Source organism: Variovorax pasteuri (genome assembly GCF_051216435.1).
Lineage (GTDB): Bacteria > Pseudomonadota > Gammaproteobacteria > Burkholderiales > Burkholderiaceae_C > Variovorax.
This window is the reverse complement of sequence record NZ_JBPJZS010000009.1, coordinates 222810-275704: the sequence shown is the minus strand read 5'-3', so window position 1 is coordinate 275704 and position 52895 is coordinate 222810. Positions and strand designations below refer to the sequence as shown.

Here is a 52895-nt window from a genome sequence, read left to right as displayed (position 1 = left end):
CTTGCTCGCGCGACTCGCCTTGGATGAATCGCTTCATGGGGCACCTCGCTCAGAACGGGTGCACCAATTTTAATTTTGGAAGAGCGGAACTGGCAGTCTTTTCACACAGCCTCGGCCAATACCGGCCATCCAAGCGGACGCCTCGCCGCGCCGCTCAGTTTCAACGTCAGGACTTACAAATGCCGCGCCTTCACAGATTCGTCGCGCTCCTGACCCTAGTCGCCGTTAGCCCGTTCTCTCCGCAGAGTACCGCAAGTTCGGTAGCGGAGAAGTTCCGGATACATAACGTGGCTGCGCTAATTCCGCCGGCAAGAATGCCGACAGAGGTGCAGTTGGAAATGCTCAAACAATGCAGGTCGACGAGTGTCGATCCCGCAAATTTACTTCAAATTTCTAGCAGCGATAAAAAGCTTTTGCAAGGGCGTGACTCGCTAAGGTTCTTCGCGAACGGTGCTCCGCAGGTCGCACTGGCTTGGTATCCAGCAGCCCTGTTGGATCCCACTGGAAGACACGCCGAACCAGGAGTGACAGCATCCGTAGCCGACACATTTGCCATCTGTTTTCTAAAAAAAGGCTACAGGTATGGAACATATCAGCAAAAAATAGTTTTTCCATGAGGCTTGCTCGGCCAGAAGTAAACGTTCGAAACTACGCAGAATCTCTTCTTGTTTCCTTTTGCTGAGCTTTTCATCATGAAACATGACTGGTCAACGGCCGTCGACACAGGATCTTTCATGGTGTGTGAACCCAAGTATCTCTTCGCACCCGTAAGTGATGGAGCGGCGCAAGGCTCTCGAAAGGCTATTGAACGAAAACGGCACCTGGGACGACGTAGAACTCAGCACCTGGTTCGGGTGACGGCCACAGCCAGTCAGTCGCACCGTAACGCAAAATTCGGCCACCAGCAGCCCTTGGCGTTGCACTGGACCGGCTTGGCCGGCCAATGAAATTTTTTGTTTAGCGTGCGATGTTGTCAATAACCTATGAAGCAGTCTCAGAAAACACTTCAGGCGCTTCTGTCTTTTCTCCTGATAGCCGGGTGCACCGACAACATTGAGAAATTGAAGCTAAGTAAAGAAGATAGGGAGCGAATTCTCCTCTTGCAAAATCCCTTTGGAGGCAATCTCGTCCGACTAAATACGGCCGGGAAAGGCGAGTCTATTTTGATAGGTCTGAAAGATTGCAAGGTCTACCGCGCCGAACCTGAGCAAGGGGTAGTTACCGAGTGGGTTCATGTACCGGAAGTCGCTGAGTTCTACCCTCTCCCGTCGGCGTGCAGCCGCGAGAATGTGGAATATGATGGCGAATACGTAAAAATAGAGTTCTGCAAAACGCCAATTGCTGCAGGTGGAGGGTGCGCGGGTGGAATTAGTCCTCACCGAAGTAGGAACGGCAAAGATTGGGAGGTCCGCACCGAAAAAGGCAAATGGAAACCGTTAGACAAGCTGCCTTAGATAAGGTCTCATATGCGCGCCTCCAGGATCGCATGAACTCGCGTGAGCGAAGATTCAGGAGACAGGACTGCAGTCGCCCGAGCGTGATAGCAAGTGGTTCGATGAACGTCCGTTTTCGTCGGGCAGCAATTTCCGCCTAGGGCCCTTAGCAGCGAGCCGAATGTTTTCCCCGCCACCGGAAATAATCTTCTTGAATCCGCTTCCACCAGACAAAAAATCCTTGTCGACTGAAATCGGCATTTGTTCTGTGAGCATCCTCGGGTTTTCGAAAAGACTTTCCGTCAGTAACAAGTTAAGATTAGAACACTATCAATATTGGATTCAAGCATGGCAAATGAGATGGACATTACCAAACTAAGTTACGCCGAGCTGCAAAAACTGATTCAAGAAGCTGAAGCGGCACGCGACGCCAAGCGCGGTGAAGAACTAAAGGTGATTGTTGATGCGTGTGCGAAGAAGCTTCAGGCCGCGGGCTTCAGTATCAAGGAAGGTTTAGCTGAGCTAGCGAACTACGACACGTCCACGCGAAAGCGCGCCTTGCGCGGCAGCGTTGTAAAGGTTGAGAAGGCTTATCAGGACGGCGTTGTATACCGCGGGCCTAGCGGCGAAGAATGGACCGGTGGAACCAAGGGCCGTCAGCCAGCGTGGCTGCGCGAACTGACGGCAGGCTTTGAGGGAGATGCGCTGGCCAACAAGTTTGCCGGACTGGCGGTCAGGTAGCTTATAAGAAAAGGCATCGGTCGAAATCGTGGGTTATGGCGAGCGCTGACCACTAACCTGCGAGCAACGAGCTCACTAAGCGCTCAACTCGCCGACCTCTCGAGCTCCTTGCTGGCGTTCGGCCGTACTCGGCCAAGAGCGGTCGGTCGCGGCGCCGACATAATTTGGCCAAGAACTGGTGTTGGAGGCAGAAACCCATGCATGAAGGAAGTGATGTGTCGGACTCGGCGATTCCTGATGTGTTGAAGCACGCGCTTGCTCGAAGCGTTTCAAAGAATGGTGACTTCTTCTTGGCTCAGTCGGAGCTGGCTTCACTTGCCGGCCGACTTGGTGACGCGGAGGTCGTTTCCCTATATGAATTCATCCGCGACACGAGCATGCGCTTGGAACTGGAATGGCGCCCGGAGTTTGTGGCGGCATTCCCGCTCCAACGGGGCATCCTTCCCACCCCTCTCATATGACCGCCTTGCTGAGCCACTTCACCAGCAGTCGGCCACAACCAGCCCATCGTGAAATCCCATGAAACGTAACGCTGCGCCCCCGCCGTTCTTCGGAAGTTGCCTATGTGGCGCGGTGAAGTACGAAGTTCGCTCCGAAATCAAGGCGGTCTCGCACTGCCACTGCAGCATGTGTCGGAAGGCCCATGGCGCAGCCTTTGGCACGTACGGCAGCGTGCCGGTGAGCGACTTCGCCATCGCTCACGGCGCTGACGTTCTACGCGGCCGAAGTTCGTCGCCCGGGGTATCCCGGACGTTTTGCTCTATGTGCGGCTCCCCTTTGACGTGGCACAGTATTCACGGCGACACAGCTTCCTGGATTTCTTTTTCCCTGGGAACGCTTGACACGCCGTTTACCCCACTGAAGCAGCGACACGTTCACCTGGCGTCGAAGGCTCCTTGGCACGCGGCCGATGATGAGCTGTCGCAGCTGCCGTGACCGAAATCGGCCGAGGCTGTGTGAAAACGCTGGTGTTGCGTCCTTCGCGTGAATGTCGACCTCTCAGATCGCGCCAGGATCGACGATCAAGGCTTCGGGAATGGTTTGGGTACCCTCGAAAACACGCCCTTCGAGCGTTTTCACATAGCCTCGGCCGACTTCAGTCCGTCTTGGCGTGCATCCGCAGCACTGCAAGCTTCAGTCGTTCGATTAGCCTCGCCCAAGTCAATTCATTCTTTGCAATGCGCATCGTGTGTCCAGCAGGATTGAAACTAAAGGATTGAGAGTCGCCACCGAGAGACCGCTCCTGGCCGACAGCCGAAGTCTAGCCCGCCGGCCGGGGTGCTATCGCTTCGTCAAGATGGGATGGCTGTTTGCTTACTGGCAACGGAAGCCCACCCACGTCAAAGTAGCAGGTCGCGTCGGGCTAAGCTGCCGCGGGCATTTAGGCGCAGGATCGGACGTTCGAATCTGCACTGAGCTCACCGCACTTGAGAGGCCCTGACCATGAAGCTGATGACAGTCGAGATGACTCACGAGAGCGGCATTGACATCGTGAGTTGGTCTACCAGCGGAGAGATCCCACCGGCCGAAACCTTCGACCGACTCATCCGCGTCCTGGCAGAAACCAGGAAGACGATGGAGCCGGCTTTTCCTGAGACGCTGCCCGTGCTCATCAAGGCCCCGCCACAGGTCGATGGGGCCGCTTGGCAGTGGTCGATTCAGCCCGATGGCAGCTTGGTTCTGAACCTCCGTCACCCCGGGCTTGGCTGGCTCGGCTTCCGAATGCCGGACGTGGATCTCTTTCACGAGAACCTGACGAACGTGATTGACCAACGAAACGCGCTACGCGACGAACTTGCACCTCCGTCCGGCTGAGTCGACCATCATGACTTGGCCGCTGCTACGCGAGCGATGCAGTCCATCTGCTCGCATTGTTTGCGCGCTATTTCAACCGCAGCCAACAGCTGGGCAGTTCTTACTGGGTCCAACCGCCCGCCCCTTGTGACTCGGCTGACGTCTTGCAGGGCAGACTTCACAGCAACCACCCAAGCCGCTAACCTCGGTTGCATCGATGGGCTAGATGGAATACTCGAGATCGATGATCAAGCTTGGATCGAACTCTTTGTTCTCGATCCTGCCGCTCCAGTTCACGTAGCCGCGCGGGTTGGAAACGACTCGACAAGAACGGACTCGATAGTCGAACTGTTGATGCGTGTGACCATGCACCCAGAGCACTGGTGCGTCGAAGAACGTATCCGGAAGCTCGTTCACGAACGCACCCGAAGCCCAGTCATCGGCGTAGCGCTCTGCAAGCGATCCGCGATGAGGTGCATGGTGCGTCGCGACCACCGTCGGTCCGATGAACGGTTCCGAAAGCTTGTCGCGCAACCAGGCGCGCTGCGCCTGATGAATCCGAAGCGTGTCCGCCGCCTGGAGCTTTCTTCCCTGTTTGTAGCGCCAAGTATCGGGCTCCGCCGACTCGTCGACCGTGCGGATCAGTGCGTAGTCGTTCAGCAGGTTGGTCGCCATCTTCATGGCACGCCGGACATCACTGACCAGCCCTTCGGGCGTCTCGATGGCGAGCGCGAAGTCGGTCCACAACGTTGCACCGAGGAAGCGTACGCCATCGATCGCCAACTCGTCACCGTCGAGTAGATGGACATTGGTTCCTTCGGCTTCGCGGCGCGCTTCGGCCAGTGTCTTGTCCAAGCGGCCATCGTAGTACTCGTGATTCCCCAACAGGTACACCACAGGCTTGCCGCGAAAGCGATCCGCCGCCCACTGGACGGCGCGTTTGGCCGGCGAATGGATGTCTCCGGCGAGGATGACGACATCGAATTCGAGATCAGGCACTGGCTCGAAGGGCGCGAACTCTAGGTGGAGATCGGAGAGGATCAGCACTTTCATCGGAGCTCTCCTTCAAAGCGAGTGCGAAGCTCGGTGCTGGCCTTGTCGTCGAAGCCGGTGAACGAGCCGCACACCACCAGATGGTCCTTGCAATGATTGAACTGCCAATAGGCGTCGTCGAGTGCGACCCACGGCTCGTCAACCCCATCATGGATCTGGAGCCAGGCGAGGATCTCTCCTTCACGTTTACTGTACGGCGGCGGAAGGCCAAAGCCCGAATGTGGCGTGGCTCCGAGGATGCGGGCTCTGATGTCGCTGGAGAACGGCTTCAGCAAGGTCTTGTAGAGAAGCTGCTCGCGCCAGGATGAACTGATCACGATCTTCACGAACGGGAACTCGCGCAACAACGCCTCCAAGCGTGGCAGGAAGCAGAAGTCGACGCCACCGTTGAGGATGTGATCCTCCCCCTCCGGATGCAGCACGCCGTCGAAGTCGAGGAACAGGATCACTCCACACCTCTCGATCCATGCCCATCCAGCGGCCGTGCCAGGTGCGAGTCCACGCCGATGCCGGAGGCCCAGGACGACGCTGCGATCCTCATACGACACCGCCGTGTTGAATCGCGTTGAGCATCGAGCGCACTCTTTCCGAGCCGCCGGCAGCGGCGAACGCTGTTGGCGTTTGGCCATCGAGCCATTCGTGTGGCTTGTTCAGCCAGGCTTGGGCCGCTGCGCCGAACACCTGAGTCGCGAGGTCGGGCACGTCTTGCAGAGGCCCTCCCGGCCCAGGCTCATCGCGCGGCCACGCCAGGTGCGAGCCCATGTCGACCCCGAAGGCGCGAAACGGCGCCGCGTTGGCCATTAAGCCCTCGTCGACATAGTCGATGCACCGGTGGTGGTGGCCGTGAACCACCAGCTGGACACCGAGCTTCTCGGCGAGCTCGTCGATCACCTGCCAGCCGTGCGGGTGCGCTGCCGGCGCTTCGTGCGCCACCAGGATGCCTACTTCGACCATTCGAATGGTGAGTGGGATGCGGCAGACGTGGTGAGATCTGTGCGAACCGAGTTGCGGATCGGTTGGACAGCGGACAAGTTGGCCGAGAGGGACGGTTCCATGTTGGCTGTGGACATGGTTGAGATGATGCTCGATGCCTTCAGTCGCGCGTCGACGAGCCGGCGGCCATAGTTCAGAGCCGACTGCGATTCTTCGCTCTACCGTCTGGCGAAGATTTTTCCGATATCTCAGCGTGTGAGTATCAGATTCAAAAGGGAAGATGGAATGCTGCAACAGGCAGATCTAGAAGACGCGATCGACACGTACGAGGAAACCACCAAGCTGGCGATAGAGGCAGCCAAGTCAATCACTCTTGCGCTACCCGTGGTCATCTGATTTCGCACTTCGAAACTCGATGAGGTAGCCGTATCGGAATTGCTGAAGAAAGTGCCTGTCCCCCTCGAGGGGGAAAGACAAAAAAGAAGCGAGGCTTCGTCTATGTTTTTCGGGCGGCTGAGCAATACGCCATTGCCTGCACGGACAGGGGCTTACGCTCAAGTCGCTGTTGCGCACGCTCCATCTACACGACGGCGACCTGGTGGCTGACAAGGTCCGAAAGCACGCGAGCTCGTTGCAACCGATGCGCTCGCCGTCGCTGCGGCCATCGCGCCTGAAGGCGACTCACGCGCGCGCCTGCGCTTCGAGCGGTTCGCGTAGGGCGAGAGCTGCAACGATTCGCATGTGCGCGACGAATCCGATTTCACGCCCAGCTTGCAGCCGGCGCGACGCAGGCGGCTGCACCTACGCGAATCGGGCGACGTCGGCGACGACGCCTTCCATTAACTGGAGAAAGCTCTCGACCGGATGGAAGAGTCGGACCCGCTGCAGGCGGCGAACGCGGACAAGACTTGAGCACCAGCGGCTTGCCCGAACCGATTCAAGTCAGTCGAACTTCAATTCCACATTGAGCACCAGCCTCGAACCAAGATCAATCGCAGCAGTTGCGTCCACACGGTTGACGAATGCATCGAGCGGCCGATCATCGATCACGGTACCACTCGCGTCCTGGACGCGCAACGTGATCCGGCCCGCCTGGGTTTCATCGAACACCCACTCGAGACTCGCCTTGCCACCGCTCACGGTCTCGGTGCGGGGAGCTAGGATGGCGTTGTCCGCGACGTCGCCGTCATAGAAAGACCATGTGAGGCCGAGCATTGCCCGGGCGGCAAGGGTGTCGTCGGGGAAGCGGAGTGTCGTCCCGGCCCGAATCGCGCCTTTGGGGTTGGTCGTTGCCATGGAATCCTCATTCGATGATCTTGAATGCATCGCCGTCGTTGTTGGGCGTTCCCGCCCCATTCTTGTAGCGGATCAGCCTTTGGCTCACGGGGTGCCCTGTCCACTGGTCGTAGACGTTAAGTCCTGCCGCCTGCTTGTCCTTCAGGATTGCGGCGTGCGAGCGTCCGTCGGTGTGATTGCCATAGGTGCCATCGTCATCGAACGTCGCGATGGCCGTCCCGGTGGCCGGGCTCGCGGTCTTCACGACGTCGCCCGCAGACCAGGCACTTGTCGCCGGAGCACCCGAGGCCTCCTTCACATAGGCCACGCACTGACCGTTGCCTACGACCTTTCCGACGTACGACGCTGGGTTTGCCGCAATGTATGCCATATCGGAAATCCCCTTTCAGTTAAGAGATACCAGGCGATGATGCGCTCACCGCGCAACGCCACCCTCCCAGAACCTTATTCACTTTGACAGCGGGATTACCCGACGTTCGATGTCTGCCGCTTGCACGCGCAATTCACCGCCGGTAAGCTGACCCTGCGAGTTGAAGAGGGAACTGGGCGCGCGGCATGCTTCCTTCGGCGCCCCAACAAAACAGGGGTTCCGGATTCGGCTGGAACTCTGCCGGCAGATTAGCCGGCATGCCAGGAGGGATCCAATGAGTAACAAGGGTGCAACCCCGGTCGGGTCTCGTGCGCGTCTTGACATTGCGGCGCTGATGCGCGAACACCGGCGAGTTGACGTCGCCAACCCCGTTACAACTGCTTCGGGGCCAGCGATGACCCGGCGCCAATGGGTGCAGTTCGGCGCCGCGGCAACCGCTCTGCCCTTTGCACCGATGGCTGCCGGTGAAAGTCACGGCGGCTTGAACGTGACGCTCGACATGGGCACGCTCACCGTTGCACGGGGTGCCGCAATTCTCTGGTCACTTGATGCCTCCTGGCTTGTCGGCCCCGGCCGGCTTGAGGCGCGGCGCGATGGCAACGACTGGATCGTCTCTCTCCAATCTGCGTTTCTTCCCGCAACGAGGGTTCCCGCGGATTTCACTCTGCGACTGGCTGATTCGCCGCGAGGCGCCGTGGGCGTGTTGCGCCACGCGCTGGCCGCGTCCCCGGTGACGTTCAACTTTGAGAAGTGGGCTGCGGGCCGCACCGGGTTGGAATTCGCGCCACGTCGTACTGTTGCCAACTTTGGGCCGCTCTCGCTCTCGGGGATCGGGCGCGTCGCACTGATGCCGGACTTGACGCTGGCCTTGCATCCCAAAGCGGGCGCACTGACCGCCCGTTCCCGGGCGTTGTCGGGCGCGGTCGACTCATGCTCCATTTCAGGACGCCTCGGCGCAGCGTGGATGGCCGGCGATTCGACTCGCTCAAGCCGGATCGACCTCTGCGCCGAGGCGGACAGCATCGCGATGCGGCCCCCCCGCTTGTCGAATGCGCCGCAGTTTGGAGCGCAGCCCGTGCAGATCCAGCAGGCATGGCTGGAACTCGCGGAAGACGGCGCGGGCACGTCGCAGGCCGTCACCGGTGCGACGCACGTGCCGCAACTCACACTCGTGCAGCACCTCGGGCAAGACGCCGGCAGGGTCACCATGCGCGTGCGCGATGCCACGCTGGCTTTCAATACCGCCAGACAGCAAATCATCACCGGACGGGTCGCACAGACCGCCACCGTGGACCGTCAGGCGGTTCTGGAGGGCGTGCTGAACGAGGAGTTCGTCCTCGACTCAGACGGCCGGCGCTGCAGGGTGAATTGCGAATTCGAGTGGCTCCATGCAGCTTTCGCGCACGAGCACGGGGTGCATGCGGTGCTGCGACCGAGCGTGGGGCATGAGGCGCCGGGCCCCCGCCCGGCCTTCGAGGGCGTGCTGGACAATGCGCCCTGGCGCATCGACCGCATTCCGCTCGACGACATGGAACTCGAGTTCATGCGGCCTGAGGACCATTTGTGGCTGCGTTATCGCTTCAGAGGCTTCGAGCTGCGCCGCGGGTTCACTGAACTGAAAGTCATGCGCACGGGCGCGGACGCGCGCATCTGGCTTGTGCTGCCGCCGCAGTCGATTTCGGAAGAGGCGTTCTTTCGTGCCCCGGCGCAGACGGAGCTTCCCGTCGATCTGACGGCCGATGTTAGGACCGAGAATAGTCGCGGCATTCCGTTCGCTTCCCAGGAAGACCAGAAGCGCAAGCATGGACAGCGCGACGATCGGGCCCTTGCGGCGAGCCGATTCCGCGACGCGAGGGACAACGGCAATGAGGACATCCCGCAGGACCGGCCGGTCCGCGCGCGCGTCGCGGGCGAGTCGCGGTTCTGCTTCGAGCCGGCCGCGGGCGCGGTACGCGAATTTCCCGTGCGCATCGATGCGCTACTCGACACGAAACGCTGGCGCATCGTTGTAGCGCAGTCGGCCGCGAGTTCGCTCGAAGCCTGGCGTTACGCGACGAGGAGCAGGAACTTCCCGGCACCGCCATCGGCCGGGGAGTTGGCCGAGGCCACGCTGCTTGAGATCCCCTGGCGCCTGCACATTTCGCCATCGGAGCGCACATTCGTCGACCATGGACCGGTCGCCCTGCATGCAGGCGAGTTTCACCCGGTGTTCCAGCTCAAGCCGCGCGACCCCGACGCGACTGCACTTCAATTGCGCGCGATTCACTCGCCCGACCACTCGGAGTCGGATTCGCCGCCACTGCACTACGGCTCAACAGCCTCTGGGCCCGAAGTGGAAGACCGCCGGCAAAGCCTGGACGAGAACGACCGCTTCCAGCTGGTGGACCTCACAGGCCGGTGGGGCCGGCAGGCTTTGCTCGGCTCGGATCAGGTGCGGCTCACCCCGGGCCTCGATTGCGATCCGCCTCGCTTCGGGATCTTCGAGCCGCGGCCTTTCCACGCCAGCCTCTTCCGGCTGTCCGCGCTCGGCGCGAGCATGCGATCGAAGGGGCTATGGGACCCGCCGTACTTTCGCGGACGGCGGCAACGCTGCGACGAGACCGACGGCGGCTATGCACTGAGCATCCAAGCGTGGGACCACTCCTCCACGTTCTCGCGCAGCCACTTCGACAGGGTTGTCTACAAAGGCTACCTCATGCCCTACGGGCACCAAGCGGTGCTGATCAAGATCACCGCCCGGGGCGCCGAGTTGGTGGGGGGGCGCGGCAGCGTGGCCGCGAACCTGCAGCGTTACTTCATCCGCGTGGTCAAGCCACGACTGGATTTCCCGCTGCCCGGTCAGCCGCCCGAAAGCGCCAACGCATTTCCCCAGCCAGCGTCGGTGGAGATCCTGCTCGACGGCGAACTGCAGATCCAGGACCCGAAGGGACTGCAACTCGGCGGGTTTGGCCCGTCCGCCTTCGTGATCCGCACCGCGCCGGGCACCGCGCCACACGGATTCACGGTTCGGCTCCACCGCAAGACGCTTGCAACAACGGCGCTTGCCTTCGTCGACAACACCGTCGTGCACGCCAGCGCGATGCTCAGGAAGGTAGTGGACGACTTTCATCTGCTGCCACCGGACGTGTTCCGTCAGGCCGATGTGGACGGCGGCGATGTGCAGTACGCCCCAAGCCTCAAGCGCGGCGACACGAGTTGGCCGACCCAGGTGATGCAGCACGAAGTCACCGTCAACTGGCCGCTGGTGAACTCAGTGCTGCTGGAGACCGCCTCTCAGCCGCCCTTCTACCCGGTCGTTGCAAAGGCACGCGTGGTTGTGCGCTCGATTGGTGTGCAGACCGGCGCTGGCGCGAAGGGTGTCGATCCCGTCTGGGTGACTTACGACAACCTCTACAAGCGGGCTGCCTTCGAGGCCGCGGCGAACGGCCCGGAAATCTACCTGAAGTTGCTTGAGGGCCGGCCGTTGAACTTCAAGGGCAAATCCGATCGTGCGGGCGGCGTGGCCAACCCGGACATGACGGCCCGGGGCCTCACGCGAAAGACCGGCGTTGTCGCCTACACCGGTGACAACGTCTCCCCGCCGTCGCAACGCCGCCGACAACTTGCATTGCGCCAGCCCACCGATGTGGGGACGTTCAGGGGGGCAAGTCGTCTGGCCACACTCGAAAGCAATCTCGCGTTCGACGGTTCCGCGAAGATCATGGGCGCCATTCCGCTGTCCGCGTTGCTCGAGCCGCTCGGGCTCGAAGAAGTGCCCAAGCTGCTCGAGGAACTTGAATACCGGGTCGACGCCGCTGGCGACGAACTTGTCCAGAAGTCCGCGAAGGTCCTGGCTGCGGCTGAGGCGGGGCTGGATGAAGTCATCAGCGCGTGGAACGAGCCTTGCGCGCCGTCGGCCTCCGGTGGCTGGTGCGCCTCGCAGGCGTACAAGGATCTGTCGACCGCACTCACCGGCCTGCGCGCAAGCGTCGTCAGTGCAAGGGCTGCCGCGGACGCGGGGAATGCGGCGGGCCTGCTCGCGTTGTTGCCTGGCATCGGTAAGAGCGTGAACGGGCTTGTGGACAAGTTGAAGGACATCGCTGCCCGGCCTGAAGTGCTGATGCAGGACCTGCTGCTGTCGCCGGAGTTCCAGGGCTTTGCCAGTTGGGTCGCGCAGACATACGCCGCGAGCAACCTCCAGGGCGTGCACCGTGTGATCAACCAGGCACTCGCCGCGCACGCCGAAGTCCAGCGTCTGGTCAAAAAGGCGAACGACTACCAAGTCGCCGCGAAGGAACTTGTCGCCGACCTGCGCACCCGCGCATACCAGACGGTCGCCGAAGTCCGAAGCACGGCCGTTACGCTCGCCGCCGATCTCGAGAAGCTCGCGAAGCAGTCCGCGCAAGACGCCATTGACGACATCGCCGGCCGGCTGCTAGCGTCGTGCAGCAGCCTGCTCGTGCGTGCCGGGCACCTCTACGACGCGTATATGGCGTTGGCCGACCAACTGCGCGCTGCGGCCACGCAATATCCGCAGCTCGTCGCGGCGCTCGCGACGCAGGTCACTGCCACGCGCGATGCTCTGCGTACGCAGCTCGACCCAGCGAAGTCCGTCTGGCTGGCGCGCGTGGGAGGGTTCGAGCAAAAGCTCCTCCGGATCTGCCAAGAACCCGGCCACGTGGAGGGTGCCACTCTGCTGCGGCGCATCGAGCCCGACCTTCGCGCGGTCCGCGATGTTTACATGGCCGTGAGCGACACGCTCGGCACCAACAAGCCGCTCGACGGGTTGATCCTGATCAACCTCGCCGCCGAGTTCATGCGGCATGCCGTCAACGCCGTCGCGGTAGCTGAGGACTACGCATCCGGCAGCGAACTCGGCAACGATGCACGAACATGGGTCGAGGAGCGCATCGCTCTCGTCACGGGCGAAGTCGAGGCAATCGCCGGCACGATCATGACGGACGTCCTCGCGAACATCAATTCGCAGCTCAGTGCGCTGAAAGCGGCAGCCAAGAATCTTGTCGATGCCATCCGCACGGACGCAGCCCTTGGCCAGCCACGGGTGGTGGAGTTCCTCGATTCGCTTGTGCAACTGCGCGCACAGCCCGCGCCTTTGCTGCGCCAGCCCGCAGTGGCAGCCTTGGTGCGCGACGAGCTCGACCGGGTGCTGCAGGCGGCAGGCCTTCCCGCGTGCGCCTTCCAAGGAGGCCTGGCGCAATGCGTCGCTGACTGGGGTTTCTACGACGACCTGTTCGCCGCTGTCCTCAAGGTCGCGCAGGAAATCTGGCGTGAACTCAAACCGGTCATCGCGAGGATTCATGGCGTGACGGCACAGGCGTGGTGGACGAACTTCAGGAATAGTCCGATCGCGAAGTCAGCTTTTGGCCCGGACTTCGCCCCCGATCTCGAGAAACTCGACCGGGACCTCGGCACCATCGTGGCCGTTGCGGACATGCTCGACATTGCGGGCCTCGCAACCCTGATCACGCAACTGCCCGCGCTGACCGACCGCCTGAAGAAGGTCACCTCGCAGGTTTCCGCGACGCAGGTGCTGAAGAACCTGCAAAGCGCGGTGCTCGACCTAGCGCGCGACAAGCTCGTAGACCTCGCATCGCGCTTTGTCCCGGCGAAGATCGCCACCTCGTACACGCTCGATCGCGACATCAACAAGGAATATGCGGGCATCTTCCTGCCCGGCGTGGGCGCGGGCACGTGCAATATCCCGTGCGACCCGTACACCGCCCACCTGCGCATCGTCACCTCCGTCGATGCCGACCTGCTCGAAGGCACGTCAAAGTTCGCGCTCGACGGCGAACTCACGTCGTTCTCCGTCAACATCTTTGGCCTGATCAAGCTTCCTGTGGGCCGCGTGAAATTCCACGCCAGCACGACCGACGGATTCCACCTCGAACGGCCGGAGTTCTGCGCGCCCTCGCTCGATGGCGGGCCGCTGAAATTCCTCGAGGGCATGATGAAGCTGATCGGCGGCGGCGGCGGGTTCTTCCTTCAGCCGGTGCCCAACGGAATCCGTGCCGGCTTTGGCTTCCAGAAAGACATCATCCAAGTCGGCGGCATGACTATCCAGAACTTCGACTTCGAAGTGGCGATGCTGCTCCCCTTCGATGACCGCGCGGCCGAAGTCTCGTGCGCAGTCGCGCGGCGCTACAAGCCGATGCTGATCAGCATCGGGCCTTACGGCGGCGGCGGTTTCTTCGAGATGGTGATGGCTATGGACCGCCTCGTCTCGATCTCCGCGTCGTTCGAATTTGGCCTAGTCGGCGCATTCAAGCTGGCCATGATCGAAGGCACTGGGCGCATCACCGTGGGCCTGTACTACCGGCAGTCCGGCGAAGGAAGCACGCTCGAAGGATTTTTCTACGCGGGCGGCGAGGCGACGGTGCTGGGCATCGTCAGCATCTCGGCGGAACTCGTCGTGCGCCTTGTCTACGAAAACGGCAGCGCACGTGGCGACGGCCGATTCGGCGTGCGCGTGGGCTGCGGTCCTTTCGGCTGGACGCTGAATTATTCGGTTAGCCACAGCCAGGGCGGGGGGGGCGGTGGAGCCAAGCTAACGCGAACGCTCGCGGCATCGGCCGGCGAGGCGCCGCGAGGTGAAGCGTACGACGACGACGCAAGCTTGATGGATGCAGATATCTGGCGCCAATACCAGGAGGCCTTCGAAGCATGAGCAACGCACACGAAAAACTCTTCGAACTCACCGCGCTGCCCAAAGGCATCACCGGCGGCATGCTGACCGTCACGCTGTTCTTTGCGCCGAACGCGAGGACATTGAATTGGCGGCGCGACAACCTCGCGGCACTGTTGCAACGAGGCGGCAAGGTGCAACTCCGCACGTACGTCGGCGCTGCACAGCTGCCCCTGGCGCCAGCGGTCGCCGCCCCAGCCGAATTAGGGCAACTGCTGCAGCCTGCCCTGTGGGAGGCGCTTTTTGCCGGCGTGGCGCTAACGCCGCCGGTCGCTGAAGCCGGTGGCCCCGCGCCGCAGCGGCTCTACTTTTCGTCGGCGGCCGCGAGGCTCGCAGTCAGCGGGTTTGCCGCGAGCAGCGCTGAACTCGCTAACAAGGCGCGCGCGAAAACTGCCCAGCGACTTGGACGTCACTTGCGAACCGTCCCATCCGCGCTCGACCTGCTGGCAGGCACCTCGGATAAGGGCATGCACGATGGCCGGGTGGGCGATGACTTCCGCGACGTGCACTCGCATTTCCTGCGCCCCGGCCGAACGCTGGCGCAGGTCTCCGAAGACTTGCAGCCGCTGCGCCCCCGGATGGCCACGCTGCAAGACCGGCACTTGCTAGCGCTGATGGCTGGCTACACATCCAACGTGGCCGAACGCGTGCTCGGACCTAATCACATCACGCGGCATTTAGGCTTGAATGCGGACGGGATCAACTTGCTGCGCAAGAGCCTAGCTGGGTTGCAGTCGGCCGACGACCACGACGTGAAGGCGTTCGGCGGCCGCGTCGGGCTGTTGGATGCATGGTCACGATCTGCACTCGCGACGGCACCCTACTGTCCCGCTGCAGGCAAGAGCGCGACGGAGGCCCACGATGTTACGGACCAGGCAAGTCTTGAAAACCGGCTTGCAGCCATCGCGCAGGAGTTCGGCCTGCTGCCTTTCCTCGGCCTCGTGGTCGACATGGAGGTTCCGCTCGAAAGCCTGGGCCCGCGCACGCTCGTAGAGCAGGCACTGGCAAGTGGCACAGCATTCGTCAGTGCCGAATGGGCCGGGCTCGAAGACAAGGTGCATTCCTGCCGCACGGCGATCGGCCGGGACGGCCAGCCGCGCGCACGTCGCGGCGAACTGAGAGCCTATGTGCGGGACGGCCGGGCAGACCTGAGGGATGCGAGGCTCAGCAACCTTGAGACGCACGGCAACGTCGAGAACACGGTGTCAGCGACCATGCACTCGCTGGCGGCTGCCGATGGTTTTGTGCGCGGTGACGCGGCGGCGCAAGCACAGCAGCAGATCGCGGTCCTGCGTTCGGGGCCAATGACAGTGCAGCACCATTTCTTCCGCAAGTTCTTCGATGAGGTCACAGCGGTCGATCCGCCCGATACGGAGAGGTACCTGGAGCACCTGGTGATCGGCGTGCGTCCCGACGTGCGTGTCCATCGGCCCGGCAAAGAAGCGCCATGGCGCGCTCTGATGGATCGGGAGATCACGTACCACGACATCCCGCAGGTCGCGACCGGCCTGGAACTGCGCCACCCGACGGCGGGAACCCGCGCGGAAGGGTATGTGCCTCTCGCACGGCATTCCCACGCCGGTTCCGCCGACAGTCCGTCGATCGTGGTGGACGACACCGTGTTTGAATGGAACGGCTGGAATGCCGGTGTACCGTTCCCGAGCCGCATCAACAAGGAAAGGGCTCCCCTTGTTCAGAAGACGATTCGCGCGAGGAAACACGCCAACCCGCGGTTTCGCTACGGCAGTGGCGTGGAAGTCTCGGCGCGCGTGGTACTGCGGGACGGGTCTTCAATCTCAGGCGGACCGGACGACGATGCCGGTGCGCTAGTTGGCTCGCGCCAACTCGACCCGAACCTTCCAGGCAACGGCTTTACCTTGCTGCGCTACGAACCGCTGCGCGCGCCACTGGCACTGCTCACCGACAACTTCGCCCTCTCGGGCCTTGGCAAGATGCAGACGGCCACACAGGTGGTTCTCGCGCAGCCACAATGGGGTTGTGGCGCGGGCTGCTTCCGCACATCGCGCTACCTGCTGGCCGGCGAGGTGCATGACCTCATTGAGCTCGACAAGCTGGGCGCGTTCGACGCGGGCGCACGGCCGACCGACACGGCATTCGGCTACTTCGAACGTGACGCCAAAGGTGCCTTCCCGGCCGTTGATGCCGGCTCCGGTCCGCAAACGGTCGTCCGGTCGCGTCCCGACGCCGCGTGCTCATCCGTGCCCTATCACCCTGACCCCATGGTGAGACGGCTGCGTCTCGTGATTGCTAGGCAGCATTCAGGCGGCGATCTCGTGAGCGTCACTGGGCCACGCGCGAGCGTGGAACACAGGCACGAGTTGTATGCGCACGGCGCGCGGTGGCCGCATGCGCGCCCATTGCGCGTGGATTTTGTTGCTGCCCATCCGGCGTCCGCGCCGCCGGGTATCCGCCCGATCGGTGTATTGCCCTTCGAGAACGCCATCGAGATCGTCGTGCCCACCGGAGAGAACTTCGAGGTGCTGGTCTTTCCCGAAGGCGACGACGACGACCTGATGGCGAGGCAGTACGGACGCAACAGCGGAATGCCGCTTGATTCGCCCTATGTTTGCGAGATGCTCCAGCTCCATGTGAAGAACCTGGCCGCCCAGCCGCGGTCTCCGCAGCTAGAGGAGTTCGCGCGGGCGGACCGTGATCCAGGCGAGCACGTGGGCAAACTGGACGTTGTGGCGCACGTCGATGCAGGTGCCACTGCGGTACTCGAACTGGTGGCTTCATGGGTGGACCCGGGCGACAACCCCGCGATGGGCAAACTCCGGCACGGCAGCCTGCCGCCGGTGGACCGGCGCGGCGAGTTGGTCGTCGCCGACCTCTCCGCGCAATTGCGCGCCCAGGTCGATGACATGATTCGTGACGGCTTGCCCATCGACCGGGGGCTCGTGCGCGTGGAGTTCAACAATGTGCTGCACGACATGCGCGACAACCATCGCCGCGCGGTCACCTACTTCCTGCGCGCGCAAGCCGCGGCCACGCTTGGCCGCCGCGCCAGTGCGCCCGTCACAAGCAACCCGCAAGCCGTGGACTGGCTCGCGACGCGCCGCCCGGCCCCACCTCTCTTCCACAACATCGCGCCTGCGTTCAGGTTCCGAAGGAGCCGCGAGCTTGGGGTGTCAACCAGCGTGCGCGAGCAGGCCATCAGCGTATTTTTCGGGCGCGATTGGGGAACCTCAGGCCCCGGCGAACTCGTGGGCATCGTCTGCCAAATGCCCGGGCGTCCGGCCGGAAAGGCCGTCTCCCAATGGGGAACAGACCCGACGCGCATGACCGGTGTGATCGACCGCGTGAACATGGTCGCGTCGGACTTCATCTCATCGCCGCATTCCGTCGCGGATGATCTCGCGCATGCTGCTGCAGCTAACGGCATCACGCTTTACCAGCCAACGTATGACGAGGACGAGGACGCTTGGCGCGTGGACCTGCGCTTGAACACGTGGTGGCCGGCCATGGCGTTCCATGGCCGGTCGCTCACATCTGGCGATCCGCCTCCGGGGCACGTTCCGTTGCAGGTAGCGCAGCCGATGCTACGACTCGTCGCCACGCGCTACCAGCCGCACGCCATCGAGGACGAGCACGCGTCGGATCTTGTTCTCCTCGACTACATGCAACTACCGTCACAACGTGCGGCCACGGCCATGATGCGTGACGGTGGAGACAGCGTGACCGTGACCGTCTACGGCCCGATGGGTACCGGCTCCGAACAAGGGGGCAGACCCGAACTGCGATGCAGCTTGGTGGTCGGCGAGGTTTCGGGGCGAGGCGCGCTCGTGTGGCGCGACGCGCAAGTTGCGGCGATCCTTGCTCCTGTCGGCGAACGGGGCCAGGTGGAAGATGGCCGCACGGCCCTGCGCTGGACCGCGGAACTGCCGCTCCCGATTACGCTGCGAAAAATGCGCGTGGGCCTGCGGCTCTCCGAACACACCGTCTACCTCGTGGACAAGATCGGCAACGACAAGGCCGATGGACCGCCGATGTACCAGGAGGTGATAGAGCTGCGGCTGGTCGATGGCCCGCTGCCTGGCGGTCCTTCCTAAATCCGCAACCTGAAAGGACAACGACATGGTCACTGCAAAGCGCCGAGCCTCCACCCCTGCCGCGAGCAAGAGGGACGCAATGCCGGGCGGTGCCAAGAAACTGCTTTCCGATGTGCTCGACTTGATGGCCGAGCCGCAGTCGGCGGAAAGCTCTTCCCTGTTGATTGCCGCTGAGTGCAACATTCCCTATTTCAGCTTGACAAGAAGATGTACAGAGCCTGAGGCATCGGGTAACTCCTTCACCTCGAGGTATTCCTGGTTGCGAACGAGATCGCTGAGTCTTCGGAATCCGTAGTTTCGAGCGTCGAATGAAGTGTTGTTCTTGCCGACATACCCACCCACTGCCGCCAGCGAAGCCCAGCCGGTATCGCGTGTGGTTTCCTTGATCGCCCCTACGAGAAGCACTTTGAGGTCCGGGACGCCCGCGACCTGAACAGGAGCTGCTGATTCCAAAGGCTTTCTCAGAACCTCGAAAAATATGAACTTATCGCATGCGGCAATGAACGGCTCAGGTGTCTTGCGCTCGCCAAGGCCGTAGACCACCTTCCCCGCCTCGCGCATGCGCGTTGCCAACCGAGTGAAATCGCTGTCGCTTGATACGATGCAGAAGCCGTCCACGTTGCCGGCATACAGCAGGTCCATCGCGTCGATGATGAAGGCAGAGTCCGTGGAGTTCTTGCCCTGCGTGTACGCGAACTGCTGGATAGGCTGAATTGCATGGCGATGCAGGTGTGCCTTCCAGCCGGTTAGATTGGCGGTCGTCCAGTCACCGTACGCTCGCTTGACCGTGGCCGTTCCATACTTTGCGACTTCCTCAAGCAATTCCTGCACGACTGAAGAGGATGCGTTGTCCGCGTCGATCAGTACCGCCAGGCGGGTGGAATCTGTATTTGCCAAGGCAGTCCTCCTGTTGGAACAATGTGTCGCATACCGAATGGCCCAGATACTGACACACAGGCATGACGAAGACGCTGACTCGAACGGAACTATACGAACTTGTTTGGACCCGTCCCCGTTCGACACTTGCCAAGGATTTGGGTATATCTGACGTTGCAATCGGAAAGCTCTGTGTTCGATCTCACATTCCAGGGCCACCGCCAGGGTACTGGGCCAGGAAGGCGGCGGGTAAGGCCGGACGGCGCCCTCCATTGCCGATACGCCTTCCCGGCCACTCGATCGAAGTCACCTTCGGAGATCGCGGCTATGGCAGCTGGCCAGTGGGTGAGGATCTGAACCAGTCCATTGCCGCCCCAGAATTTGCAGAACAGATAGACGAGCAGGTAGCTGCCGCGATGAAGATCATCGGCAAGGTGGTTGCATGTCGAGATCTGTCGAGCCCTCATAGCGCGCTGAAGCGCGTACTTGATGCCGAAGCCAGGCGTCGTCAAAAGGCCCAGGAACGAGGGTGGACCTTTGACAAGCCGCGCTTCGATGGCCCGCAGCACCAACGTCAACTGAAGATCTTCAACAGTATTGCCCGTGCGTTGGCGCCTGTGACGACTGGATTGGACGTTTTAAGCCAAGACGAATGGATCCAAGGGGTTGGGACCCTTCATTTCTTGAAGATGAATCTGCATTTTGGGGGAGCCCGCCTGGGACTTTTAATCATCGAACCCGACGTCTCGAACCACCATAGGAGAGCTCTGAAATCCAAAAAAGTCGATGCAACGACGCTCAGGCTCGGGGCCGAATCGGGTCCGCTTGATGCTCTTGAATGGACAGACAAGCCGGGCGAAAAGCTGGAGAGTCAACTACCGACCATCATTCAGGGGCTGCTCGTGCGAGCCGAGTTGTCCATGCGGACCTATGCCCAGTTCGCACATGAGCACAGGGTCAAGCGACGCATCGAGATTGCGAAGGAACAAGAGGCTGCGGAGCGAGCAAGAGAAACCAAACGCTTGGAAGAGATTGCGGCGCACCGACAGAAAGCTCGGGAGCACATCATCAACTTGGGCAAGCAGCGCAGAGCCGCGCTGGATATTCGAGAGATGGTTGGTGTGCTTTCGGCTCATCCAGAGCTGGGGCCTGAGGGGAATCCGCAGTTCGACGACTGGGTCCGCCTTGCATTGGACGTCGCCGATGAGCTCGACCCAATGAAGCGTCCGCTGCAAGCGCTTATCTCTGACGCCGGAGCTGTTCCGGCAGGCTAGGGGACTGTCGCCAATATTGTTAGCCATCTCGCTCGGACGATGTGACGACAGGGCTAGAGACTACAAGGGGCGGGGGCAGAGTGACCGCTTACTTGGTAAGCCAGGATTCTCAAATAGCCTGAGAATTCTCAAATAGCTATGAATTTTCTCAACGACCGAAACGTTGACCAGCCGCCGCCCACCAGTGCTACTGCGCTCGACGTGTGGTGCGGCGCAGAAGTAGGCCGGCACATCCACCGATCGGTCGCGAAGCGCCCGCCCAGGCTGGCCACGGCAGCGCTTTCCAGCGCCTCGCCGATGCTCATGCCCGGCAGCAGGCCGGCGAAGCGCTGCGCGAGCATCGACTTGCCCGAGCCCGGCTCGCCCATCATCAGCAGGCTGTGGCCGCCGGCCGCCGCGATCTCCAGCGCCCGCTTGGCGCCCGCGTGGCCCTTGACGTCGCACAGGTCGGCGTAGCGCGGTGCGGCGGCACCGGGCGCGGCCTCGACCCGGGCCCAGCCATCGTCGGAGGCCGGCTCGGGAAGTTGCGCGGCCGCGTCGGCGTCGGGCACGAACTGCCGCACCACGTCCAGCAGGTGCCGGGCGCCGTACACCTCGCTGCCGGGCACCAGCGCGGCTTCCTGTGCACTGTCCATGGGCAGCACCAAACGGGTGGCCACGCCCCGCGTGTGCAGTGCCAGCGCCATGGCCAGCGCACCCCGAACGGGCCGCAGTTCCCCGGAAAGCGACAGCTCCCCGGCGAACTCGTGGCCGGCGAGCCGGGCGTTGTCGATCTGCCCGCTGGCCGCCAGGATGGCCATGGCCATGGGCAGGTCCAACATTCTGGCGCCTTGCTAACAGTTACTAGGCATTTTCCCCCTAAAAATCATAGACTTAGGTGAGCTAACTATTTTTAATGAGTTCGGCTGAGGACGCGATCACCTGGTGCCTGGCAGCCTAACGACTTTGCGATCCTCGGTTGCAGCCTTGAGAGTGCGGTTTTCAAGGAGCAGGCTCTCGTTGATGCTGGCCAACTTGTCCACGCGATCCTCGGCCGCTGTGAGTTGCTGCTGGAGCTGTCGGTTTTTTTCGTGAGCTTCCTGCAACTCCTTTTGCTTCTCATCCCGGCGTTGACGGCTTGATGCTGACAACTTGACCCGGATTTTCTCGGCAACCCCCGGGTAGTGGTTGTGGATCAATGCGGGTGTGACACCTGCCTCCCTTGCCACGGCCGATATGCTGAGCTTTTCTGCCTTGGTATGCGAACGACCGCGCTCGATGCGAAAGATTGCAAGCTCTAGTTCCTTCTCGCGCTTGGACGCCTCCTTGCGTGCCTGTGTCATGAGAGCACCTCTTGCGGTTCGTGTCCCAAAGACGTCAGCACGGCCCGGCAGCGATCAATGTCGCGCACTACGCGCGTCCGGGCTCCTTCACCTATGTCAACACAGTGCTCCAGCGACTTAAGCTGGGAGTACAAGCCATCGTAAATGGAGGCATGCGACCTTCCGATGACGGCGTTAGAACAACCATCACCACACTTCGTTGGATTGATATCGTTGCCTTCACAGAGGTTGTCGTCAGCGGTGCACCAAGCATGTCCGTTGCTACGAATTGCGGTGCTCTGAGCTATTGACCTGACCATGTGAGCATGGCTTTTGAAGAACGTAACGCTTTCTTCGCGCGCGCGCCAAGCAATCAAATTGTGCCCATACCCGCCTGCCAAGGGCTCGTTCTTGTCCAGCCATCCTACGACAACGCCGTGCTTGATCTCATCCAGTTCGTCTTCGATTTCAAGGTACAGCGCCATTTCCTGAGACTCGTTCAGCCCATAGCTCGTTTATCAAGTGCAGGTAGATCATCGTTGTGGTAATCGACGCATGGCCAAGCTGCTTCTGCACAAACACCAGCGGTTCAATTCTGTTGTCAGCGCGATGCCGCTGCATTGCTACCAAGGTGTGCGTTGCATACGTGTGGCGGAGCATATGCGGGTGCGTCGTGACCCCAATACGTCGACCTATCCGACGCACCATCGCCTCAATTCCCTTGCCGCTAGCAGCCCACGGACTGCCATCTTGGTTCAAGAAAAGAGGGGCGTGGACCTGATCAGAGTTCGATGCGCGTTCGCCGCGATGATGCTTCGCGTAGTGGTACAGGTCAGCCATGAGGCGCCGACCGATCAGGATGGTTCGCTTTACCCCACCCTTCGTCTTCATCCCGCTACCGTCGTCGGGATCGAGGATCACACGGACGTTCCGCTCTTTAGTTGGCGCCCGGCTTGGGTCGTAAACGTAGGCAAGTGGAAAGGTCGCCAGTTCTTCTCTCCGCAGACCGCTCTGAAGAGCCATTCTGATGATCATGCGATGGTGGACGTTGCTTGAGGCCCCAAGCAGCGCCTTGGCTTGATCCTTCGATAGAAACTGCGGCAACGTCCTGTGCCTACGGGGCATGACGGAGCGGACGCTTGTTACCCCTCCAGCTGCACTTGCATGTTGCAGGAAACCGTTTGGCCGACCGAAATGGCGGCGTTCCTCGAGCCGGTATGGAAGTGAACCGATCCAACGCTCCCGCAGGGCGAACTCATAGAACTCGCAGACGTACATCACGCGTTGGCGTACTGTATTTCGCTTCAGGTTTGCAACCTCAAAGCAGTAGTCGCGGTACGCGGCTACGAGCGTCTTGTCTTCGCCCCTGTCAACGTCATCCCATTGAAGCTCATGGGCTTGGAGGAAGGAAAAGTAGTCGTACAACGCCCGGCCAGTCGGCTCCCAGGAGTTCTGAGAGCCAATAGCTCCCCGCATCAGGTAATAGCGCAGAAACTCGTTGGCCTCCCAGCAGCTTCGCATGTCCTCCCAGAGGAGGATAGGAAAACCGGGCCTGGGTCGATTCGATAGCTTGAAGTCCTCGGTGGCTTTGATGAGGTGCACTACATCCCTTTCGCGCGGAGAAGCTTGGCAGCCCGCTTGAAATCGAGGCCCAGCAGGTGCATCGCGAGGTCTACTGCTCCGCCGCCGCCCTTATTCGCGCGCGTATCAAGGAACTTCGGCCCCGTGCAGAGAAGCTCGAAATCAGTTCCACCAACAGACACGTGCCACCGCGTCGATCCGTGGCTGGATCGTGGGACAAAGGACACGTCCTGCCTTGCGTAGTCTGCAAGAACGCGCAACACCTCGATGGCCGCGGTTTGCCTCCACCGAACGATCTCAAGGTTATCCACAGACTTCCGCATCACACGTCCCCTCCCCGGACCCCTCCCGCTACTCGTCTCTATGAGACTGTCAGGATTGCAGAAATTATCTAACAGCCGGATAGAGCTAAAACGAAGCGGCCGGAGTCCTTGGGCAGGTCGGCCGGCGCCAGGTTCACGGTAATGCGCTTGTTGTTGGGAAATTCCAGCCCGGCGTTCTGGATGGCCGAGCGCACCCGCTCGCGCGCCTCCTTGACCTCGGTTTCCACCAGCCCCACCAGCGTGAAGCTGGGCAGGCCGTTCGCCAGATGCACCTCAACCGTGACACTGGCCGCTTCCAGGCCCAGCAAAGCACGGCTTTGCACCAAAGACAGACTCATTGCGTTCATTCTCCCCAAGATGGTGCGTCCATCGGGGGCACGCCAGTGGTGCAGGCGGTTGTGCGACGGCGGCCACCCGAAGCACCTGTTGTAACGATTTCGCGCTCGCTCAAGCCTTCGGGGAGCGTTCTGCGGACCGGCTTTTGAGCAGTTTGGCACGCTCCCTGCTTTGAGCCTCACAGGTCCCACAACACACTTTGCGAGGAGTTTCCCGATGACGTACCGTACCGCCGCCCAGGCGCTGATCGTTCTTGCCACGGCATTGACCGCTTCGGGCGCTGCCCTGGCGCAGGCAACAACGGACGCCGCCGCGCCGGCTGCCGCTCCCGCCCCGAACCTCACGGGGAACATCTCGCTGACCACCAACTACAAGTTCCGTGGCCAGGATCAGGACATGATCGGCAAGAACGACTACGCCAAGACCAAGGGCTTCAAGCCCGCCGTCCAGGGCGGCCTGGACTACGCCTTCGGCGACAGCGGCTTCTACGTGGGCAGCTGGAACTCCAGCGTCAACTGGCTCAAGGGCAACAGCATCGAAATGGACCTGTACGGCGGCTACAAGTTCAAGGCCGGCCCGCTGGACATGGACGTCGGTGCGCTCACCTACATCTACCCGGGCAACTCGTCGGGCAACACCACCGAGCTGTACGTTGCCGGCACCTACGCCAGCGAAACCCTCGGTTCGTTCACCGCCAAGTACTCGCACACCGTGTCGAAGGACTACTTCGGCTACGCCGGCAACAAGGCGGGCTCGGGCCTGAAGGGCACCAACACCGGCTACCTGAACCTGGCGTACAGCAAGGAAATCGTGCCCAAGGTCACGCTGAAGGCAGCGGTCGGCTACACGAACATGTCCAGCGACATCCGCAGCCTGGGCTACAAGAGCTATGTCGACTACAACGTCGGCGCGTCGTACGACTTCGGCAACGGCCTGTCGCTGACCGGCTCGGTGCAAGGCGCGAACAAGAAGAGCTCGTACCTCGCCGTGAGCAACCCGGGCGTGGACTACGGCTTCGGCACCTTCGGCCAGACGACGTACTCGCCGAACAAGGCGCGCTTCATCCTCACGCTGACGAAGACGCTCTAAGCCGCAGAACAACGAGGTGCGGCCCAAGCTGCCGCACCGTTTCATTTCCATCCGCAGGAGAAAACTCATGAAGCTGGTCACAGCCATCATCAAACCGTTCAAGCTCGACGAGGTGCGCGAAGCACTGTCGGCCATCGGCGTGCAGGGGATCACCGTCACCGAGGTCAAGGGGTTCGGTCGCCAGAAAGGCCACACCGAGCTCTACCGCGGCGCCGAGTACGTGGTCGACTTCCTGCCCAAGGTCAAGATCGAAGCGGCCGTCTCCGACGACCTCGTCGATCGCGTGATCGAAGCCGTCGAGGGTGCTGCCCGCACCGGCAAGATCGGCGACGGCAAGATCTTTGTCTACAACCTCGAACAGGTCGTGCGCATCCGCACCGGCGAAACAGGTCGCGAAGCCCTCTGAACGAGTCCAGGCCCGAAAGAACAACGATTATGAAAAAACTGCTTGTCTCTCTTGCGTTCGGTTTGAGTGTGCTGGCTGCCGGCACCGCCGCACTTGCACAAACGCCCGCGGCCCCGGCCGAAGCGCCTGCCGCTTCGGCACCCGCTGCCGCTGCACCCGCAGCGCCGGCCGCGCCTGCTGCAGCCGACGCGGCACCAGCCGCGGCGCCCGCCGCCGCACCGGCACCCAAGATCGACTCAGGCGACACCGCCTGGATGCTGACCTCCACGCTGCTGGTCATCCTGATGACCATTCCCGGCCTGGCGCTGTTCTACGGCGGCCTGGGCCGCTCGAAGAACATGCTGTCGGTGCTGATGCAGGTCTTCGTGATCTTCTCGCTGATCAGCATCCTGTGGGCCATCTACGGCTACAGCATCGCGTTCTCGGGCGACGGCAACTTCTTCGGGGGATTCGACAAGATCTTCATGAAGGGCATCACGCAGGAAACCTTCGGCGCGCTGACCACCATTCCTGAATACGTGTTCGTCGCCTTCCAGGGCACCTTCGCGGCCATCACCGTGGCGCTGATCGTCGGCGCGTTCGCCGAACGTGCCAAGTTCTCGGCCGTGCTGCTGTTCTCCGTGCTGTGGTTCACCTTCAGCTACGTGCCGATCGCCCACATCGTGTGGGGCGGCGGCCTGCTGGGCAAGGACGGCGCACTCGACTTCGCAGGCGGCACCGTGGTGCACATCAACGCCGGTGTGGCCGGCCTGGTCGGTGCCTACATGGTCGGCAAGCGCGTGGGCTACGGCAAGGAAGCGTTCACGCCGCACTCGCTCACGCTCACCATGGTCGGCGCTTCGCTGCTGTGGGTCGGCTGGTTCGGCTTCAACGCGGGTTCGGCAGGTGCTGCCAACGCGCTGGCCGGCCTGGCCTTCATCAACACGGTGCTCGCCACCGCTGCCGCGGCGCTGTCGTGGATCCTGGGTGAAAGCCTGCACAAGGGCAAGGCCTCGATGCTGGGCGCTGCGTCCGGTGCCGTTGCCGGCCTGGTGGCCGTCACGCCTGCCGCCGGTTTCGTCGGCCCGATGGGTTCGATCGTGCTGGGCCTGCTGGCCGGCCTGGTCTGCCTGTGGGGTGTGGGCGGCCTGAAGCGCATGCTGGGCGCGGACGACGCGTTCGACGTGTTCGGCGTGCACGGTGTGGGCGGCATCCTGGGTGCCATCCTGACCGGCGTGTTCGCAGCCAAGGGCCTGGGCGGCACCGGCGGCGCAACGCCCGACACCTTCGCGATGGGTGCACAGGTCTGGATCCAGATCAAGAGCGTGGCGCTCACGATCGTGTGGTCCGGCGTGGTGGCCTTCATCGCCTTCAAGATCGCCGACCTGACCATCGGCCTGCGTGTGTCGGAAGAAGAAGAGCGCGAAGGCCTCGACATTTCTTCCCACGGCGAAACCGCCTACAACCGCTGATCCCCTGTGGCGAGGCTGCCTTCGGGCAGCCCCGCCGCTGGCGATCCAAACGCATTCACAAGAACAATTCTTCGTCACGAGTTTTTCAAGCGAGGTCTCCTTTGGATGTTCAGCCCGCGAGCGCTCCGGCGTCAGCGGGCTTTTTTTTGCCTGTCGCTTTCATGGCCGGGGGCACAATGGCCGAACCATGTGGACCTCCATCGAAGACAGCCTCTGCGAGCTCGGCGAGTCGCCGTTCTGGCACCCCGAAGAACGCGCGCTCTACTGGCTCGACATTCCCGGCCGCGCGGTGCTGCGCACCCGCGGCGACATCGGTTCGCCGAATGCCACCGTGGAGCGATGGCCGTTGCCCACGGAGCCCGGCTGCATGGCGCCGGCGCGCAGCGGCGGCCTGGTGATCGCATTGCGCGACGGCTTCTACCGGGCGCGCGAATGGGGCGGCGAGCTGGTCGCCCTGGCGCGTGTGGAGCACGACGTGCGCACCATGCGCTTCAACGACGGCAAGTGCGACCCCTGGGGCCGCTTCTGGGGCGGTTCGCTCAACGAAGCCAAGGACCGGCCCAACGCCGCGCTCTACTGCCTCGACGCACGCCCCGGCACGGGCATCTCGCCCACCATCACGCAGATGGCCAACGAGTCCACCACGGCCAACGGCCTCGCGTTCTCCCCCGACGCCCGCACCCTGTACTGGGCGGACACCGCCGCGCACGTGGTGTGCGCGTGGGACTGGGACGCCGAGGCCAACGCGCTTTCGCGTGCCCGCGTGTTCCACCAGTTCGAAGCCAAGCGCGAAGGCTGGACTGCGGACGCGCCGCTGGGTTACCAAGGCCGGCCGGACGGCGCCACCATCGACGCGCAAGACCACTACTGGGTGGCGATGTTCGAAGGCGCGCAGCTGCTGCGCTTCGCACCTTCGGGCGACATCGTGGCCTCGGTTCCTGTGCCCGTCCAATGCCCGACCATGCCGTGTTTCGGCGGCGACGATCTGAAGACGCTGTTCGTCACCAGCGCGCGCAAGGGGCGGCCTGCGGCGGAGATCGAACAGCGGCCGGCCTCGGGCTGCGTGATTTCGATGCGCGTGGAGACGTCCGGGCTGCCGGTGAGCTTTTTCGAGGACTGAGGGTGCGCGAAGAGCGTTGTTCAGGGCCGAGGTCGATCGAGCGGCGCCCCGGACGTGCGCCCACCGAACACCCCCACTGAGACGATGGCCCTGCAGCACATTCCCCCGATCCAATGCCTGCTGACCTTCGAGGCCGTCGCAAGGCTGCGGCATGCGGGCCGCGCGGCCGACGAGTTGTGCGTCACGCCCAGCGCGGTGAGCCATCGCATCCGCCAGCTCGAGTCGCACGTCGGCTTCAAGCTCTTCGGGCGCAGCGACTTCAGCCTCACGGCCGACGGTGCCGCTTACCTCGCGAACGTTCGCACCGGGCTTGCGGCATTGCAGGCCACGCCGCTCGGCAGCAATGCCGCGCAGCGCGCCACGCGGCTGCGCATCGCCGTCACGCCCACCTTCAGCCGGCAATTCCTCATGCCCCGGCTGGAGCTGTTCCGCAACATCTACCCCGACATCGAGCTGGTGCTGCAGGTGTCGATTCCGCTGCTCGACGTCACCGCCGAGCAGGCGGACCTCGAAGTGCGCTACGGCCCCGGCGGCTATGCCGACTGCGAACACCGCCTCGTGCTCGAAGAACAGGTGGTGCCGGCCTGCAGTCCGAGCTACCTGAACGAGTTCGGGCCGTTCACCGGCTTTCGCAGCGCCGCCGAGATCGCCAGCGCGCGACTCATCCGCAGCCCGCTCGAACCCTGGGGCACCTGGTTCGCCAGCTGCGGGCTCGACCAGCCCGAGCCCAACATCGGCTCGCAGTTCAACGACCTGGGGCTCGTGTACGACGCCGCGGCCAGCGGCTTCGGCGTGGCGCTGGTGCGGCAGAAGATGGGCGCCGCGTGGTTCGAGTCGGGGCGCCTGGTGGCGCTGTCCGACCAGGCCGTGCCCTCGCCGCACCGGCACTACATCTGCTGGCAACCCGGCACGCTGGAGCGCTGGGAGTGCGCGGCCTTTGCCGACTGGCTGGCGCAGAGCCTGCGCTGAACGGCAATCGAAGCGAAGGACCGGACCGGACCGGGCTGTGCAGCGCCGTGCGTCGTGCCGGCAAAGTTCTCTCAAGCCGGCCGCAAAAATCCTTCAACCCGCACCCGGGGCGATGTGCGTAGAGTGCGGTCCACCCCGAGACATTCCGCGCGCAGGCGCGAACAGAAGAAAAGAGGCCGCCGCATGAATGCGCCGCTCACCCCCACGCAGCAGGATTCGCTACAGAAAACAGAGCGCCAGTCGCAGGTCGTGCGTGCGCTGCAGGCACATTTGCCTGCCCATGCGCTCATCTGGCACGCCGAGGACACCACGCCCTACGAGTGCGACGGCCTCACCGCCTACCGCGCCCGTCCGCTGGTGGTGGCCCTGCCCGAGACCGAGGCGCAGGTGGCCGCCGTGCTCCAGACCTGCCACCGCCTCGGCGTGCCCGTGGTCGCGCGCGGCGCAGGCACGGGGCTGTCGGGCGGCGCCATGCCGCACACCCTGGGCGTGACGATGTCGCTCGCCAAGTTCAACCGCATCCTGAAGATCGACCCGGTGAGCCGCACGGCCGTCGTGCAGTGCGGCGTGCGCAACCTTGCCATCAGCGAGGCGGCCGCGCCCTTCAACCTCTACTACGCTCCCGACCCCTCGAGCCAGATCGCCTGCACCATCGGCGGCAACGTGGCCGAGAACTCCGGCGGCGTGCACTGCCTGAAGTACGGCCTGACCCTGCACAACGTGCTGCGCGTGCGCGGCTTCACGGCCGAGGGCGAGGCCATCGAGTTCGGCGGCGACGCGCTCGACGCGCCGGGGCTCGACCTGCTCGCGCTGGTCATCGGCAGCGAAGGCATGCTGGCCGTGACCACCGAGGTCACCGTCAAGCTGGTGCCCAAGCCGCAGCTGGCGCGCTGCATCATGGCCAGCTTCGACGACGTGCGCAAAGCCGGCGACGCTGTGGCCGCGGTGATCGCGGCCGGCATCATTCCGGCCGGGCTGGAGATGATGGACAAGCCCATGACCGCGGCGGTCGAGGACTTCGTGCGCGCGGGCTACGACCTGGACGCGGCGGCCATCCTGCTGTGCGAGTCCGACGGCACGCCCGAAGAGGTGGAAGAAGAAATCGGCCGCATGACCGCCGTGCTGCGCGGCTGCGGCGCCACCGCCATCGCGGTGAGCAACAGCGAAGACGAGCGCATGAAATTCTGGAGCGGGCGCAAGAACGCATTCCCCGCCTCGGGCCGCATCAGCCCCGACTACATGTGCCTGGACTCGACCATTCCGCGCAAGCGGCTGGCCGACATTCTTCTGGCCATCCAGGAGATGGAGAAGAAGTACAACCTGCGCTGCTGCAACGTGTTCCACGCGGGCGATGGCAACCTGCATCCGCTGGTGCTGTTCGACGCCAACGACCCCGACGAGCTGCACCGCTGCGAGCTGTTCGGCGCCGACATCCTGGAGACCAGCGTCGCCATGGGCGGCACCGTGTCGGGCGAGCACGGCGTGGGCGTGGAAAAGCTCAACAGCATGTGCGTGCAGTTCACCGCCAGCGAGAACGAGCAGATGTTCGGCGTGAAGCGCGCCTTCGACCCCGAGGGCATGCTGAACCCTGGCAAGGTGATTCCCACGCTGCAGCGCTGCGCCGAGTACGGCAAGCAGGTGGTGCGCGGCGGCAAGCTGAAACACCCCGACCTGCCGAGGTTCTGATGAGCAGCATGGACACCGCACTTCAACAGGTCGTCGAGCGCGTGCGCGCCGCCGCAGCCGACGCCACGCCGCTGCGCATTCGCGGCGGCGGCACCAAGGACTTCTACGGCGAGCCGCCGCAAGGCAAGGAAGGCAAGGAAGGCGAGGAGCTCGACATGCGCGCGCTCGCCGGCATCACGAGCTACGAGCCTAGCGAACTGGTCGTCACCGTGCGCGCCGGCACGCCGCTGGCCGAACTCGAGGCGGCCCTCGCAGAGAAGGGCCAGTGCCTGCCGTTCGAGCCGCCGTGCTTCGGCAGTGATGGCACGGTGGGCGGCATGGTCGCCGCCGGCCTCAGCGGCCCTGCGCGCGCCAGCGTGGGCGCGGTGCGCGACTATGTGCTCGGCGCCACGCTGGTCAACGGCCGCGCCGAGGTGCTGAGCTTCGGCGGCCAGGTGATGAAGAACGTCGCGGGCTACGACGTGTCGCGTGTGCTGGCCGGCTCGCTCGGCACGCTGGGCGCGATCGCCGAGGTGAGCCTCAAGGTGCTGCCGGTGCCGCCCGCCGAGGCCACGCTGGCCTTCGCCTGCAGCCAGGCCGATGCGCTGCGCCTGCTCAACGAGTGGGGTGGCCGGCCGCTGCCGCTGAATGCCAGCTGCTGGGTCGAACAGGAAGGCGCGGGCGCGCTGTACCTGCGCCTGCGCGGTGCGGTCGCGGCGGTGGAAGCCGCCTGCGCGCACCTGGGCGGCGAGCGCAAGGACGACGCGCATGCCGCCGCCTGTTGGCAATCGCTGCGCAACCAGCAGCTGCCGTGGTTCGCGATGGATGGGGGGGCGAATGCGCTCTGGCGCCTGTCAGTGCCGCAGACCGCGCCGGTGCTCGCGCTCGACGGCGCCGCCCCGCTGGTCGAATGGCACGGCGGCCAGCGCTGGTACAAGGCGCCGCCGGGCGCGGCCCAGGCCCCGCGCATCCGCGAGATCGCGCGCGCGGCGGGCGGCCATGCCACGCTGTTCCGCCTGCCGGGCGAGCACACGGGTGAGCACACCGGCGCCCACGTGCCGCGCTTCGACGCCATGAGCGCGCCCATCGAACGCATCCACCGCGCGCTGATGCGCGAGTTCGACCCCCACGGCCTGTTCAACCGCGGCCGCCTGCTCGCCTCCACGTAAAACAAGAACCGCCATGCAAACCGAGCTCGCTCCCGAATTCCAAGGCACCGACGCAGGCCGCGAGGCCGAGGCCATCCTGCGCAAGTGCGTGCACTGCGGCTTCTGCACCGCCACCTGCCCCACGTACCAGCTGCTCGGCGACGAGCTCGACGGTCCGCGTGGGCGCATCTACCTCATCAAGCAGGTGCTCGAAGGCAAAACACCCACGCGCAGCACGCAGCTGCACCTGGACCGATGCCTGACCTGCCGCAACTGTGAAAGCACCTGCCCGAGTGGTGTGCAGTACGGCAACCTGGTCGACATCGGCCGCAAGATCGTCGACGAGAAGGTGCCGCGCCCCGCCATGGAACAGGCGCAGCGCTGGCTGCTGAAGGAGGGCCTGCCTTCGCCGCTGTTCGGCCCCGCCATGAAGCTCGGCCAGGCCGTGCGTGGCCTGCTGCCCGAGGCGCTCAAGGCCAAGGTGCCCGCGAAGCAGGAGGCCGGCGCCTGGCCCACCGCCACGCATGCGCGCAAGGTGCTGATGCTCGCGGGCTGCGTGCAGCCGTCGATGATGCCCAACATCAACAGCGCCACCGCGCGCGTGCTCGACGCGGCCGGCATCCAGGCCGTGATCGCGAAGGAGGCGGGCTGCTGCGGCGCCGTGAAGTTCCACTTGAACGACCAGGAGGGCGGCAAGGCGCATATGCGCGCGAACATCGATGCATGGTGGCCGCTGGTGGAACGCAACGACGTCGAGGCCATCGTCATGAACGCCTCGGGCTGCGGCGTCACCGTGCGCGAGTACGGCCACCTGCTGCAGCACGACGCCGCCTACGCGCTGAAGGCGGCGCGCATCAGCGAACTCACGCGCGACCTGAGCGAACTGCTGCCCGACCTGGTGCCCGCGCTGAAGGCCCGTGTGCAGGCGCCGGCGGGCGTGGTGGCCTACCACCCGCCGTGCACCTTGCAGCACGGCCAGAAGCTGCGCGGCGGCGTCGAGACGCACCTGCGCGCCCTGGGTTTCGACGTGCGCGTGGCCATGAACGAATCGCACCTGTGCTGCGGCTCGGCCGGCACCTACTCGGTGCTGCAGCCGGAGCTGGCCTATCCGCTGCGCGACCGCAAGCTGGGCCACCTGAAGCAGCTGCAGCCCACCACCATCGCGTCGGCCAACATCGGCTGCATCACGCACCTGCAAAGCGGCAGCGCAGACACGCCGGTGCGGCACTGGGTCGAGCTGCTGGACGCGGCGCTGAAGGCCTGACCGGGCGCGTGCTCCGGGGCCTGGTCGCACAGCGGGGAGGGGGTTGGTCCGACTCGCGCGAGCGGGCGGCGCGGCGCATCATGGCTGCACCGAATCTGCAAGGAGCCCATGCCATGTCCCCCGTTCTCGCATCCCTCGTTTCTCCCGCGCTGCGGCGCTCGCTGCTGGTCTGCGTGTGCGCAGCCGGTGCGGTGGCCGCGCAGGCGCAAGGCGCCATGCCGCCCTGGCAGGGCGCGGGCGCTGCGCGCTACGTTTGCGGCGGCATCGGCTCCGACGAATCGACGGCCATGCGCTCCGCCATGAAGGAGCATCCGCTGGCGCTGCTGTTCGCGCGCGCCGACGGCGCCTACATGGCCAACGTGGACGTGACCATCAAGGGCGGCGACGCCAACAACGCCGCCGCGCTGGCGTTCCGCGCGAACGGGCCGGTCTGCCTGGTCGACCTGCCGAACGGGCGCTATGTGATCGATGCGGCGGTGCCCGGCGGCAGCGCCAAGAGCCAGACCGTGACGGTGGGCGGCGGTTCGAAGACGGCCGACTTCAGGTTCTGAGCGGGCGGGCGCTTCAGCCTGCGGCGGCCAGTGCCGCTTCCACATCCCGCGTGAGCGAAGCGGGCGTGTCCAGCGGCGCATAGCGCTTGAGCACCTTGCCGTCGCGCCCGATCAGGAACTTGGTGAAGTTCCACTTGATGGCCGTGAGGCCCAGCAGGCCCGGCTTTTCCTTGGTGAGCCACTGGTACAGCGGCGCCGCGTTGCCGCCATTGACGTCGATCTTCTCCATCATCGGAAAGCTCACGCCGTAGTTCTTGGTGCAGAAGGCGCCGATCTCCTCATTGGTGCCCGGGTCCTGGGAGCCGAACTGGTTCGACGGAAAGCCCAGCACCGTGAGCCCCTGGTCGGCGTACTTCTCATGCAGCGCTTCCAGCCCCGCGAACTGCGGCGTGAAGCCGCACTTGCTGGCGGTGTTCACGATCAGCAGTACCTTGCCCTTGAAGGCGGAAAGCTGCACCGGCTTGCCGTCGATCTGGTTGGCTTCGAAGTCGTAGACGCTGGTCATGGAATGTCCTCAGTGAGCGGCAGTGGCGCTGGAGGCGCGATCATCGCCCCGCACGGGCGTTCGCGCAAACGCCGACCACACCGCGCCCGCCACGATCAGCGCACCGCCCACGAGAATGCGCGCGTCCATGGTGGCCGCGCCCAGCGCCACCGACGAGACGCTGGCGAACAGCACCTCCGACAGCATGATCACCGAGGCCGCGCTCGCGGCCAGCCGCGACGCGCCGTATTGCAGGCACACGTTGGCGATCACGAAGCCCGTGCCCAGCAGCGCGGCCCAGCCCAGCCAGCCCGGGGACGCGCGCATCGGCGAATCGATGGCGCCGAGCGCGGTGCCCGCCAGCGCCGCAACGCCGGCCATGACGGTGCAACCGCAAAACATCGCCAGCGCGCGCGATTCGCCCGGGGCCTGACGCAGATGGCGCAGCGTGATGTTGGTCACCGCGAAGCCGAAGCCCGCCGCCACGCCCAGCCAGTCGGGCAGGCTCGACGGCACCGGCCAGTCGGTGCCCGGCGCCTTCAGCACCACGACCACCCCGGCCAGGGCCAATGCCACCCGCGCCAGCGCGCCGCCGGTCGGCCGCTCGCCCAGCACAAGCCAGGCCAGCAGCACGCTCCACAGCGGCATCAGGTAGAACAACAGCACCACGCGCACCACGTCGCCCTGGGTCACGGCCCAGTTGAAGCCCACGTTGGTGAAGCCCGCCGCCATGCCCAGCACGGCCAGCATCGGGAATGCCGCGAAGCCCTTCCAGGCCTGCCGGCGCACGAGGCCCATCGCCACGGCAATGGCGAGGTAGATCAGGCAGGTGGTCCACAGCGGATGCAGGCCGTGGCCGGCCATCTGGCGGAACGGGAACCAGGACACGCCCCAGACGAAGGCGTTGAAGACGAGGGCGAGCGCGGGCATGGGGGCGTTGGTAAAAGGGGCGCAGGGCGCGCCGGCCAGCTCACCAACGCGGTCGCGCAATGTCAGTGGTGCTTGTCGCTGCGCGCGATGGCCAGGAGGTGCTCGACCTCTTCGGGGTACTTCTTCAGGTTGTTCTCATGCCAGCGCTTGATGAGCCACATGCAACCCGCCACCACCAGGCCGAAGGCGCTGATGGCGCCGTAGGCCGACAGGCCCAGGCCGGTGCACACGCTGTAGAAGCCGCCCAGCAGAAGAATGCAGGCCTGCTCGTTGAAGTTCTGCACGGCAATGGAGCGGCCCGCGCCCATCAGGTTGTGGCCGCGGTGCTGCAGCAGTGCATTCATGGGCACCACCAGGAAGCCGCCGAGCCCGCCCAGGATGATCAGGAACGGCACCGCCAGCCACACGTTGCCGATGAAGTTCATGGCGATCACCATCAGCCCCATGGCGATGCCCATCGGGATCACGCGGGTGGCCATGTCCAGGCGCATGCGCATCGAAGCGACGATGGCGCCCACCGCCGTGCCGATGGTCACCACGCCGGTCAGCGCCGAGGCCTGGGTGGTGTTGTAGCCCAGCGCCAGCGACGCCCAGGCCAGCACGATGTACTTGAGGTTGCCGCCCGCCCCCCAGAACAGCGTGGTGGTGGCCAGCGAGATCTGGCCGAGCCGGTCGCGCCACAGGCGGGAGTTGCAATGCCAGAAGTCGGGCAGCAGCGCCACGATGTTGCGCGCCAGGCCTTGCTCGGGGTTGGAGCGCAGCGGGCGCATTTCCACGCCGGTGTGGGGAATGCGGGTGTTGAACCAGGCCGCCAGCGCGTAGACGAAGATCAGCACCGCAATGGCGGCTTCGGCCGGCGAGTCGATGCCGGTGTCGATCAACGGGAAGTCGAAGGCCAGCAGCTTGCTGGACACCGCATGCCCCACCAGCGTGCCGCCGAGCACGATGCCCAGCAGGATGGACGCGATCGTCAGGCCTTCGATCCAGCCGTTGGCCTTGACCAGTTGGGAGGACGGCAGCAGCTCGGTCAGGATGCCGTACTTGGCCGGTGAATACGCCGCCGCGCCCAGCCCCACGATGGAATACGACAGCAGCGGGTGCGAGCCGAACAGCATCATCAGGCAGCCGACCACCTTGATCGCATTGCTGATGAACATCACCTTGCCCTTGGGCAAGGCGTCCGCGAAGGCGCCTACCAGAGGGGCCAGCACCACATAGAAGACGGCGAAGATCGGCACCAGTGCCGCGCGCTGCCATTCGGGTGCGCCCGAACTTCGCATGAGGTCGACGGCAACAACGAAAAGCGCTTGGTCGGCCAGTGACGAAAAGAACTGGGCCGACATGATCGTAAAGAAACCGCGCTTCATCGATGGGCTGGCTGGCCAGAGGGTCTGCTGGCGGTAGTGAAAAAGTGTCGCGTTGTGGGCGAATGGGCGGTTATAGCATGGGGGTGCGGCGCCAAATTAGGCATCCCCACGGTGTTCGACCCCATTCCCGAAGGTGCTAAAACGTGGTCTGCATTTTCCTCCAGCCCCCGCAGAGTCCCTATGCCGCGTCCCATTCTTGCCACCGTCCACACCGACGCGCTGCGTCACAACCTCGAGCGGGCACGCCGCTCGGCCCTCGACGCCCGGGTCTGGGCGGTGGTCAAAGCCAACGCCTATGGCCATGGCATCGAGCGGGTCTATGAGGGCCTGCGCGGTGCCGACGGCTTCGCGCTGCTCGACCTGGCCGAGGCCGAACGCGTGCGCGCCCTCGGCTGGCGCGGCCCGGTGCTGCTGCTGGAAGGCGTGTTCGACGCGCGCGACCTGGAGCTGTGCTCGCGCCTGGACCTGTGGCATACCGTGCACTGCGACGAGCAGATCGACATGCTCGCCGCCCACAAGACCTTGAAGCCGCAGCGTGTGTTCCTGAAGATGAACTCCGGCATGAACCGCCTGGGCTTCACGCCCGAGCGCTTCGGCTCCGCCTGGACCCGCCTGAATGCGCTCACCCAGGTCGACGAGATTTCGCTGATGACCCATTTCAGCGACGCCGACGGCGCCCGCGGCATCGCCCACCAGCTCGAGGCCTTCGAGCGCGTCACGCGCGACCTGCCGGGCGAACGTTCCATCGCCAACAGCGCCGCCACCCTGCGTCACCCCGAGCTGACGCGCGGCGACTGGGTGCGCCCCGGCATCGTGCTGTACGGCAGCGCGCCCGACTTCCCCGAGCACGACGCGGCGCACTGGCAGCTGCAGCCGACCATGACGCTCGCGACCCAGCTGATCTCGGTGCAGACGCTGAAGGCCGGCGACACCATCGGCTACGGCTCCAACTTCACGGCCGAGGGCCCGCTCACCATCGGCGTTGCCGCGGTCGGCTATGCCGACGGCTACCCGCGCCACTGCGGCACCGGCACGCCGGTGCTGGTGAACGGCGTGCGCACCCGCATGGTCGGGCGCGTGAGCATGGACATGATCACCGTCGACCTCACCAACGTGCCTGGCGCGAAGTTCGGCAGCGAGGTCACCCTGTGGGGCCAATCCGCGAAGACCGGCACGGTGCTGCCGATCGACGAGGTGGCGCGCGCCGCGGGCACCGTCGGCTACGAGCTCATGTGCGCCGTGGCGCAGCGCGTGCCGTTCGCGCCCACCGAAAGCGCATGAAGGTCCTTTCCAACTGGCGCTCCGTGCGCCTTTGGGAAACGCAGGTCGAACGCGACCTGCACCGCAACCACAGCCTGCGCACGCACGGCATCCTGATCGGCAGCTTCACGCTGCTGCTGATGTGGTGCGTGTCGGCGCTGCAGATGCACCTGCTGCACGTCGATTCGCTGGCGGTGCGCTACTTCCTCACGCTGGGCGTGGGGTACCTGGGCTACCTGCTGGTGCTGCGCTGGTGGGCGAAGCGGCTGGTCGAGGGGCGCGAGTTCAATCCGGACATCGACGTGCCCGACCTGGATTTCGGCGGCGGGCGCAGCGCAGGCGGGGGCTCGCACAGCCACGCGAGCGTCGGTGAAGGCGGCGGCGGCAGTGGTGGCGGCGGCAGCGGCCTGTCCGACGTGGCCAGCGGCGCGCTCGACGTGGCCGGCGCGTCCGACGAGGGTGCCGTCATCGTGGTGCCGGTGGTCGCCATCTTCCTGATCTGCACGGCCGTGGTGCTCGGCGCGGGCTCGCTGGTGCTGCTGTACTTCAGCTGGGACGCGCTGCTGGCCGTGGCCGTCGAGGTCGCCTTCTCGTACGTGTCGGCGCGCGCCGCGGTGCGCGTGGCGCGCGAGGGCTGGCTCATGGCGGCCGTGCGGCTCACCTGGAAGCCGCTGCTGGGCGCGGTGGTCTGCGCGGTGGCCCTGGGCGCGCTGCTCGACCACTTCATGCCGCAGGTCGACTCGTTGCCCGAGGCGGTGCGGGTGCTGCTGAAGACGCACTGAACGCGCACGGCACCGCATGTCGAGCGACGCGAAGAAATACCTGCAGGCGTTGGGTGCCGAACTGGCCACGGCGCTCGGGCCTGACTACCGCTTCTACAAGTCCGCGCTCGAACTCCGCGCGCCCACCGGCACGGGCGACAACGTCATCGCGCTGGGCGGCGCGATGCGCGGCGCGCCCTTCATCGCCATCGCCTTTCACTTCGGCTGCAGCTTCACGGCGGCCAGGGCCGTGGCGAAGCAGCTCGGGCTGCAGGCTGTCGGGCCTCACATATCGCAGTACTCGCTGAACCGCGCGTCCATGAAGGGCTTGCCGGCCTCCGGCCCGGGCCGGGTCTCGTGGGACGTTCACACTGGCAAGACGCCCGACGCCACGCTGGTGCCGGAGATGGTCACTGCGATCCGCGGCATGGCGCTGCCGTTCTTCGAGCGCTTCGCGGACATGACGGCCGCGAGAAACGCCGTGGCCGCCAATGACGCCTGGTGCCTGGGCGGCACCGCGCAGTGGCGCAACGTGCTGGGCTGGACGCCGCACTCGGCGAGCTGGACCACTTCGAGGCCTGGGCTGCCAGGCTCGACAGGCTCAACGCGCAGGAGGCATCGGAGCTGCTGCGGCGCGCCGAAGCCGAACGATCGACAAGGAATCCGGTGGCCTCGCGCATGGACCCGCCTGTCCGGTCTCCCTAGACTTGGGGCATGGATCAATCCCCCGAAGCAAACCCTGCCGCCGCGGACCACGCAGGCCACGCGGACCGCACCAACTGGCGCACCCGGCCCCACAGCACCTGGGCCTTCCAGCATGTGCGTGACCTCATCCCCGTGGCCGACATCGCCAACGACCCGGCGCGCGCCGCGCCTTTTCCCACCGACATCGCCGCGCTCGACCTCGCGGAGTTCCAGCAGCTCACCCGCACCGACGGCCTCGTCGTGATGCACAAGGGCCGCGTGGTGCACGAGTCCTACGACACCGGCATGGCGGCGCACACGCAGCACATCCTCATGTCGGCGACCAAGTCGGTGGTCGGGCTCGTGGCCGGCGTGCTGCACGGCGAGGGCCTGCTCGACGTCGATGCGCCCGTGTCGGCCATCGTTCCCGCGCTGGCGCGCACCGCCTTCCAGGGCGCCACCGTGCGGCAGCTGCTCGACATGCGCACCGGCGTCGTCATGGACGCGCAGGCCGCCGAGGCCTACCGCGCCGCCACCGGCTGGGACCCGGTGCCCCCCGGCGAGGCGCCGTCGGACCTGCGCACCTTCTTCGAGACGACCACCGCCACGCACGCGCCGCACGGCGGTCCGTTCAAGTACACCTCGGCCAACACCGACCTGCTGGGGCTCGTCATGGAGCGCGTGGCCGGGCAGCCCTTCGCCACGCTGGCCAGCGAGCGCCTGTGGGCGCCCATGGGCGCCGAAGACCCGGCGTACATCACCGTCGACGCCAAGGGCGCGGCCCGCTGCACCGGCGGCCTGTGCGCCACCGCGCGCGACCTGGCGCGCGTGGGCTGGATGGTGTTGCAGCAAGGGCGCGCTGCCGACGGCCGCGCCGTGGTGCCCGCCGGCTGGATCGAGGACATGTGGCATGGCGGCGACGCCGAAGCCTGGAACCAGGGCGAGTTCGCCGCGGGCTTCGCGGGCATGCGCATGCGCTACCGCAGCGGCTGGTACGTGGTCGACGACGCGCCCGGCATGCTGTTCGCCATGGGCATCCACGGGCAGCACCTGTTCGTCGACCCGCGCAACGAGCTGGTCATTGCCAAGCTGTCGTCGCAGAACCAGCCGATCGATGCCATTGCGACGGCGCGCACCTTGCGGGCCGTGGGGGCCATCCGGCGCGCGCTGGCCTGAACGACCGTCGGCGAACGCGCGCTGCGTGAATTTGTAGGCGTGCGGGGCATCGGGCAGTGGCTTCCGGGCGGAGACAATCCGCGCCGGAGGAAATAACTGCTCACATGAAATCGAGAAAACATACAAACGCCGCATGGCATGCATGCGGCATCGCGCTGGCCGTCGCCGGCTTCTCGGCGCAGGCACAGACGCAGACGGAGGGAGGCGCGGCATCGGAACCGTTGCCGGCAAGTGCCGCGGCAACGGCCGCGGACCCCGCCGCGGCACCCGCACCGGCCGCACTTGCCGCCGCGACCGAAGCGCCCCCGGAGGCGCCTGCCGCGCCGCAGACCCGGCTGCGTTTCAACCGCGGCCTCTACAAGCCCGGCATCGAAAAGCTTCGCGTGGTCCGCCGCGAGAACACCGTCAACAATGTGGCAGGGCAGATTGCGCTGAACGTCGCGTTCGCGGTGCTGGTTCGTGGCGCGGCCGTGCAGGGCTTCTCGAAGGACGACCTGGGCGGCGACACGCTCGACGCCCTCAAGGACGACCCACTGGGCGTCAACCCGGCCATGGCCGAGTTGAACGAGGCGCTCGGCAAGGTCGCCACCGACATCTACCGCAAGCGCGCCGAAGCCGCGCACGCCACCGCCCTGACGGACGGCTCCACGCCCGAGGAGATCGCGGAAGCGGGCAAGGTCCAGGCGGAAGCCGACACGCCACTGCTCCCGGGCCCGTGGCACCTGGTCTACGAAAACCTGACGGGCTCGGACGAGTTGTTCCGCCTGAAGTTCGGCGCCGAGCTGGGCCGCCCGGGCTTCATGCGCCCGCCGGCCACCTGCTTCTACCAGTCGGAACCTGTGGCGTGGGCGCAATGGCAGGCCGACAACTGGCAGCGGCTGCGCGAGGAACGCACGAAGGCCGTCGCCGCCTGTACCGAGACGCTGGCCGCCACGCCTGAAAAGCGCTGGTGAGCGCTTGCCGGTGCGCCCGGCGGATCAGTACAGCCCGAGCTGCCGCGTGCGCAGCCGGGCCAGCCCCAGCAGCGCATCGGTGAACGGCGTGGCCACGCCGGTCAGCTCGCCCAGCTCGCGCACCACCGTCACCAGCGCATCGAGCTCCACCGAGCGCCCCGCCTCCACGTCCTGCAGCATCGAGGTCTTGAACGCGCCGAGCTTCATCGTGATGGCGTGCCGGTCTTCGGGGCTCTGCGTGATCTCGATGCCGATGCGCCGGCCGATTTCCTTGGCCTCCAGCATCACCGCCGAGATGAAGCCGCGCACGTAGTCGTCGCCCATGATCAGGTCGGTGGTGCAGCCGGTGAGTGCGCTGATCGGGTTCACCGTCATGTTGCCCCACAGCTTGAACCAGACGTCCTTCTGGATCTGCGGCGACAGCGTGGTGTCGATGCCGGTGCTCTTGAGCAGCTCAACAAGCTTCTGCACGCGCGGCGTGGCCTCGCCCGATGGCTCGCCCACGATCAGTCCGTTGCCGAAGTGGTGCCGCACCACGCCCGGCCCGTCGAGCGAGCAGCTCGCGTGCACCACGCAGCCGATCACGTTGCGCGACGGAATGGCCTTGGCAATGGCGCCTTCGGGGTCCACTGCGGCGAGGCGGTGCCCGGTGATCGCGCCGCCGAAGCCGCCTTCGAGGAACCACCACGGCACGCCGTTCATGGCCACCAGCACGACGGTGTCGGCGCCGATCAGCGGGCCGATGCGCTCGGCCACGCCGGCCAGCGCGGGCGCCTTCACGGCGATGACCACCAGGTCCTGCACCCCGAGTTCCGCCGGGTCGGCCACCGCGTTGACGGGCACGCGCGTGCGCACGTCGCCGCGCACCAGGGAGAGGCCGTCGCGCCGCAGCGCTTCCAGCGTGGCGCCGCGCGCCACCACGTTGAGCCGTTGGCCCGCCTGCGCGAGGCCGGCGCCGATCCAGCCGCCGATGGCGCCGGCGCCGTAGATGCAAATCTTCATGAGGTTTCCGGGTTCAGTTGCGGTAGGAAGGGTCGATGCGGTCCACCTGGCGGACCAGCGCATTGAACACGTCCTGCCCGGCACCGTGCTCGGGGCTGAACTGCAGCGCGTCGCGCGTGCAGCGCTGCGCGATTTCCTCGCTCACCGGAATGGCGGGCCCCATCGAGAAGGTGGCCATCTGAATTTCGCAGGCGCGCTGCAGCGTCCACAGGATGGCGAAGGTCTGCGGCAGCGTCTCGCCCCAGGCCAGCAGGCCGTGGTTGCGCAGGATGACGGCGTTGCGCTCGCCGATGCTCTTGAGCAGCCGCGGGCCCTCGTCGGCGTGGATGGTGATGCCCTCGAAGTCGTGGTACGCCACCATCCCGTGCAGCTGCGCGGTATAGAAGTTGGTCTGCTGCAGGCCGCCCTGCAGGCAGGCCACGGCCACGCCGGCGGTGGTGTGCGTGTGCATCACGCAGTGCGCGCCGGGCAGCCCGTCGTGAATGGCCGCGTGCACCACGAAGCCGGCCGGGTTCACCTTGTGCGTCGAACCGTCGAGCACCTTGCCCTGCAGGTCGATCTTCACCAGGTTGCTGGCCGTCACTTCGCTGTAGTGCAGGCCGAAGGGGTTGATGAGGAACTGCTTCTCGCCACCCGTCACGCTGTCGGGCAACCGCACCGTGATGTGGTTGTAGATCATCTCGACCCAGCCCAGCATCGCGAACACGCGGTAGCAGGCCGCGAGCTCCTCGCGCGCGGCGCGCTCGTCGGGATGGATCGAAGGGTGGACCAGCGCGGACGGCGCTGGCGTGGCGAGTGTGTTCATGGCAGTTCCTTCATGGGGTTAACCTTCCGCGGTGAAGCCGACCTCTTTGACGATCGGCGCCCACTTGGCGGTGTCTTTCTTCAGCAGCGCGGTCAGCTCGGCGGGCGTGGAAGACATCGCCTCCAGGCCGAAGGTGCCCAGGCCGTCGATCACGTCCTTCTGCGCCAGCGCGTTCTTCATGGCCGTGTTCAGCTTGGCCACCAGTTCGGGCGAAGCCTTGGCCGGCAGGAAGAAGGCGAACCATTCGCTGTGCGCCATGTCCTTCAGGCCCTGTTCGCCGAAGGTCGGCACGTCGGGCGCGAAGCGGCTGCGCTTGGCACCGGACACGCCCAGGATGCGCACCTTGCCCGACTGCAGGTGCTGTGTGATGTCGCCGATGGGTCCCGACACCGCCGAGACGTTGCTGCCCAGCAGGTCGAGCATGGCCGGCTGCGTGCCGCGGTAGGCGGCGTGCTTGAGTTCGACCTCGCCTTTCTTGCCCAGCAGCGCGCCGATGAAGTGCGGCGTGGAGCCCGCAGCTGGCGAGCCGAAGTTGGCGCCGGCCGGGTTGGCCTTGGCCCAGGCCAGGAACTCGGGCACCGTCTTCACGCTGGCCGGCACGGCCGGGCCCACGGCAAAGCCGAAGTCGAAGACGCAGGCCAGGCTGACGGGCGTGATGTCGACCATCGGGTCGTAGGGCAGCTTCTTGTAGATGTGCGGGTAGATCGTGAGGATCGAGGTCGGCGTCTGCAGGATGGTGCTGCCGTCGGCGGGGCGGCCCTTCACGTAGCTCACGGCGATCTGGCCGCCCGCGCCGGTGCGGTTCTCGACCACGGCGGTCTTGGCGTACTCGCCGCTGAGCTTCAGCGCCAGGCGCCGGCAGGTGGTGTCCGACGTGCCGCCGGCCGCGAAGCCGGTGACGATGGTGGCGGTCTCGATGTTCATCGCTTGCGCGAAGACGTTCTGGCCAAGGCTGGCCATCAAGGCCGAGGCACTGGTGGTCTGCAGGATCTGGCGGCGGGTGAAAGTCATGATGGGTCTCGCTCCGGGACGTTGTTGTGAAAAGTCACGACTCGTCGCGCAGCCAGGTGACCGCGCCCGAGTGGGTCACGGCGCCCTGATGGGCAGGGCGCACGGTGAGCGCGTATTTTTCCAATAAACCGCCTTTCGGCGCCCCCGCGTTTACCTCACGTCCGGCCAGGCGCGACGCGATTTCTTCTGCCGTCAGTTCCACCGAAATGGTGCGTGCTTCTGCGCGCGCATCGATGGCGATCACGTCGCCGTCGCGCAGGGCCGCAATCGGCCCGCCGTCGGCCGCCTCCGGCCCCGCGTAGCCGATGCACAGGCCGCGCGTGGCGCCGGAGAAGCGCCCGTCCGTCAGCAACGCCACCTTGTCGCCCATGCCCTGGCCGTAGAGCAGGGCGGTGATGCCCAGCATCTCGCGCATGCCGGGGCTGCCCTTGGGGCCCTCGTTGCGGATCACGATCACGTCGCCCGGCTCGTAGCGGCGGTTCTGCACGGCGGCCTGTGCCTGCTCTTCCGAGTCGAAGACGCGCGCCGGGCCGCGGAACACCAGGCCCTTGAGCCCCGCCGTCTTCAGCAGCGCACCGTCGGGGCAGAGGTTGCCCTTGAGCACGGCCAGCCCGCCGTCGCGCGAGATCGGGTTGCCGGCCTCGCGCACCACGCGGCCGTCGGGCGCCAGCGCGCCGACCAGTTCCTCGGCCATGGTGCGGCCGGTGAAGGTGAGCGCGTCGCCGTGCAGGAAGCCCTGTTCCAGCAGCGTGCGCAGGATGACCCCCGCCCCGCCGATGTAGAACACGTCGCGCGCCAGGTACTGGCCGCCCGGGCGCAGGTCGGCGATGAGCGGGGTGCGCGCGAAGATCTCTGCCACGTCGTCCAGGTGGAACTGGATGCCCGCCTCGTGCGCGATGGCCGGCAGGTGCAGCGCGGCGTTGGTCGAGCCGCCCGTGGCCGACACCACGGCGCAGGCGTTCTCCAGCGCCTTGCGCGTGACGATGTCGCGCGGCAGCGGGCTGTCGCCCATCACCGCTTTCATGAGGTTCTTTGCCGCGCGGCGCATCAGCGGCGCGCGTTCGCTGAACACCGCAGGCACCATGCTCGAGCCGATGGGCGCCAGGCCCAGCGCCTCGGACACCATGCCCATGGTGTTGGCGGTGAACTGTCCCGCGCATGCGCCGGCCGTGGGCAGGCAGGCGCGGCTCATGGCATCGAGCTCGTCGTGCGTGGCCGTGCCGGCCAGCACCTTGCCGATGGTCTCGTAGGTGTCGACCACGTTCAGGTCGCGCCCGTCCGGCCCGGGCATCTGGCCCGGCAACGCGGAGCCGCCGTGCACGAACACGCTGGGCACGTTGCAGCGCACCATGCCCATCATCAGCCCGGGCAGGTTCTTGTCGCACGCGCCGATGGCGAAGATGCCGTCCCACTGGTGGCCGCGCGTGGAGGCCTCCACGCTGTCGGCGATCAGCTCGCGCGAGATCAGCGAGAAGCGCATGCCCGAGTGCGCCATGGTGAGCCCGTCGCTCACCGACACCACCGGGCATTCGTGCGGCGTGCCGCCGCCCGCGTAGATGCCGGTCTTGGCGTGCTGTGCCTGCTCGCGCAGGTTGAGGTTGCACGGGCTCATCTCGCCGCCGGTGTGGAACACGCCGATGTGCGGGCGCGCGATGTCCTCGTCGTCCTGGCCCAGCGCATGCAGGAAGCTGCGCGTGGTCGCGCGGATCGTGCCCTCGCGGATGGTGGCGGAGCGAAAGCGCTTGGATGGGTCGGTGGGTGTGGTCATCGGGCTGGCGTCGGCTGGCGGGAGTGCGTCACTGCGGGAGGGTCAGAACATCGTGTTGCTGTTCGCGGCCGTTTCTGGCACGGGCTGCACCACGTCCCAGTGCTCGACGATCTTGCCGTTCTCCAGCTTGAAGATGTCCACGATGGCGCTGCCGCGCGTGCCGGGCTCGCGCACCGCGTTCACATGCAGGATCACGTAGTCGCCGTCGACGAAGCTGCGCTTGATGTCGCTGTGCGACTTCGGAAACTTCTCGCGCAGGAAGCCCACGAACTTGCGAAAGCCCTCGGGGCCGTCGGCTGCCGTGGGGTTGTGCTGCACGTAGCGGTTGCCCACGTACTGCAGGGCCGCGTCGGCGTCCTTCTGGTTCAGGCCTTTTTCGTAGAAGGCGAGCACCGTCTGGCGATTGGCTTCCTGCTGGGCAGTGAGGCCTTGCGGCTTGCCGGTGCCCATGGGGGCGCAGGCGGCGAGGAAGAGGGTGGCTGCGGCGGCGATGGCCGCGAGGGTCGTGCGTTGCATGAGGGGGTTCCGGTGTGAAGTGAATTAGTAGCTGCTGGGCGCGGCCGCGCCCGGCGCGGCTTTGTATTTGGCCAGCAGCTGCTTCGCCGCCGCCGCCAGCACGATGGTGTCCACCCCCACCGCCACGAACAGCGCGCCGATCGCGAGCCACTTGCGCGCCTGCTCCTCGGTGGTCGACAGGATGCCCGGCGCCTTGCCGGCCTTGAGGATGCGCGCAACCGCGTCGGCAATCACCGCCTGCACCTCGGGGTGGTTGGGCTGGCCCACGAAGCCCATCGACGCCGACAGGTCGGCCGGACCGATGAACACGCCGTCCACGCCCGGCGTGGCCGCGATGGCGTCGATGTTCTTCATGGCTTCCACCGTCTCGGCCTGCACCAGCAGGCAGGTTTGCGCATTGGCTTCGTGCAGGTAGTTCGGGTAGGCCTGCCAGCGTGACGCACGCGCCAGCGCGCTGCCCATGCCGCGAATGCCCTCGGGCGGGTAGCGCATGCCCTGCACCAGCCGCGCGGCCTGCTCGGCCGTGTCGACCATGGGCACCAGCAGCGTCTGCGCGCCGATGTCCAGGTACTGCTTGATCAGCGTGGTGTCGCCGACCGGAATGCGCACCACGGGGTGCGAGCGCTCGGCTTCGGGCTGCGCCGACCATGCGCTGGAAATGGCCTGCAGCTGCGCGAGCACCGAGCGCACGTCGTTGGGCGCGTGCTCGCCGTCGACCAGCAGCCAGTCGTAGCCGATACCGGCCAGGATCTCGGCCGCGTAGCCGTCGGCCAGGCCGACCCAGAGGCCGATCTGGGGCTTGCCCGATTGAAGGGCCTGCTTGAAGGTGTTGATGGGTGTGTGCATGGGGTTCTTTTCAGACAAAACGGAAGGCGATGGAGCCGAGGGGGCCGTAGTCGGCATGGAAAGTGTCGCCCGGCACCGCGGTGGTGGGGCGCGTGAACGAGCCGCCCAGCACCACCTCGCCGGCTTCCAGGCATTCGTCCCACGGCGCGAGTTTGTTCGCAAGCCACGCCACGCCGGTGGCGGGGTGGTTGAGCACGGCCGCGGCCACGCCCGACTCTTCGATCACGCCGTTCTTGTAGAGCAGCGCGCTCACCCAGCGCAGGTCGACCGCATCGGGCTTCACGGGCCGCCCGCCCATCACGATGCCGGCGTTGGCCGCGTTGTCGGCGATGGTGTCGAATACCTTGCGCATGGCCTTGGTGTGGCGGTCGAACTGCTCGATGCGCGCGTCGATGATCTCGATGGCGGGCACCACGTAGTCGGTGGCGGCGAGCACGTCGAAGATGGTCACGTTCGGGCCCTGCAGCTTCTTGCCGAGCACGAAGGCCAGCTCCACCTCGATGCGCGGTGCGATGAAGCGCTTGAACGGAATGTCGCCGCCCTGCTCGAAGAACATGTCGTCCAGCAGCGTGCCGTAGTCGGGCTCGGTGATCTGGCTGGCCTGCTGCATGGCGCGCGAAGTGAGGCCGATCTTGTGGCCCTTGACGACCCGGCCTTCGGCGATCTTGGTCTTCACCCATTCGCGCGAGATGGCGTAGCCGTCCTCGACGGTCATCTCGGGAAAGCGCTTGGAGAAATGCTCGACCTGCACGCGCGACTTCTCGCTGTCGTGCAGCTCGGCGGCCAGCTTGGCAATGGTGTCGGAAGAGAGCATGGAGGCCTTCGCTCAGGTCTTGTTGAACAGGGGATGCAGGTTGCTGTGCTTGCCGTCGTACACCTGCCCCGGGCTTTCGTCGATCTGCAGCGTGATGCCGATGGGGCGCTGCTCGAAGATGGGCGCGAAATGCGCGCGCACGTCGGCCAGCAACTCGTCGCCGGCCTTCTTCTTCACCGCCTCGGAGCGGCCCGCGGCCATGCGGATGTTGAGGTACACGAAGGCGTAGTCGGCCTTGCCGTCGGCCACCGCGTGGTGCGCGGCCGGGTAGGCCAGCACGCGCGTGCCGCCGATGGGAAACACCGGCTTGCCGGCCTCGTCGCGCTGCGCGAGCATGGTGTCGGCCAGCGTGCGGCACAGCGCCGACATGTCGGTCTCGGCCTCGATGTTCGGCGTGTAGAGGATCACCAGGTGGGGCATGCGTATCTCCGGTTCATTCGATGGCCATCGTCGCCGCGGTGCAGGTCACCGCGAAGATCGGAATGGCCTTCATGTGCAGGATCTCGCCCTTGCCGCGCGCGGCCGCGGCCACGCTGAGGAAGGTGCGGATCTCGAAGCCGCCCTGGCCCGCCTCGCGGTAGGTGGCCTCGTCGTTGTAGTCGTCCTGCGAGAGCAGCGCCTCACGGTCGTTGGCGCACCAGCGGCGCATGAACTCGGCGTCCCACGCGGCGTTGACCTTGCCTGAATCCGGCGTGGCCGGCCAGTGCGAGATGCCGCCGGTGCCCACCAGCGCGATGCGCTCGGGCGCCTTGTCGCAGGCGCGCCGCAGCGCCTCGCCGAAGGCCCAGGCGCGGTGCAGCGGCGTGAGCGGCGGGCCCTGGCAATTGATGTTGACGGGGATGACCTTGGTGTCGAACTTCGGCGTCAAGAAGTTCAGCGGCACCATGATGCCGTGGTCGAACCTCCATTCTTCCGCGTAGGCCACGTCCACCGTCTGCATTACCTCGCGGATCAGGCGCTGCGACAGCGCGGCGTCGCCGGGCACGGTGGTCTTCGCGATGCCGAGCCACTTCGGGTCTTCGATTGGACCTTCGTAGCTGTCGGCCATGCCGATGGCGTAGGCCGGCATGTTGTTCATGAAGAAGTTCGCGAAGTGCTCGGCCGCGATGACGATCACCGCGTCGGGCTTCGTCGCGCGCATCGCTTCGCCGAAGCGGTGGAACTGCGCGTGGAACTCGTCCTTCACCGCCGGGTCGGCCAGATGCGCGCGGCCGGTGATGCCGGGGGCGTGGCTGCACACGCCTGCGAATACAAGGCTCATACGCCTGCCACCCTTTCGTCTGTGCCGGTTGTCATGGCGTAGATGCCGGCACGCACGGGGCCGTACTTGCGCACGCCTTCGCGCATGGCTTCCAGGTAGTCAGCCCATGCAATGCCCAGCAGCGGCGCGAAGTGCATCAGCAACTGGCCGTTGCAGCCGAGCACATAGAGCTTGCCGATGTCGCCCGAATCGATGGCTTCGCGCTCTTCGTCGTTCAGGTCATAGGCGCCCAGCAAAGCCGCGCGCGCATCGCCGCCTTCGGCATAGCGGCGCTGCACCTCGGGCTCGCGGTTGAGCGCGAACAAGAACTTCTGCATCGCATAGAGGCTCACCGGTCAGCCCTCCACCTGGATGTTGGCTTTGCGAATGACGTCGCCGTACTTCGAGATCTCGCTCTGGATGAAGGCCGCGAAGCGCTCGGGCGTACCCGACAGCGACGCGATGCCGCCCTTGTGGAAGGCCTCGGTCACCACGGGCCCTGCGAGCGCGCGGTTCACCTCGGCGTTCATGCGTTGCACGATGGCATCGGGCGTGCCGGCGGGCGCCAGCAGGCCGTTCCACGAATTGGACTCGATGGGCACGCCCTGTTCGGCCAGTGTGGGTATGGACTGCGCGTACTGCGAACGCTGTGCGGTCGCCATGCCCAGCGCAATGAGCTTGCCGTTTTGCACATGGCTGCGGAACTCGGGCCAGTTGCCGAACATCATCGTCACCTGCCCGCCGAGCAGGTCGGTGAGCGCCGGGCCCTGGCCCTTGTAGGGCACGTGCACGATGTCCAGGCCCATCTGCAGCTTGAGCATCTCGCCCGACAGGTGGGCCGAGGTGCCGTTGCCGAAGGACGCGAAGCTCAGCGTGCCCGGCTTCGCCTTGGCCTGGTTGCGCAGGTCGGCCAGCGTCTTCAGGCCGCTGCCCGGGTGCGTGGCGAGCACATGCTCCGACATGCCCATGAGCGCGACGGGGCGCAGGTCTTTCTGCGTGTCGTAGGGCAGCTTGCGGATCAGCGTCTGGTTGGCCGTGAAGCTGTTGGCCACGCAGACGAAGGTGTAGCCGTCGGGCGCGGCCTTGGCGGCGGCATCGACGCCGATCACCGTGCCGGCGCCCGGCTTGTTGTCGACGATCACCGGCTGGCCCAGCGCCTTCGACAGTTCGACGCCCACGAGGCGTGCCACGAAGTCGGTGGTGCCGCCGGGCGTGAAGGGCACGATCACGCGGATCGGCCTGGCGGGCCATGTGCCTTGCGCGCGCGCGAGCGAAGGCAGCGCCACGAGTGCGGCTGCGCCTTGCAACAACGTGCGGCGTCGGGTGTTCACGCCACGCCGCACAGCGAGGTGTGGGGTGTGACTCACGCCACGCCGCACAGCGAGGTGTGAGGTGTGGCTCACGCCACGCCCCAGTGCGGAATGTGGTGCGAGCCCATGGACACCGCGATGTTCTTCGGTTCGCAGAACACCTCGTAGCTCCAGGTGCCGCCTTCGCGCCCCGTGCCCGAGGCCTTGGTGCCGCCGAAAGGCTGGCGCAGGTCACGCACGTTCTGGCTGTTGACGAAGCACATGCCGGCCTCCACGGCCGCAGCGACGCGGTGCGCCTTGCCGATGTTCTCTGTCCACACATAGCTGCTCAGGCCGTAGGGGATGTCGTTGGCCAGGCGGATCGCATCGGCCTCGTCCTTGAACGGAATCAGGCAGGCGACCGGGCCGAAGATCTCGTCCTGCGCGATCTTCATGCGGTTGTCGACGTCGGCGAACACGGTGGGCATCACGTAGTTGCCGCGCTGAACGCGGTCGGGCAGGTTGCTCGGACCTTCGAGGCCGCCGCACAGCAGCGTCGCGCCTTCCTTCGGGCCCAGCTCGATGTAGCTGCGCACCTTGGCCAGGTGGGCCTGCGAGATCATCGGGCCGACGATGGTCTTCTCGTCGAGCGGGTCGCCCACGGTGATGCGCTTGGCGCGCTCCGCGAACCTGGCCGCGAAGTCCGCGTAGATCGACTGCTGCACCAGGATGCGCGAGCCCGCCGTGCAGCGCTCGCCGTTGTTGCTGAAGATCATGAACACGGCCGCGTCGAGCGCGCGGTCGAGGTCGGCGTCGTCGAAGATCACGAACGGGCTCTTGCCGCCCAGCTCCATGCTGAACTTCTTCAGGCCCGCGCTCTTCACGATGCGGTTGCCCGTGGCGGTGGAGCCGGTGAACGAAATCGCGCGCACGTCGGCGTGGCCCACCAGCGGCTCGCCGGCTTCCTTGCCGTAGCCGTGCACCAGGTTCAGCACGCCGGGCGGAATGCCGGCTTCGAGCGCCAGCTCGCCCAGGCGCGCGGCCGTGAGCGGCGACAGCTCGCTCATCTTCAGCACCGCGGTGTTGCCGAAGGCCAGGCAGGGCGCGACCTTCCAGGTGGCCGTCATGAAGGGCACGTTCCACGGGCTGATGAGCGCGCACACGCCCACCGGGTGGAACAGCGTGTAGTTCAGGTGCGTGGGCGTGGGGTAGGTGTGGCCGTCCACCCGCGTGCACATCTCGGCGAAGTAGTAGAAGTTGTCGGCCGCGCGCGGAATCAGCTGCTTGCCGGTCTGCGCGATGACCTGGCCGCAGTCGTTGGTCTCGGTCTGCGCGATCTCGGGCACATGCGCGGCGATCAGGTCGCCGAGCTTGCGGATCAGCTTGGCGCGTTCGGGTGCGGGCATGCCGGCCCACTTGGGGAAGGCTTCCTTCGCGGCGGCCACGGCGGCGTTGACCTCGGCTTCGCCGCCCGAGGCGACCTCGGCCAGCACCTCCTGCGTGGCGGGGTTCACCGTTTCGAAGTAATCGGTGCCGGCAACGCGCTTGCCGTTGATCAGGTGATCGACTCTCATGCTTGTCCTTGAAGGGTCTCGATGGTGTTGATGAGCGCGCCGATGCGCTCGATCTCGGTGACGACCACGTCGCCCGGCTGGCAATCGACCACGCCGTCGGGCGTGCCGGTGAGGATCAGATCGCCCGGCGACAGCGTCATGAAGCGGCTGAAGTATTCGATGAGGAAGGGCGCGTCGAAGATCATGTCGCGCGTGTTGCCCTGCTGCGTGACGGTGCCGTTGACGGTGGTGCGCAGCGCGAGCGCCATCGGGTCGGGCACATCGGCCGCATCGACGAACCACGGGCCCAGCGGCGTGCAGGTGTCGCGGTTCTTCACGCGCAGGTTGGGGCGGTACCAGTTCTCCAGGTAGTCGCGAATGGCGTAGTCGTTGGCCACCGTGTAGCCGCCGATGAAGTCGCAGGCGTCGTCGCGCTTCACATTTTTCGCGGTCTTGCCGACCACGATGGCGAGCTCGCATTCGTAGTGCATGAACTTCACGCCGGCCGGGCGGTGGGTGCGCTGGCGGTGGCCGATGAGCGCGCTCTGGCCCTTGACGAACACCAGCGGCTCTTCGGGCGCCTTGAATTCGAGTTCCTTGGCATGGTCCGCGTAGTTCAGGCCCAGCGCGAGGATGGTGCGCGGGCGCGCCGTGGGCGCGAGCGGCGGCAGCCAGGTGAGCTGCGCCTGCGGCACGACGCGGCCGTC

48 protein-coding genes and 2 pseudogenes (1 of these 50 only partly in view) are annotated in these 52895 nt (G+C 65.4%); 23 read left to right on the top strand and 27 right to left on the bottom strand.

Annotation, left to right across the window (positions count from 1 at the left end; genetic code table 11):
• The 6 genes from ACSFBM_RS27935 to ACSFBM_RS27910 form a co-directional block, all read left to right on the top strand.
• The coding region (locus tag ACSFBM_RS27935) for a hypothetical protein (RefSeq protein ID WP_435487307.1) at positions 1 to 617 on the top strand (617 nt) is incomplete at its 5' end.
• Between the two features lie 366 nt (positions 618 to 983).
• Positions 984 to 1454 (top strand): hypothetical protein, encoded by a 471-nt coding sequence (locus ACSFBM_RS27930; RefSeq protein ID WP_435487306.1) that lies wholly within the window; start codon positions 984 to 986, stop codon positions 1452 to 1454.
• Positions 1455 to 1793: 339 nt separating this feature from the next.
• Positions 1794 to 2174 (top strand): H-NS family nucleoid-associated regulatory protein, encoded by a 381-nt coding sequence (locus ACSFBM_RS27925; RefSeq protein WP_177206711.1) that lies wholly within the window; start codon positions 1794 to 1796, stop codon positions 2172 to 2174.
• Positions 2175 to 2371: 197 nt separating this feature from the next.
• Positions 2372 to 2635, top strand: coding sequence for a hypothetical protein (locus ACSFBM_RS27920; protein ID WP_435487305.1), 264 nt, complete (start codon positions 2372 to 2374; stop codon positions 2633 to 2635).
• Positions 2636 to 2693: 58 nt separating this feature from the next.
• On the top strand, positions 2694 to 3110 hold the full coding sequence (locus ACSFBM_RS27915) for a GFA family protein (RefSeq protein WP_435487304.1): 417 nt from the start codon (positions 2694 to 2696) through the stop codon (positions 3108 to 3110).
• 507 nt (positions 3111 to 3617) lie between these two features.
• Complete coding sequence (locus ACSFBM_RS27910; protein WP_435487303.1) at positions 3618 to 3989, top strand: hypothetical protein; 372 nt, start codon at positions 3618 to 3620, stop codon at positions 3987 to 3989.
• Positions 3990 to 4190: 201 nt separating this feature from the next.
• Here the strand turns inward: ACSFBM_RS27910 and ACSFBM_RS27905 are convergent, their stop codons facing one another.
• The 5 genes from ACSFBM_RS27905 to ACSFBM_RS27885 form a co-directional block, all read right to left on the bottom strand.
• Complete coding sequence (locus ACSFBM_RS27905) at positions 4191 to 5021, bottom strand: metallophosphoesterase (protein WP_435487302.1); 831 nt, start codon at positions 5019 to 5021, stop codon at positions 4191 to 4193.
• Complete coding sequence (locus tag ACSFBM_RS27900) at positions 5018 to 5470, bottom strand: HAD domain-containing protein (protein WP_435487301.1); 453 nt, start codon at positions 5468 to 5470, stop codon at positions 5018 to 5020. Before ACSFBM_RS27900 ends, ACSFBM_RS27905 begins: the two co-directional genes overlap by 4 nt.
• Positions 5471 to 5558: 88 nt before the next feature.
• Complete coding sequence (locus ACSFBM_RS27895; protein WP_435487300.1) at positions 5559 to 5975, bottom strand: antitoxin Xre/MbcA/ParS toxin-binding domain-containing protein; 417 nt, start codon at positions 5973 to 5975, stop codon at positions 5559 to 5561.
• A 921-nt stretch (positions 5976 to 6896) separates the two neighbouring features.
• Positions 6897 to 7250 carry a hypothetical protein gene (locus tag ACSFBM_RS27890; RefSeq protein ID WP_435487299.1) on the bottom strand — a complete coding sequence of 118 codons (354 nt, stop codon included), beginning with the start codon at positions 7248 to 7250 and terminating at the stop codon, positions 6897 to 6899.
• Between the two features lie 7 nt (positions 7251 to 7257).
• Positions 7258 to 7620 carry a BPSL0067 family protein gene (locus ACSFBM_RS27885; protein ID WP_435487298.1) on the bottom strand — a complete coding sequence of 121 codons (363 nt, stop codon included), beginning with the start codon at positions 7618 to 7620 and terminating at the stop codon, positions 7258 to 7260.
• Between the two features lie 394 nt (positions 7621 to 8014).
• On the opposite strand from ACSFBM_RS27885, the gene ACSFBM_RS27880 reads away from it, so the two are divergent.
• Positions 8015 to 14287, top strand: coding sequence for a hypothetical protein (locus ACSFBM_RS27880; RefSeq protein ID WP_435487297.1), 6273 nt, complete (start codon positions 8015 to 8017; stop codon positions 14285 to 14287).
• On the top strand, positions 14284 to 18375 hold the full coding sequence (locus tag ACSFBM_RS27875; RefSeq protein ID WP_435487296.1) for a hypothetical protein: 4092 nt from the start codon (positions 14284 to 14286) through the stop codon (positions 18373 to 18375). The genes ACSFBM_RS27880 and ACSFBM_RS27875 overlap by 4 nt, the downstream gene beginning before the upstream one ends.
• Positions 18376 to 18561: 186 nt before the next feature.
• On the opposite strand, the gene ACSFBM_RS27870 is transcribed toward ACSFBM_RS27875, so the two are convergent.
• Positions 18562 to 19272, bottom strand: coding sequence for an NYN domain-containing protein (locus tag ACSFBM_RS27870; protein ID WP_435487295.1), 711 nt, complete (start codon positions 19270 to 19272; stop codon positions 18562 to 18564).
• A 62-nt stretch (positions 19273 to 19334) separates the two neighbouring features.
• On the opposite strand from ACSFBM_RS27870, the gene ACSFBM_RS27865 reads away from it, so the two are divergent.
• Positions 19335 to 20525, top strand: coding sequence for a hypothetical protein (locus ACSFBM_RS27865; RefSeq protein WP_435487294.1), 1191 nt, complete (start codon positions 19335 to 19337; stop codon positions 20523 to 20525).
• Between the two features lie 170 nt (positions 20526 to 20695).
• On the opposite strand, the pseudogene ACSFBM_RS27860 reads toward ACSFBM_RS27865, so the two are convergent.
• The 5 genes and pseudogenes from ACSFBM_RS27860 to ACSFBM_RS27840 form a co-directional block, all read right to left on the bottom strand.
• Positions 20696 to 21340: pseudogene (locus ACSFBM_RS27860) on the bottom strand (ATP-binding protein); the annotation flags it as partial.
• A 102-nt stretch (positions 21341 to 21442) separates the two neighbouring features.
• Positions 21443 to 21847, bottom strand: a complete 405-nt coding sequence (locus ACSFBM_RS27855; RefSeq protein WP_435487293.1) for a TetR family transcriptional regulator — start codon at positions 21845 to 21847, stop codon at positions 21443 to 21445.
• A complete protein-coding gene (locus tag ACSFBM_RS27850; protein ID WP_435487292.1) occupies positions 21844 to 22311 on the bottom strand; it encodes a hypothetical protein in 468 nt (155 codons plus the stop codon). The genes ACSFBM_RS27855 and ACSFBM_RS27850 overlap by 4 nt, the downstream gene beginning before the upstream one ends.
• Entirely contained in the window at positions 22295 to 23428 is a 1134-nt protein-coding gene (locus ACSFBM_RS27845; RefSeq protein ID WP_435487291.1) for a tyrosine-type recombinase/integrase, read from the bottom strand. Before ACSFBM_RS27845 ends, ACSFBM_RS27850 begins: the two co-directional genes overlap by 17 nt.
• Before the next feature lie 379 nt (positions 23429 to 23807).
• Positions 23808 to 24068 (bottom strand): annotated as a pseudogene (locus ACSFBM_RS27840) (magnesium chelatase domain-containing protein); the annotation flags it as partial.
• A gap of 214 nt (positions 24069 to 24282) precedes the next feature.
• Here ACSFBM_RS27840 and ACSFBM_RS27835 point away from each other — a divergent pair.
• From ACSFBM_RS27835 to ACSFBM_RS27795, 9 genes are all read left to right on the top strand, one after another.
• Positions 24283 to 25155, top strand: a complete 873-nt coding sequence (locus ACSFBM_RS27835) for a TorF family putative porin (protein WP_435438750.1) — start codon at positions 24283 to 24285, stop codon at positions 25153 to 25155.
• A gap of 67 nt (positions 25156 to 25222) precedes the next feature.
• The gene (glnK, locus tag ACSFBM_RS27830) at positions 25223 to 25561 is read left to right on the top strand and encodes a P-II family nitrogen regulator (protein WP_007833403.1); all 339 of its coding nucleotides are present in this window, start codon (positions 25223 to 25225) and stop codon (positions 25559 to 25561) included.
• Positions 25562 to 25590: 29 nt separating this feature from the next.
• Entirely contained in the window at positions 25591 to 27012 is a 1422-nt protein-coding gene (locus ACSFBM_RS27825; protein WP_435487290.1) for an ammonium transporter, read from the top strand.
• A gap of 187 nt (positions 27013 to 27199) precedes the next feature.
• Entirely contained in the window at positions 27200 to 28132 is a 933-nt protein-coding gene (locus ACSFBM_RS27820; RefSeq protein ID WP_435487289.1) for an SMP-30/gluconolactonase/LRE family protein, read from the top strand.
• An 84-nt stretch (positions 28133 to 28216) separates the two neighbouring features.
• Positions 28217 to 29101, top strand: a complete 885-nt coding sequence (locus tag ACSFBM_RS27815; RefSeq protein WP_435487288.1) for a LysR substrate-binding domain-containing protein — start codon at positions 28217 to 28219, stop codon at positions 29099 to 29101.
• A 183-nt stretch (positions 29102 to 29284) separates the two neighbouring features.
• Entirely contained in the window at positions 29285 to 30787 is a 1503-nt protein-coding gene (locus ACSFBM_RS27810; protein ID WP_435487287.1) for an FAD-linked oxidase C-terminal domain-containing protein, read from the top strand.
• 8 nt (positions 30788 to 30795) lie between these two features.
• Positions 30796 to 31935: a glycolate oxidase subunit GlcE gene (gene glcE, locus ACSFBM_RS27805; protein WP_435487286.1), complete on the top strand. Its 1140-nt coding sequence runs from the start codon at positions 30796 to 30798 to the stop codon at positions 31933 to 31935.
• A 13-nt stretch (positions 31936 to 31948) separates the two neighbouring features.
• Complete coding sequence (gene glcF / locus ACSFBM_RS27800) at positions 31949 to 33178, top strand: glycolate oxidase subunit GlcF (protein ID WP_435487285.1); 1230 nt, start codon at positions 31949 to 31951, stop codon at positions 33176 to 33178.
• 113 nt (positions 33179 to 33291) lie between these two features.
• A complete protein-coding gene (locus tag ACSFBM_RS27795; protein WP_435487284.1) occupies positions 33292 to 33729 on the top strand; it encodes a carboxypeptidase regulatory-like domain-containing protein in 438 nt (145 codons plus the stop codon).
• Positions 33730 to 33742: 13 nt separating this feature from the next.
• Here ACSFBM_RS27795 and ACSFBM_RS27790 read toward each other — a convergent pair whose 3' ends face one another.
• The 3 genes from ACSFBM_RS27790 to lplT all read right to left on the bottom strand — a co-directional run bounded on the left by ACSFBM_RS27790 (position 33743) and on the right by lplT (position 36510).
• Positions 33743 to 34234 carry a glutathione peroxidase gene (locus ACSFBM_RS27790; protein WP_435487283.1) on the bottom strand — a complete coding sequence of 164 codons (492 nt, stop codon included), beginning with the start codon at positions 34232 to 34234 and terminating at the stop codon, positions 33743 to 33745.
• 9 nt (positions 34235 to 34243) lie between these two features.
• Complete coding sequence (locus tag ACSFBM_RS27785; protein WP_435487282.1) at positions 34244 to 35143, bottom strand: DMT family transporter; 900 nt, start codon at positions 35141 to 35143, stop codon at positions 34244 to 34246.
• Positions 35144 to 35205: 62 nt separating this feature from the next.
• On the bottom strand, positions 35206 to 36510 hold the full coding sequence (gene lplT, locus ACSFBM_RS27780; protein WP_435438760.1) for a lysophospholipid transporter LplT: 1305 nt from the start codon (positions 36508 to 36510) through the stop codon (positions 35206 to 35208).
• 180 nt (positions 36511 to 36690) lie between these two features.
• Here lplT and alr point away from each other — a divergent pair, with 180 nt between their 5' ends.
• The 5 genes from alr to ACSFBM_RS27755 all read left to right on the top strand — a co-directional run bounded on the left by alr (position 36691) and on the right by ACSFBM_RS27755 (position 41344).
• A complete protein-coding gene (gene alr / locus ACSFBM_RS27775) occupies positions 36691 to 37791 on the top strand; it encodes an alanine racemase (protein ID WP_435487281.1) in 1101 nt (366 codons plus the stop codon).
• Positions 37788 to 38552, top strand: coding sequence for a hypothetical protein (locus ACSFBM_RS27770; protein ID WP_435487280.1), 765 nt, complete (start codon positions 37788 to 37790; stop codon positions 38550 to 38552). The genes alr and ACSFBM_RS27770 overlap by 4 nt, the downstream gene beginning before the upstream one ends.
• A 501-nt stretch (positions 38553 to 39053) precedes the next feature.
• Positions 39054 to 39236, top strand: coding sequence for a hypothetical protein (locus ACSFBM_RS27765; RefSeq protein WP_435487279.1), 183 nt, complete (start codon positions 39054 to 39056; stop codon positions 39234 to 39236).
• A 9-nt stretch (positions 39237 to 39245) separates the two neighbouring features.
• Positions 39246 to 40391: a serine hydrolase domain-containing protein gene (locus tag ACSFBM_RS27760; protein WP_435487278.1), complete on the top strand. Its 1146-nt coding sequence runs from the start codon at positions 39246 to 39248 to the stop codon at positions 40389 to 40391.
• A gap of 104 nt (positions 40392 to 40495) precedes the next feature.
• A complete protein-coding gene (locus tag ACSFBM_RS27755) occupies positions 40496 to 41344 on the top strand; it encodes a hypothetical protein (protein WP_435487277.1) in 849 nt (282 codons plus the stop codon).
• A 24-nt stretch (positions 41345 to 41368) separates the two neighbouring features.
• Here the strand turns inward: ACSFBM_RS27755 and ACSFBM_RS27750 are convergent, their stop codons facing one another.
• The 13 genes from ACSFBM_RS27750 to ACSFBM_RS27690 form a co-directional block, all read right to left on the bottom strand.
• Positions 41369 to 42346: a 2-dehydropantoate 2-reductase gene (locus tag ACSFBM_RS27750; RefSeq protein WP_435487276.1), complete on the bottom strand. Its 978-nt coding sequence runs from the start codon at positions 42344 to 42346 to the stop codon at positions 41369 to 41371.
• Between the two features lie 13 nt (positions 42347 to 42359).
• Positions 42360 to 43151, bottom strand: coding sequence for a class II aldolase/adducin family protein (locus ACSFBM_RS27745; protein ID WP_435487275.1), 792 nt, complete (start codon positions 43149 to 43151; stop codon positions 42360 to 42362).
• A gap of 18 nt (positions 43152 to 43169) precedes the next feature.
• Positions 43170 to 44162 (bottom strand): Bug family tripartite tricarboxylate transporter substrate binding protein, encoded by a 993-nt coding sequence (locus tag ACSFBM_RS27740; RefSeq protein ID WP_435487274.1) that lies wholly within the window; start codon positions 44160 to 44162, stop codon positions 43170 to 43172.
• Between the two features lie 34 nt (positions 44163 to 44196).
• Positions 44197 to 45930, bottom strand: coding sequence for a dihydroxy-acid dehydratase (gene ilvD / locus ACSFBM_RS27735; RefSeq protein WP_435487273.1), 1734 nt, complete (start codon positions 45928 to 45930; stop codon positions 44197 to 44199).
• Between the two features lie 42 nt (positions 45931 to 45972).
• The gene (locus tag ACSFBM_RS27730; protein WP_435487272.1) at positions 45973 to 46446 is read right to left on the bottom strand and encodes a nuclear transport factor 2 family protein; all 474 of its coding nucleotides are present in this window, start codon (positions 46444 to 46446) and stop codon (positions 45973 to 45975) included.
• Positions 46447 to 46470: 24 nt separating this feature from the next.
• Complete coding sequence (hpaI, locus tag ACSFBM_RS27725) at positions 46471 to 47292, bottom strand: 4-hydroxy-2-oxoheptanedioate aldolase (RefSeq protein WP_435487271.1); 822 nt, start codon at positions 47290 to 47292, stop codon at positions 46471 to 46473.
• 10 nt (positions 47293 to 47302) lie between these two features.
• Positions 47303 to 48106 (bottom strand): 2-oxo-hept-4-ene-1,7-dioate hydratase, encoded by an 804-nt coding sequence (hpaH, locus tag ACSFBM_RS27720; protein WP_435487270.1) that lies wholly within the window; start codon positions 48104 to 48106, stop codon positions 47303 to 47305.
• Between the two features lie 12 nt (positions 48107 to 48118).
• Positions 48119 to 48526, bottom strand: coding sequence for a 5-carboxymethyl-2-hydroxymuconate Delta-isomerase (locus ACSFBM_RS27715; protein WP_435487269.1), 408 nt, complete (start codon positions 48524 to 48526; stop codon positions 48119 to 48121).
• A gap of 13 nt (positions 48527 to 48539) precedes the next feature.
• Positions 48540 to 49367 carry a DODA-type extradiol aromatic ring-opening family dioxygenase gene (locus ACSFBM_RS27710; RefSeq protein ID WP_435487268.1) on the bottom strand — a complete coding sequence of 276 codons (828 nt, stop codon included), beginning with the start codon at positions 49365 to 49367 and terminating at the stop codon, positions 48540 to 48542.
• Entirely contained in the window at positions 49364 to 49699 is a 336-nt protein-coding gene (locus ACSFBM_RS27705; protein ID WP_435487267.1) for an aromatic ring-opening dioxygenase subunit LigA, read from the bottom strand. Before ACSFBM_RS27705 ends, ACSFBM_RS27710 begins: the two co-directional genes overlap by 4 nt.
• Positions 49700 to 49702: 3 nt before the next feature.
• Positions 49703 to 50677 carry a tripartite tricarboxylate transporter substrate binding protein gene (locus ACSFBM_RS27700; RefSeq protein WP_435487266.1) on the bottom strand — a complete coding sequence of 325 codons (975 nt, stop codon included), beginning with the start codon at positions 50675 to 50677 and terminating at the stop codon, positions 49703 to 49705.
• A 68-nt stretch (positions 50678 to 50745) separates the two neighbouring features.
• On the bottom strand, positions 50746 to 52209 hold the full coding sequence (hpaE, locus tag ACSFBM_RS27695) for a 5-carboxymethyl-2-hydroxymuconate semialdehyde dehydrogenase (protein ID WP_435487265.1): 1464 nt from the start codon (positions 52207 to 52209) through the stop codon (positions 50746 to 50748).
• On the bottom strand, positions 52206 to 52895 hold the 3' portion of the coding sequence (locus ACSFBM_RS27690) for a fumarylacetoacetate hydrolase family protein (RefSeq protein ID WP_435487264.1). The gene runs 93 nt beyond the window's last position; 690 of the gene's 783 nt are visible here — the last part of the coding sequence; its start codon lies off the right edge, out of view; it ends in the stop codon at positions 52206 to 52208. Before ACSFBM_RS27690 ends, hpaE begins: the two co-directional genes overlap by 4 nt.

What these genes read in the sequence shown, in the direction of transcription:
- ACSFBM_RS27930 (WP_435487306.1), top strand. Translation starts at nt 984, where the DNA reads ATGAAGCAGTCTCAGAAAACACTTCAGGCGCTTCTGTCTTTTCTCCTG.
- ACSFBM_RS27925 (WP_177206711.1), top strand. Translation starts at nt 1,794, where the DNA reads ATGGACATTACCAAACTAAGTTACGCCGAGCTGCAAAAACTGATTCAA.
- ACSFBM_RS27920 (WP_435487305.1), top strand. Translation starts at nt 2,372, where the DNA reads ATGCATGAAGGAAGTGATGTGTCGGACTCGGCGATTCCTGATGTGTTG.
- ACSFBM_RS27915 (WP_435487304.1), top strand. Translation starts at nt 2,694, where the DNA reads ATGAAACGTAACGCTGCGCCCCCGCCGTTCTTCGGAAGTTGCCTATGT.
- ACSFBM_RS27910 (WP_435487303.1), top strand. Translation starts at nt 3,618, where the DNA reads ATGAAGCTGATGACAGTCGAGATGACTCACGAGAGCGGCATTGACATC.
- ACSFBM_RS27905 (WP_435487302.1), bottom strand. Translation starts at nt 5,021, where the DNA reads ATGAAAGTGCTGATCCTCTCCGATCTCCACCTAGAGTTCGCGCCCTTC.
- ACSFBM_RS27895 (WP_435487300.1), bottom strand. Translation starts at nt 5,975, where the DNA reads ATGGTCGAAGTAGGCATCCTGGTGGCGCACGAAGCGCCGGCAGCGCAC.
- ACSFBM_RS27890 (WP_435487299.1), bottom strand. Translation starts at nt 7,250, where the DNA reads ATGGCAACGACCAACCCCAAAGGCGCGATTCGGGCCGGGACGACACTC.
- ACSFBM_RS27885 (WP_435487298.1), bottom strand. Translation starts at nt 7,620, where the DNA reads ATGGCATACATTGCGGCAAACCCAGCGTCGTACGTCGGAAAGGTCGTA.
- ACSFBM_RS27880 (WP_435487297.1), top strand. Translation starts at nt 8,015, where the DNA reads ATGACCCGGCGCCAATGGGTGCAGTTCGGCGCCGCGGCAACCGCTCTG.
- ACSFBM_RS27875 (WP_435487296.1), top strand. Translation starts at nt 14,284, where the DNA reads ATGAGCAACGCACACGAAAAACTCTTCGAACTCACCGCGCTGCCCAAA.
- ACSFBM_RS27865 (WP_435487294.1), top strand. Translation starts at nt 19,335, where the DNA reads ATGACGAAGACGCTGACTCGAACGGAACTATACGAACTTGTTTGGACC.
- ACSFBM_RS27855 (WP_435487293.1), bottom strand. Translation starts at nt 21,847, where the DNA reads ATGACACAGGCACGCAAGGAGGCGTCCAAGCGCGAGAAGGAACTAGAG.
- ACSFBM_RS27850 (WP_435487292.1), bottom strand. Translation starts at nt 22,311, where the DNA reads ATGGCGCTGTACCTTGAAATCGAAGACGAACTGGATGAGATCAAGCAC.
- ACSFBM_RS27835 (WP_435438750.1), top strand. Translation starts at nt 24,283, where the DNA reads ATGACGTACCGTACCGCCGCCCAGGCGCTGATCGTTCTTGCCACGGCA.
- glnK (WP_007833403.1), top strand. Translation starts at nt 25,223, where the DNA reads ATGAAGCTGGTCACAGCCATCATCAAACCGTTCAAGCTCGACGAGGTG.
- ACSFBM_RS27825 (WP_435487290.1), top strand. Translation starts at nt 25,591, where the DNA reads ATGAAAAAACTGCTTGTCTCTCTTGCGTTCGGTTTGAGTGTGCTGGCT.
- ACSFBM_RS27820 (WP_435487289.1), top strand. Translation starts at nt 27,200, where the DNA reads ATGTGGACCTCCATCGAAGACAGCCTCTGCGAGCTCGGCGAGTCGCCG.
- ACSFBM_RS27815 (WP_435487288.1), top strand. Translation starts at nt 28,217, where the DNA reads ATGGCCCTGCAGCACATTCCCCCGATCCAATGCCTGCTGACCTTCGAG.
- ACSFBM_RS27810 (WP_435487287.1), top strand. Translation starts at nt 29,285, where the DNA reads ATGAATGCGCCGCTCACCCCCACGCAGCAGGATTCGCTACAGAAAACA.
- glcE (WP_435487286.1), top strand. Translation starts at nt 30,796, where the DNA reads ATGGACACCGCACTTCAACAGGTCGTCGAGCGCGTGCGCGCCGCCGCA.
- glcF (WP_435487285.1), top strand. Translation starts at nt 31,949, where the DNA reads ATGCAAACCGAGCTCGCTCCCGAATTCCAAGGCACCGACGCAGGCCGC.
- ACSFBM_RS27795 (WP_435487284.1), top strand. Translation starts at nt 33,292, where the DNA reads ATGTCCCCCGTTCTCGCATCCCTCGTTTCTCCCGCGCTGCGGCGCTCG.
- ACSFBM_RS27790 (WP_435487283.1), bottom strand. Translation starts at nt 34,234, where the DNA reads ATGACCAGCGTCTACGACTTCGAAGCCAACCAGATCGACGGCAAGCCG.
- ACSFBM_RS27785 (WP_435487282.1), bottom strand. Translation starts at nt 35,143, where the DNA reads ATGCCCGCGCTCGCCCTCGTCTTCAACGCCTTCGTCTGGGGCGTGTCC.
- lplT (WP_435438760.1), bottom strand. Translation starts at nt 36,510, where the DNA reads ATGAAGCGCGGTTTCTTTACGATCATGTCGGCCCAGTTCTTTTCGTCA.
- alr (WP_435487281.1), top strand. Translation starts at nt 36,691, where the DNA reads ATGCCGCGTCCCATTCTTGCCACCGTCCACACCGACGCGCTGCGTCAC.
- ACSFBM_RS27770 (WP_435487280.1), top strand. Translation starts at nt 37,788, where the DNA reads ATGAAGGTCCTTTCCAACTGGCGCTCCGTGCGCCTTTGGGAAACGCAG.
- ACSFBM_RS27760 (WP_435487278.1), top strand. Translation starts at nt 39,246, where the DNA reads ATGGATCAATCCCCCGAAGCAAACCCTGCCGCCGCGGACCACGCAGGC.
- ACSFBM_RS27755 (WP_435487277.1), top strand. Translation starts at nt 40,496, where the DNA reads ATGAAATCGAGAAAACATACAAACGCCGCATGGCATGCATGCGGCATC.
- ACSFBM_RS27750 (WP_435487276.1), bottom strand. Translation starts at nt 42,346, where the DNA reads ATGAAGATTTGCATCTACGGCGCCGGCGCCATCGGCGGCTGGATCGGC.
- ACSFBM_RS27745 (WP_435487275.1), bottom strand. Translation starts at nt 43,151, where the DNA reads ATGAACACACTCGCCACGCCAGCGCCGTCCGCGCTGGTCCACCCTTCG.
- ACSFBM_RS27740 (WP_435487274.1), bottom strand. Translation starts at nt 44,162, where the DNA reads ATGACTTTCACCCGCCGCCAGATCCTGCAGACCACCAGTGCCTCGGCC.
- ilvD (WP_435487273.1), bottom strand. Translation starts at nt 45,930, where the DNA reads ATGACCACACCCACCGACCCATCCAAGCGCTTTCGCTCCGCCACCATC.
- ACSFBM_RS27730 (WP_435487272.1), bottom strand. Translation starts at nt 46,446, where the DNA reads ATGCAACGCACGACCCTCGCGGCCATCGCCGCCGCAGCCACCCTCTTC.
- hpaI (WP_435487271.1), bottom strand. Translation starts at nt 47,292, where the DNA reads ATGCACACACCCATCAACACCTTCAAGCAGGCCCTTCAATCGGGCAAG.
- hpaH (WP_435487270.1), bottom strand. Translation starts at nt 48,106, where the DNA reads ATGCTCTCTTCCGACACCATTGCCAAGCTGGCCGCCGAGCTGCACGAC.
- ACSFBM_RS27715 (WP_435487269.1), bottom strand. Translation starts at nt 48,526, where the DNA reads ATGCCCCACCTGGTGATCCTCTACACGCCGAACATCGAGGCCGAGACC.
- ACSFBM_RS27710 (WP_435487268.1), bottom strand. Translation starts at nt 49,367, where the DNA reads ATGAGCCTTGTATTCGCAGGCGTGTGCAGCCACGCCCCCGGCATCACC.
- hpaE (WP_435487265.1), bottom strand. Translation starts at nt 52,209, where the DNA reads ATGAGAGTCGATCACCTGATCAACGGCAAGCGCGTTGCCGGCACCGAT.